This window comes from Thiothrix sp. UBA5583, assembly GCA_002425225.1.
Classification (GTDB): Bacteria; Pseudomonadota; Gammaproteobacteria; order Thiotrichales; family Thiotrichaceae; genus Thiothrix; species Thiothrix moscowensis.
In genome coordinates this window covers 67,819-125,258 of the sequence record DILV01000018.1, presented here as the reverse complement: position 1 = coordinate 125,258, position 57,440 = coordinate 67,819, and the positions used below count along the sequence as shown (strand labels likewise).

At 54.1% G+C, this 57,440-nt stretch carries 51 protein-coding genes and 1 tRNA gene (1 of these 52 running past the window's edge); 29 read left to right on the top strand and 23 right to left on the bottom strand.

What is annotated here, in order from left to right:
- From B2U47_RS06855 to B2U47_RS06815, 9 genes are all read right to left on the bottom strand, one after another.
- Positions 1–215 carry the 5' end (the start) of an RDD family protein gene (locus B2U47_RS06855; protein WP_296675278.1) on the bottom strand. It extends 232 nt beyond the left edge of the window, so only the first 215 of its 447 coding nucleotides appear in the window; the start codon lies at positions 213–215; its stop codon lies off the left edge, out of view.
- The gene (locus B2U47_RS06850) at positions 205–789 is read right to left on the bottom strand and encodes an anthranilate synthase component II (RefSeq protein WP_296675281.1); all 585 of its coding nucleotides are present in this window, start codon (positions 787–789) and stop codon (positions 205–207) included. Before B2U47_RS06850 ends, B2U47_RS06855 begins: the two co-directional genes overlap by 11 nt.
- A 14-nt stretch (positions 790–803) precedes the next feature.
- The gene (gene trpE, locus B2U47_RS06845; protein ID WP_296675284.1) at positions 804–2,285 is read right to left on the bottom strand and encodes an anthranilate synthase component I; all 1,482 of its coding nucleotides are present in this window, start codon (positions 2,283–2,285) and stop codon (positions 804–806) included.
- Positions 2,286–2,374: 89 nt separating this feature from the next.
- Positions 2,375–3,049 carry a phosphoglycolate phosphatase gene (locus B2U47_RS06840; RefSeq protein ID WP_296675286.1) on the bottom strand — a complete coding sequence of 225 codons (675 nt, stop codon included), beginning with the start codon at positions 3,047–3,049 and terminating at the stop codon, positions 2,375–2,377.
- A 64-nt stretch (positions 3,050–3,113) separates the two neighbouring features.
- Entirely contained in the window at positions 3,114–3,812 is a 699-nt protein-coding gene (gene rpe / locus B2U47_RS06835) for a ribulose-phosphate 3-epimerase (RefSeq protein ID WP_296675289.1), read from the bottom strand.
- A 91-nt stretch (positions 3,813–3,903) separates the two neighbouring features.
- Positions 3,904–4,545: an outer membrane beta-barrel protein gene (locus B2U47_RS06830; protein ID WP_296675292.1), complete on the bottom strand. Its 642-nt coding sequence runs from the start codon at positions 4,543–4,545 to the stop codon at positions 3,904–3,906.
- A 14-nt stretch (positions 4,546–4,559) separates the two neighbouring features.
- A complete protein-coding gene (locus B2U47_RS06825; RefSeq protein WP_296675293.1) occupies positions 4,560–5,231 on the bottom strand; it encodes an outer membrane beta-barrel protein in 672 nt (223 codons plus the stop codon).
- Between the two features lie 34 nt (positions 5,232–5,265).
- A complete protein-coding gene (locus B2U47_RS06820; RefSeq protein ID WP_296675296.1) occupies positions 5,266–5,868 on the bottom strand; it encodes an outer membrane beta-barrel protein in 603 nt (200 codons plus the stop codon).
- Positions 5,869–6,033: 165 nt separating this feature from the next.
- Positions 6,034–6,852, bottom strand: coding sequence for an outer membrane protein assembly factor BamD (locus tag B2U47_RS06815; protein ID WP_296675299.1), 819 nt, complete (start codon positions 6,850–6,852; stop codon positions 6,034–6,036).
- Between the two features lie 63 nt (positions 6,853–6,915).
- Here B2U47_RS06815 and rluD point away from each other — a divergent pair, with 63 nt between their 5' ends.
- From rluD to B2U47_RS06800, 3 genes are read left to right on the top strand one after another with little or no spacing between them, the layout of a single operon-like run.
- Complete coding sequence (gene rluD, locus B2U47_RS06810) at positions 6,916–7,866, top strand: 23S rRNA pseudouridine(1911/1915/1917) synthase RluD (RefSeq protein ID WP_296675301.1); 951 nt, start codon at positions 6,916–6,918, stop codon at positions 7,864–7,866.
- On the top strand, positions 7,863–8,600 hold the full coding sequence (pgeF, locus tag B2U47_RS06805) for a peptidoglycan editing factor PgeF (protein WP_296675304.1): 738 nt from the start codon (positions 7,863–7,865) through the stop codon (positions 8,598–8,600). The genes rluD and pgeF overlap by 4 nt, the downstream gene beginning before the upstream one ends.
- Positions 8,600–9,559 (top strand): ABC transporter ATP-binding protein, encoded by a 960-nt coding sequence (locus B2U47_RS06800; protein WP_296675306.1) that lies wholly within the window; start codon positions 8,600–8,602, stop codon positions 9,557–9,559. The genes pgeF and B2U47_RS06800 overlap by 1 nt, the downstream gene beginning before the upstream one ends.
- Positions 9,560–9,575: 16 nt before the next feature.
- Here B2U47_RS06800 and B2U47_RS06795 read toward each other — a convergent pair whose 3' ends face one another.
- The 3 genes from B2U47_RS06795 to B2U47_RS06785 form a co-directional block, all read right to left on the bottom strand.
- A complete protein-coding gene (locus tag B2U47_RS06795) occupies positions 9,576–10,193 on the bottom strand; it encodes a hypothetical protein (protein ID WP_296675309.1) in 618 nt (205 codons plus the stop codon).
- Between the two features lie 61 nt (positions 10,194–10,254).
- Positions 10,255–11,676 (bottom strand): cryptochrome/photolyase family protein, encoded by a 1,422-nt coding sequence (locus B2U47_RS06790; protein WP_296675311.1) that lies wholly within the window; start codon positions 11,674–11,676, stop codon positions 10,255–10,257.
- The gene (locus B2U47_RS06785; protein WP_296675314.1) at positions 11,673–12,599 is read right to left on the bottom strand and encodes a MerR family transcriptional regulator; all 927 of its coding nucleotides are present in this window, start codon (positions 12,597–12,599) and stop codon (positions 11,673–11,675) included. Before B2U47_RS06785 ends, B2U47_RS06790 begins: the two co-directional genes overlap by 4 nt.
- 209 nt (positions 12,600–12,808) lie before the next feature.
- Here B2U47_RS06785 and B2U47_RS06780 point away from each other — a divergent pair, with 209 nt between their 5' ends.
- Together B2U47_RS06780 and B2U47_RS06775 are read left to right on the top strand one after the other, a co-directional pair.
- Positions 12,809–13,501 carry a TenA family transcriptional regulator gene (locus tag B2U47_RS06780; protein WP_296675317.1) on the top strand — a complete coding sequence of 231 codons (693 nt, stop codon included), beginning with the start codon at positions 12,809–12,811 and terminating at the stop codon, positions 13,499–13,501.
- Positions 13,502–13,615: 114 nt separating this feature from the next.
- Positions 13,616–14,806, top strand: a complete 1,191-nt coding sequence (locus B2U47_RS06775) for an efflux RND transporter periplasmic adaptor subunit (RefSeq protein WP_296675318.1) — start codon at positions 13,616–13,618, stop codon at positions 14,804–14,806.
- A 59-nt stretch (positions 14,807–14,865) separates the two neighbouring features.
- Here B2U47_RS06775 and B2U47_RS06770 read toward each other — a convergent pair.
- A tRNA-Leu gene (locus B2U47_RS06770) sits at positions 14,866–14,952 on the bottom strand.
- Positions 14,953–15,035: 83 nt separating this feature from the next.
- Here B2U47_RS06770 and queA point away from each other — a divergent pair.
- Together queA and B2U47_RS06760 are read left to right on the top strand one after the other, a co-directional pair.
- Positions 15,036–16,070, top strand: a complete 1,035-nt coding sequence (queA, locus tag B2U47_RS06765; protein ID WP_296675416.1) for a tRNA preQ1(34) S-adenosylmethionine ribosyltransferase-isomerase QueA — start codon at positions 15,036–15,038, stop codon at positions 16,068–16,070.
- Positions 16,071–16,291: 221 nt separating this feature from the next.
- Complete coding sequence (locus B2U47_RS06760) at positions 16,292–17,119, top strand: hypothetical protein (RefSeq protein WP_296675320.1); 828 nt, start codon at positions 16,292–16,294, stop codon at positions 17,117–17,119.
- A 163-nt stretch (positions 17,120–17,282) separates the two neighbouring features.
- Here B2U47_RS06760 and folD read toward each other — a convergent pair whose 3' ends face one another.
- From folD to ppsA, 3 genes are read right to left on the bottom strand one after another with little or no spacing between them, the layout of a single operon-like run.
- Positions 17,283–18,140 (bottom strand): bifunctional methylenetetrahydrofolate dehydrogenase/methenyltetrahydrofolate cyclohydrolase FolD, encoded by an 858-nt coding sequence (folD, locus tag B2U47_RS06755; protein WP_296675322.1) that lies wholly within the window; start codon positions 18,138–18,140, stop codon positions 17,283–17,285.
- A gap of 58 nt (positions 18,141–18,198) precedes the next feature.
- The gene (gene ppsR, locus B2U47_RS06750; RefSeq protein ID WP_296675327.1) at positions 18,199–19,029 is read right to left on the bottom strand and encodes a posphoenolpyruvate synthetase regulatory kinase/phosphorylase PpsR; all 831 of its coding nucleotides are present in this window, start codon (positions 19,027–19,029) and stop codon (positions 18,199–18,201) included.
- Positions 19,029–21,410: a phosphoenolpyruvate synthase gene (ppsA, locus tag B2U47_RS06745; RefSeq protein WP_296675328.1), complete on the bottom strand. Its 2,382-nt coding sequence runs from the start codon at positions 21,408–21,410 to the stop codon at positions 19,029–19,031. The genes ppsR and ppsA overlap by 1 nt, the downstream gene beginning before the upstream one ends.
- Before the next feature lie 283 nt (positions 21,411–21,693).
- On the opposite strand from ppsA, the gene B2U47_RS06740 reads away from it, so the two are divergent.
- The gene (locus tag B2U47_RS06740) at positions 21,694–22,611 is read left to right on the top strand and encodes a LysR family transcriptional regulator (protein ID WP_296675331.1); all 918 of its coding nucleotides are present in this window, start codon (positions 21,694–21,696) and stop codon (positions 22,609–22,611) included.
- A gap of 7 nt (positions 22,612–22,618) precedes the next feature.
- Here the strand turns inward: B2U47_RS06740 and B2U47_RS06735 are convergent, their stop codons facing one another.
- Positions 22,619–23,821 (bottom strand): glycosyltransferase, encoded by a 1,203-nt coding sequence (locus B2U47_RS06735; RefSeq protein ID WP_296675332.1) that lies wholly within the window; start codon positions 23,819–23,821, stop codon positions 22,619–22,621.
- A gap of 346 nt (positions 23,822–24,167) precedes the next feature.
- Between B2U47_RS06735 and ccoN the strand changes: the two genes are divergently transcribed.
- The 7 genes from ccoN (at position 24,168) to hemN (ending at position 31,048) form a co-directional block, all read left to right on the top strand.
- Positions 24,168–25,607: a cytochrome-c oxidase, cbb3-type subunit I gene (gene ccoN, locus B2U47_RS06730; protein ID WP_296675336.1), complete on the top strand. Its 1,440-nt coding sequence runs from the start codon at positions 24,168–24,170 to the stop codon at positions 25,605–25,607.
- 11 nt (positions 25,608–25,618) lie between these two features.
- On the top strand, positions 25,619–26,239 hold the full coding sequence (gene ccoO, locus B2U47_RS06725; protein WP_296675340.1) for a cytochrome-c oxidase, cbb3-type subunit II: 621 nt from the start codon (positions 25,619–25,621) through the stop codon (positions 26,237–26,239).
- A gap of 5 nt (positions 26,240–26,244) precedes the next feature.
- Positions 26,245–26,424: a cbb3-type cytochrome oxidase subunit 3 gene (locus B2U47_RS06720; protein WP_296675343.1), complete on the top strand. Its 180-nt coding sequence runs from the start codon at positions 26,245–26,247 to the stop codon at positions 26,422–26,424.
- Positions 26,421–27,314 carry a cytochrome-c oxidase, cbb3-type subunit III gene (gene ccoP / locus B2U47_RS06715; RefSeq protein ID WP_296675347.1) on the top strand — a complete coding sequence of 298 codons (894 nt, stop codon included), beginning with the start codon at positions 26,421–26,423 and terminating at the stop codon, positions 27,312–27,314. The genes B2U47_RS06720 and ccoP overlap by 4 nt, the downstream gene beginning before the upstream one ends.
- A gap of 181 nt (positions 27,315–27,495) precedes the next feature.
- Positions 27,496–28,866: a cytochrome c oxidase accessory protein CcoG gene (gene ccoG / locus B2U47_RS06710; RefSeq protein ID WP_296675349.1), complete on the top strand. Its 1,371-nt coding sequence runs from the start codon at positions 27,496–27,498 to the stop codon at positions 28,864–28,866.
- 15 nt (positions 28,867–28,881) lie between these two features.
- Entirely contained in the window at positions 28,882–29,385 is a 504-nt protein-coding gene (locus tag B2U47_RS06705; protein WP_296675351.1) for a FixH family protein, read from the top strand.
- 277 nt (positions 29,386–29,662) lie between these two features.
- Positions 29,663–31,048, top strand: coding sequence for an oxygen-independent coproporphyrinogen III oxidase (gene hemN / locus B2U47_RS06700; RefSeq protein WP_296675354.1), 1,386 nt, complete (start codon positions 29,663–29,665; stop codon positions 31,046–31,048).
- A gap of 5 nt (positions 31,049–31,053) precedes the next feature.
- On the opposite strand, the gene fnr is transcribed toward hemN, so the two are convergent.
- Positions 31,054–31,806 (bottom strand): fumarate/nitrate reduction transcriptional regulator Fnr, encoded by a 753-nt coding sequence (gene fnr, locus B2U47_RS06695; RefSeq protein WP_296675357.1) that lies wholly within the window; start codon positions 31,804–31,806, stop codon positions 31,054–31,056.
- Positions 31,807–31,980: 174 nt separating this feature from the next.
- On the opposite strand from fnr, the gene B2U47_RS06690 reads away from it, so the two are divergent.
- The 7 genes from B2U47_RS06690 to folK all read left to right on the top strand — a co-directional run bounded on the left by B2U47_RS06690 (position 31,981) and on the right by folK (position 37,899).
- The gene (locus B2U47_RS06690) at positions 31,981–32,100 is read left to right on the top strand and encodes a DUF3149 domain-containing protein (protein WP_296675359.1); all 120 of its coding nucleotides are present in this window, start codon (positions 31,981–31,983) and stop codon (positions 32,098–32,100) included.
- An 83-nt stretch (positions 32,101–32,183) separates the two neighbouring features.
- Positions 32,184–32,966 (top strand): CDP-diacylglycerol--serine O-phosphatidyltransferase, encoded by a 783-nt coding sequence (gene pssA, locus B2U47_RS06685; protein WP_296675362.1) that lies wholly within the window; start codon positions 32,184–32,186, stop codon positions 32,964–32,966.
- Positions 32,967–33,165: 199 nt separating this feature from the next.
- A complete protein-coding gene (locus B2U47_RS06680; RefSeq protein ID WP_296675364.1) occupies positions 33,166–34,716 on the top strand; it encodes a 2-isopropylmalate synthase in 1,551 nt (516 codons plus the stop codon).
- A gap of 123 nt (positions 34,717–34,839) precedes the next feature.
- Positions 34,840–35,514, top strand: a complete 675-nt coding sequence (locus tag B2U47_RS06675) for a uracil-DNA glycosylase (protein ID WP_296683027.1) — start codon at positions 34,840–34,842, stop codon at positions 35,512–35,514.
- Positions 35,504–35,974 (top strand): ribosomal protein S18-alanine N-acetyltransferase, encoded by a 471-nt coding sequence (gene rimI, locus B2U47_RS06670; RefSeq protein WP_296675369.1) that lies wholly within the window; start codon positions 35,504–35,506, stop codon positions 35,972–35,974. The genes B2U47_RS06675 and rimI overlap by 11 nt, the downstream gene beginning before the upstream one ends.
- A gap of 105 nt (positions 35,975–36,079) precedes the next feature.
- Positions 36,080–37,411 carry a polynucleotide adenylyltransferase PcnB gene (pcnB, locus tag B2U47_RS06665; protein WP_296675371.1) on the top strand — a complete coding sequence of 444 codons (1,332 nt, stop codon included), beginning with the start codon at positions 36,080–36,082 and terminating at the stop codon, positions 37,409–37,411.
- A complete protein-coding gene (gene folK / locus B2U47_RS06660; protein ID WP_296675374.1) occupies positions 37,408–37,899 on the top strand; it encodes a 2-amino-4-hydroxy-6-hydroxymethyldihydropteridine diphosphokinase in 492 nt (163 codons plus the stop codon). Before pcnB ends, folK begins: the two co-directional genes overlap by 4 nt.
- On the opposite strand, the gene B2U47_RS06655 is transcribed toward folK, so the two are convergent.
- The 3 genes from B2U47_RS06655 to B2U47_RS06645 are packed head-to-tail and all read right to left on the bottom strand — an operon-like array spanning position 37,884 to position 42,783.
- Positions 37,884–41,066 (bottom strand): efflux RND transporter permease subunit, encoded by a 3,183-nt coding sequence (locus B2U47_RS06655; protein ID WP_296675377.1) that lies wholly within the window; start codon positions 41,064–41,066, stop codon positions 37,884–37,886. The genes folK and B2U47_RS06655 overlap by 16 nt on opposite strands.
- Complete coding sequence (locus tag B2U47_RS06650) at positions 41,063–42,106, bottom strand: efflux RND transporter periplasmic adaptor subunit (protein ID WP_296683025.1); 1,044 nt, start codon at positions 42,104–42,106, stop codon at positions 41,063–41,065. The genes B2U47_RS06655 and B2U47_RS06650 overlap by 4 nt, the downstream gene beginning before the upstream one ends.
- A 35-nt stretch (positions 42,107–42,141) precedes the next feature.
- Positions 42,142–42,783, bottom strand: a complete 642-nt coding sequence (locus tag B2U47_RS06645) for a TetR/AcrR family transcriptional regulator (RefSeq protein ID WP_296675382.1) — start codon at positions 42,781–42,783, stop codon at positions 42,142–42,144.
- A gap of 128 nt (positions 42,784–42,911) precedes the next feature.
- Between B2U47_RS06645 and B2U47_RS06640 the strand changes: the two genes are divergently transcribed.
- The 4 genes from B2U47_RS06640 (at position 42,912) to lysS (ending at position 50,998) form a co-directional block, all read left to right on the top strand.
- A complete protein-coding gene (locus B2U47_RS06640) occupies positions 42,912–47,207 on the top strand; it encodes a tetratricopeptide repeat protein (RefSeq protein WP_296675385.1) in 4,296 nt (1,431 codons plus the stop codon).
- Between the two features lie 79 nt (positions 47,208–47,286).
- Positions 47,287–48,258, top strand: coding sequence for an MBL fold metallo-hydrolase (locus B2U47_RS06635; protein ID WP_296675387.1), 972 nt, complete (start codon positions 47,287–47,289; stop codon positions 48,256–48,258).
- 72 nt (positions 48,259–48,330) lie between these two features.
- A protein-coding gene (gene prfB / locus B2U47_RS06630; RefSeq protein ID WP_296675390.1) for a peptide chain release factor 2 occupies positions 48,331–49,426 on the top strand; the annotation gives its coding sequence in 2 pieces (ribosomal slippage) (positions 48,331–48,402 and positions 48,404–49,426; 1,095 coding nt in all).
- A gap of 66 nt (positions 49,427–49,492) precedes the next feature.
- Positions 49,493–50,998 (top strand): lysine--tRNA ligase, encoded by a 1,506-nt coding sequence (gene lysS, locus B2U47_RS06625; protein WP_296675393.1) that lies wholly within the window; start codon positions 49,493–49,495, stop codon positions 50,996–50,998.
- An 18-nt stretch (positions 50,999–51,016) separates the two neighbouring features.
- Here the strand turns inward: lysS and recN are convergent, their stop codons facing one another.
- Both recN and B2U47_RS06615 read right to left on the bottom strand, forming a co-directional pair.
- Complete coding sequence (recN, locus tag B2U47_RS06620) at positions 51,017–52,678, bottom strand: DNA repair protein RecN (RefSeq protein ID WP_296675396.1); 1,662 nt, start codon at positions 52,676–52,678, stop codon at positions 51,017–51,019.
- A gap of 3 nt (positions 52,679–52,681) precedes the next feature.
- Positions 52,682–53,548, bottom strand: a complete 867-nt coding sequence (locus tag B2U47_RS06615; protein WP_296675399.1) for an NAD(+) kinase — start codon at positions 53,546–53,548, stop codon at positions 52,682–52,684.
- Positions 53,549–53,650: 102 nt separating this feature from the next.
- Between B2U47_RS06615 and hrcA the strand changes: the two genes are divergently transcribed.
- From hrcA to dnaK, 3 genes are all read left to right on the top strand, one after another.
- Positions 53,651–54,706, top strand: coding sequence for a heat-inducible transcriptional repressor HrcA (gene hrcA / locus B2U47_RS06610; RefSeq protein WP_296675402.1), 1,056 nt, complete (start codon positions 53,651–53,653; stop codon positions 54,704–54,706).
- 50 nt (positions 54,707–54,756) lie between these two features.
- Entirely contained in the window at positions 54,757–55,314 is a 558-nt protein-coding gene (grpE, locus tag B2U47_RS06605) for a nucleotide exchange factor GrpE (protein ID WP_296675405.1), read from the top strand.
- Between the two features lie 100 nt (positions 55,315–55,414).
- Positions 55,415–57,337, top strand: coding sequence for a molecular chaperone DnaK (gene dnaK, locus B2U47_RS06600; protein WP_296675409.1), 1,923 nt, complete (start codon positions 55,415–55,417; stop codon positions 57,335–57,337).
- The last annotated feature ends 103 nt before the right edge of the window (positions 57,338–57,440 follow it).

The window sequence follows — 57,440 nt, the reverse complement described above, 5'->3', positions numbered from 1 at the left end:
AGCGTTTGCCCGCCGCGCATCCAGAAAAAGGTAAAAAAGCCATAAGCCATGCCCGCGTAGAGCAGGATCATCGCCACGTCAGGCAGTTTGATGCCAGTGATGCTCTGGAAAATGACGGCAATGATGCCAGCGACCACCACGATACTGAAACCGGCGAGTACGGTGTCGTAGATCATTGCACCAAGGCGGCGCAGGAGGGTGACGTTATTTTCCATCCAGAAAATTCCTCAGCATCTCATGCCCATACTGCGTCAGGATGGATTCCGGGTGGAACTGCACCCCTTCCACCGGCAGGGTTTTATGCCGCACGCCCATGATTTCATCCAGCTTGCCGTCTGCCGTTTTCGTCCACGCGGTAATTTCCAGACAGTCGGGGATGGTTGCCTGCTCAATCACCAGCGAATGGTAGCGGGTAGCTTCCAGCGGGCTGGGCAAGTTGCTGAATACGCCCACGCCTTTGTGATGGATCATGGAGGTTTTGCCGTGCATGATTTCCTTGGCGCGGATAATCCTGCCGCCAAACGCCTGCCCGATGGATTGATGCCCAAGGCATACGCCCAGAATCGGGATTTTTCCGGCAAAGCGCAGCAGGGTGGGGATGGAAATACCCGCTTCGGTCGGCGTACAAGGGCCGGGGGACAGCACGATCTTGTCCGGCGCAATATCGTCAATCGCTTCCACCGGGATTTCGTCGTTACGTACAACCTGAACGTCTGCACCCAACTCACCCAGATACTGAACAAGGTTGTAAGTAAAAGAGTCATAGTTATCAACCATTAAGACACGCATCTTACACCTCCTGCTTATTTGTGTTTGCCGTTGAGGCCGGATAATGCAGCACTGGCGGCGCGGAACACCGCACGCCCTTTGTTCATGGTTTCCTTCCATTCCAAATCGGGGATGGAGTCGTACACCACACCTGCACCGGCCTGGATGTGCAGCACAGTATCCTTGATCACGGCGGTACGGATGGCAATGGCAGTATCCATATTGCCGTTCCAGGCCAGATAGCCGACCGCACCGGAGTAGACGCCACGCTTGACCGGCTCGAATTCGTCGATGATTTCCATCGCACGGATTTTGGGTGCGCCGCTGACGGTTCCGGCGGGAAAGGTGGCGCGTAATACGTCCATCGCATCCAGCCCCGGCAGCAGTTTGCCGGTGACGTTGGAAACGATGTGCATGACGTGCGAATAGCGTTCCACGATCATTTTATCGGTCAGCTTGACGGAGCCGATTTCGCTGACGCGCCCGGTGTCGTTGCGCCCAAGGTCGATCAGCATCAGGTGTTCGGCTATTTCCTTGGGGTCGTTGAGCAGTTCGGTTTCCAGTTCCTGATCGCGTTGTTCGGTGTCGCCGCGCTTGCGGGTTCCGGCAATCGGGCGCACAGTGATCACGTCGTCTTCCAGACGCACCAGGATTTCCGGTGAGGAGCCGACGATGTGGAAATCGCCCAGATTGAGGAAATACATGTACGGCGACGGGTTGAGGCGGCGCAAGGCGCGGTACAAGTCCAGCGGTGGGGCTTCAAACGGGATGCTCATGCGTTGCGAAAGTACTACCTGCATGATGTCACCGGCCTTGATGTATTCCTTGGCAGCGACCACCGCATCCTTGAAGCCCTGCTCGGTAAAGCCGGAAACGAAATCGCTTTCCTCAACCTGCCGGGCTTTAGGGGCAGGTTGGTAGAGGCGGCGAGCTTCCTGCAACTGGCGTTCCAGCGCATCCAGCCGTTGCTGCGCTTGCTGGAAACCACCGGCTTCTGCCAGCACGATCAAATGCAGTTCGCCGCGCAGGTTGTCGAATACCACCACCTCATCTGACACCATCAGCAGGATGTCAGGCGTGCCGATCGGGTCGGGCTTGTCACGCCCCGTGCTGAGTTTTTTCTCAATGTAACGGATGGTTTCGTAGCCGAAATAGCCGACCAGACCGCCGTTGAAACGTGGCAAACCTTCAATGTCCGGCACGTTGTATTGTTGCTGGAATGACGTAATCCACGCCAATGGGTCAACTACGTCAAAACTTTCAACCGGTTGATGGGCGCGGTGCAATTCCACCCGCAAACCAAACACCTTGATGAACGTTTTGGCGGGCAGGCCGAGCATGGAATAACGCCCCCATTTCTCCCCGCCCTGTACAGACTCGAACAGGTAGGAATAGGGCGCATCAGCCAGTTTGAGATAGGCGCTTAACGGGGTGTCGAGGTCTGCCAGAGTGGTGCGGCGGACGGGGACACGGTTGTAGCCTTGGGCAATATAAGTATCAAAGGTATCCTGATTCATGAGGGCTTCCAAATAAAACGGTCAACGAAACACTTCCTGCTGGGGTTAGCGGGAACGCCATCGCCACGTTTTATTCGGAATGTATTTCATCAGTTGCAGCTAATCAGGTTGCTGAATTCAGCCATCGAGTCTATCACAGCATCGGGGTGATAGTTACGAATATCTTCGCCGTGGTTATAGCCGTAGGTCATGCAGATGATCTGGAAACCGGCAGCCCGCGCCGCTTTTACGTCGGACTTTGAGTCACCGATCATCACTGCATCTTCCGGCTTTACGCACAATGCCTCGGCAGCGTGCAGCAATGGCAGGGGATGCGGTTTCTTTTCCGGCAGGGTATCGCCGCTGATGATGATCTCGAAACGGTCGAAAATGCCTAGATCCTTCAGCAATGGGTGGGTGAATTGCGCAGCCTTGTTGGTGACGCAGCCGATTTTCAGCCCCTTGCAACCTTGCAGGAAATCCAGCCCCTCCAGCACACCGTCATACAGACGACTGCGTTTAGACGTGTTTTCTGCGTACAAGTCCATGAAAACCGGCATGGCGCGTGCAAACAGTGCGGCATCCGGCATTCCATCCAGATCGTTGGTCAGGGCGCGTTCTACCAGCCGTTGCACGCCATTGCCGACCCACTGGCGCACCGCCGCTTCACCACGCACCGGCATATCCAGTTGCTGCATCATTGCATCGACGCAAAACGTCAGGTCGGGAACGCTGTCAACCAGCGTCCCGTCCACGTCGATCAATACCATTTTTGGTTTGAACATGATTTCTCTCTCTTAACCCCTCTCCCCTTGAGGGAGAGGGGTTGGGGGTGAGGGGTTCTTTATCTTAAACCTTCGCTTCTGCCAATTGCGCCCGGAATTCCGCCAGAATACTGTTGTAATGCTGCGGATCGGTGGCTTTGGCTGCATTGAAAATCGCTGAACCAGCCACGAAAGTATCTGCACCCGCTTCCTTGATTTCACGGATATTGCTGGCTTTCACGCCACCGTCGATTTCCAGACGGATGTCCAGACCGGAGTCATCAATCATCTTGCGAGCCTGACGCAGTTTGTCGAGTGCGGACGGAATGAAGCTCTGCCCGCCGAAACCGGGGTTGACCGACATCAGCAGGATCATGTCCACCTTGTCCATCACGTATTCCAGCACCGACAGCGGAGTAGCCGGGTTGAACACCATACCAGATTTGCAGCCTTCGCTGCGGATCAGTTGCAGGGTGCGGTCAACGTGTTCGGAGGCTTCCGGGTGGAAAGTAATGTAGGTTGCGCCCGCCTTGGCGAAGTCAGGAATGATGCGGTCAACTGGCTTGACCATCAGGTGCACGTCGATGGGGGCGGTCACGCCGTGCTTGCGCAGGGCTTCGCATACCAGCGGGCCGATGGTCAGGTTGGGGACGTAATGGTTATCCATCACGTCGAAGTGCACAATATCAGCGCCGGAAGTCAGTACGTTGACGACTTCTTCCCCCAGACGGGCAAAGTCGGCGGACAGGATGGAAGGTGCAATGAAATCAGCTTGACGTGCCATATTGTTTCTCCTCAGAACTGTGGCGACCAAAACGCTCCCCACTCTACCGGAAAGGTTGCTGCAATGCAGCCCTTCCGGGGGAGATAGGTTTTCACAGGGTGGAATACATCAGGCCGATGGAATACAGGTCGGCATCGGTCTCATAGGCAGAATCCGAGCCGACATTGAACATGTGTTCCCACTCACCGCGCAGGTGCAGGTTGTCATTGACCTGGTATTGCACGCCTGCGCCCAGCAGTGGGCTGGTTCCCTCATCCTTGCTGCTGGTGGTTGCTCCACCGGCTGTTTGCGTTGTTTCACGATCCCAGAAAATGGCCCCACCCTTGCCGAAAGCTTCAATTTGGGTAGCAACCGGCACGTAACCCACAGCGGCAACACTGATGCCCGTCAGCTCGTTTTCCAGTCCGGCAGAACTGCCACTGGTATTGCCGGTTTTGCTGGTTGTGCCCAGCTTGTTGTAAGCGGCTTCTGCTCCCCACATAGGGTCGAATCGTGCTCCGCCAAAGACTTTCCAGGCAACGTCCTTATCATCACAGGAACCGTTAAAAAATGGATCATTGCAGACATCTCCCTGCTGGCCTGCGCCAAGGCTGCCGCCTGCGTACAGTTTGGTGCCATTCATGAAGCCGGGAGGGCGTGTTGTGCCGGTGTTGATGCCAGGGCTGAAAAAACCGTTGGCGTATACACTGCCACTCATGCAAAAGAGCAAGGCTGTCAGTAGCTGTTTTTTCATGGCTTTTGTTCTTGTTATAAGGTTGAGAAGACCGCGCCAACGCTCATCATCTTGGGTTCGGTGGCGAAACTGGTATCCTTGCCGATACCAAATGCCTGTTCGTACTCACCCCGCACCGACAGGTTGTCATTAATCTGGTATTGTGCCCCGACACCCAGCAATGTACCGATGCCACTTTCGGACGATGTTGTTGATGGTGTTTCACCTGTTGCGCTGGTAATTTTGCCATCCTGGCTCCAGTAGGTAATACCTGCCTTGCCAAGCAATTCGGTTCGTGGCGCAACGGGCAAATAACCTACCGCAGCAAGATAAGCCGCAGATGTTTCGCTTTCGGAAGAGCTGTTATCAATGACAAAACCCCTGTCTGACAGAATGACACCTTCCGCACTGCTTTCGCCAAAATTGATATAGCCGCCTTCCACACCCAGGGTTGGTAGGGTATTCTGGTTAACAGTGGGTGCTAGGCGTGCGCCTGCAAAAATCTTGTAGCCGGTGGAAGAGTCTTCACAGGATGTTGTTCCGTTGACTGCATCACATGCACCGTCTTCACTGGAGGAGCCAATGCTGCCGCCACCGTAAAAATCCATGTTGGATGGTAGGCCGAAGCCTTCCAAGCCACCGCCAGCGTGGGCGGTATTCAGCAATAGTGCAAGACCTGCCAGTGAGCAGGAAAGATATGTTTTCATGCAAGCCCTCATTACCCCAGTTGCAGGGTTATTGTTATAACGAAGAAAAAGTCACCCCGACGCTCAGCAGATCAACATCGCCCTTGCTGCTGGCATCGCCTATATCCTTGAAACGTTCCCATTCGGCGCGGATGCCCATGTTGTCACCCAGATCATAGTTGGCTCCCGCCCCCATCATCAGGTTGGTTCCTTTGCTGTCTGACTTGCCAGATGCATCGGTACGTTCCTGACTCCAACGGGCAATGCCAGCTTTGCCGAACAATTCGATCTCTTCATTCACGGGAATGCCTGCCACCCCAGCCAGCATGGCGGCAGTAGTGGAGCGGGAAACATCTGTGCCAGTATCTTGCCCTTTGTGATCGCCGAAGTTGATGTAACCACCTTCCACCACAAAAGTCTCGTTTACACGCACACCGCCAAACAGCTTCCAGCTTTGGTCAGTGTCTTCGCAGTTCTGGAGTGCATCACAAAAGCCATCAGCAGATGACTGACCAATGCTGCCACCCAAATAGTTGTCTGGTTTGCTGGCGGATTTGCCAATGGGGGTGAAAATCGCGGAGGACTCCGCTGCAAAGGTGTTAGCGCTCATGGCGCACAACAACAGCGCGGTAATCCCGGAAAGTTTTGGTGAAATCATTTTCGCAAAGCCCCTTGCTTATTATTGTTTTGGGTTTAGCCAAGGTTTTTATGCTTTTAGGCTAATGCCTATAATGTAAATTATTTTCTGAGGGATGGGGATAATGTTCCGATAAGTGGAAGCTGGAAAAATAACCGTTTATTTTTCCAGCTTCAGCGCGATGTTTTAGCGGAGTTTACTTTGCAAAGCAGCAGCACGTTGCGGGAAATTCAGTTCCATGACCCGCATACTGTCAGCCGCCAAATCGGTTTTACCCAGATTGTGGGCAGCCTGAATCTTGATTTCCAATGCATCTGCAATGGCTGGCGACCCCTGATAATGCTTGATAGCGTATTCTGCCCGGTTGAAAGCAGCCAGCCACGCACCACGCAACATGTAGTATTTCGCCACATTGACTTCGGATTCCGCCAGACTGTTGCGCAGGTATTGCAGGCGGGAACGGGCATCCGGTGCGTATTTGCTGTTCGGGTGGCGGGTTACGACATGCGAAAAGTCCTGGAATGACTCTTTCTGGCGCACGCTGTCCAGATCGGCAATGCTGCGCGGGAAAACTTGGTCAACGATGCTGCTGCCCCGGTTGAAATTCACCAGACCACGCAGGTACAGGGCATAATCCACATTTTCGCTGCCGGGATTCATGCGTAGGAAGCGGTCGATTTCATCCAGTGCGGAATCGGCCTCGTCGTACTTGTAGTAAGCATAGGCTTTTTCCAGTTGTGCCTGCTGGGCAAAACGGCCTAGCGGGTAACGGGCTTCCAGTGCTTCATACAGGGTGATGGCTCGCTCGTAGTCACCTGCGTTGAGGGCTTCCTTGGCGGTTACGTAAATCTTGTTGGCAGACCAGCCCTCAGTAGGGTCTTTTTCAGTCTGGGAAAAGATCGACGTGGTTTGGGACATGATGGAACAGCCACTAAAACCAGCCGTGAGAGCCAACATACCCGCCAGATAAGCACTGGCCTTGAGTCTTTTTGTGGTTATCGACATTTGCTTAACAACACATGATGATAGAATGAGTTTGCAAGTATAGCGTATTCAACCGGATTAAGAATGCTTCAAAATCAACAGATCATCAGCATCGTCCCGCCCGAAATGGACGGTTATCGCCTGGATCAGGTCGTCGCCAGCCTGTGCCCCCAGTATTCCCGCAGCCAGCTCCAGAAATGGATCAAGGCGGGGCATATTCGGGTAGAGGATAAAGTCCTCAAACCCAAGGAACGCTTAACCAGTGGCGAAGCCATCATAATCAATGCCGTACAGGAGGTGCAAACAGAATTCGCACCCGAAGACATTCCGCTCGACATTGTGTACGAAGATGACGCCATTCTGGTTATTAACAAGCCTGTCGGGCTGGTCGTGCACCCCGCTGCGGGAAACTGGTCGGGAACGCTGGTCAATGCCTTGTTGCATTACGCTCCTTCATTGGAAATGTTGCCACGAGCCGGAATTGTCCACCGCCTCGACAAGGATACTACCGGCCTGATGGTGGTTGCGAAAACCCTGCAAGCCCATACCAAACTGGTGGAATTGCTACAGGAACGCGATGTCAGCCGTGAATACCTCGCCCTCGTATCCGGGCAGGTCGTTGCCGGTTCAACCATCGAAGCCAACATCGGTCGCCATCACGTTGATCGTAAGAAACAGGCCGTCACCGAGAGTGGCAAGCAAGCGATTACCCATTACCGGGTAGAAGAGCGTTTTCCCCATCACACTCTGTTGCGGGTGGCGCTGGAAACCGGGCGTACCCACCAGATCCGTGTCCATCTGAGCTGGAAGCACCTGCCGATCGTGGGGGATCAGGTGTATGGCGGGCGGCCACGTGTGCCTGCCGGTATCAGTGATGAATTGCGCACCGCACTTCAGACTTTCCCGCGTCAGGCACTGCACGCTACCCGATTGGGGCTGGTGCATCCGGTCAGTGGTGACTATCTGGAATGGGAACGTCCGTTGCCAGACGACATGAGCGAATTACTGAATTTGCTGCGTAAGGAAAATACATGAACCCGAACTGGATTACCCCCGCCTGGCCTGTTCCTGCCAATATCCGCGCGGTTTGTACCACTCGTCACGGTGGAGTGAGCGAAGCACCTTTCAACAGCCTCAATCTTGGCGACCATGTAGGCGACAACCCTTATGCCGTTGCCCGCAATCGCATGATGGTGGGTGATACCCTGCAATTGCCCAGCGAACCCTTGTGGCTCAAACAGGTGCATGGGGTAGATGTGTGTGGCATGGATGTGGGAACCTGTTACCCGACCGGCGATGCTTCCACCGCTTTTGGCAAGGGGCAGGTCTGTGTGGTGATGACGGCAGATTGCTTGCCAGTATTGTTCTGTGACCGCGCCGGAACCCGTGTGGCGGCTGCCCATGCCGGTTGGCGGGGGCTGGATGCTGGTGTACTGGAACGTACCATCGAATCCCTGCAATGCGAGCCTGCCGACTTGCTGGCATGGCTGGGGCCTGCGATTAGCCCGGATGCCTTTGAAGTTGGCCCGGAAGTGTGCGAAGCCTTTATCCTGCATGACGTGGCGGCAGAAGTGGCTTTCAAGCCATCAGTCAATGCAGGCAAGTGGATGGCTGACATCTACCTGCTGGCACGGCAGCGCCTGAATGCGGCTGGTGTTACAGCGATTCATGGCGGCGACCTTTGCACCTACAGCGATAGCGAACGCTTTTTCTCCTACCGTCGTGATGGGCAAACCGGACGCATGGCATCACTGATCTGGATGGCGTGATGGATTCAGCCTTGCTTGCCGTCGACAACCTAGATGTGCGTTTCCGCCTTAAAACCGGGCAGGTTTTGCAGGCGTTGTCTGAGGTTTCCTTTGACCTGCAAATTGGCGAAACACTGGGGATTGTCGGTGAATCAGGCTGTGGCAAATCCACGCTTGCCCGCGCTATCCTGCAACTGGTTACACCTGCGCAAGGTGAGATCCACTGGCGGGGCAAACTGCTGAACCCAAATGACCAGCACGGGATGCAAACCTATCGTCGTGCGGTGCAATGTATCTTTCAAGACCCACTAGATGCGCTCAACCCGCGCATGACCGTGGGGGATTGTATCGAGGAACCCATGTTGGCCTTGCGCCCAGAATGGGGCAAAGCTGCCATTCGTCAGCGTGCTGACCAGTTGCTGCAAGCGGTTGGGCTGGAAAGCGGAATGCGTAACCGTTACCCGCATGAATTTTCCGGCGGACAATGCCAGCGCATCGGCATTGCCCGCGCGTTGGCAGTCGAACCGCAACTAATTGTGTGTGACGAGCCAGTGAGTGCGCTGGATGTATCCATCCAGCGGCAGGTTGTGCAGTTGCTGGCTGGTTTGAAGCGCGAACGTGACCTGACCCTGTTGTTCATTTCCCATGATCTTGGGGTAGTGCGCGAACTCAGCGACCGGGTGCTGGTGTTGTATCTGGGGCGGGTGATGGAAATTGCTGAAGCGGAAAGCCTGTATCGGCAACCCTTGCATCCGTACACGCGCCTGTTGCTGGATGCCATTCCGCTACCTGATCCCCAACAGGAACGGGTACGGCTAGCCAAGGTGAAAGTGGGGGCAAGCGAACTGCCTTCGCCATTGAACCCGCCTTCAGGCTGTGTGTTTCATACCCGTTGCCCGCAAGTACAGTCCATATGCCGGGAACAGATTCCGGCATTGCGTGAGATGGGGGATCGACAGGTTGCCTGCCACGCGGTGTAAACAGTCGCGTGGCGACTCAGGGGTGGATACGCTGTAACAGATGTTCGGCAGCTTCTGCCATGTCCCGACCACAACGCTGGTCTGCGTGCAGGCTCAGCAGGTTATGCGGAGTGAGGCCATCTTCCCCTAGGTTCTGGGCAATGCATTTCAACATCAGGTAATCGTAACTGCTGACCTTGGCAGGCGTGTCATTGATATAAACCTGTTGCCCTAGGTTGTGCACGCGGATAGTACCGAATCCAGCATTGAGTTTCAGTTCGCGGGGCTTGCGCAAAGGGCTGTAATGCAAAAGTTTTTCCAGCTTGCCCAGCAGGGATGCGGTGGTAAAGGGTTCCTGGATGTATTCATCAGCCCCGGCAGTCAGCAGGTTGGAAATATGTGACCAACGTTCACAACGGCTGACCGCAATCAGCGGAAACCACAGGTTATGCTGGCGTAAGCTCTGAATCAGGCTGACTTCTTCATCAGGTACAGCAGCAGGGCCGATGATGGCGGCATCGACGCCGATGGTTGAGACACTGGCTATGGCTTGGGTTAAGCAGGCGGTATCAGTTACGACAAACCCGGCCTCGCGCAACAGGTTGGTAGTGTAAAACCTCAGCCCCTCAAACCCGCAAATGACCAAAATATGCATGGTGATATATTTCGTTGTTGGTGTTTGTCGTTTGAAATATAGACTTATGTACCGGGAAAATCTACGTCTTCCTGAAAGATGGTTGTTTGATTTTTTCAAACAGGCTTAACGCCTGCTCCCGGCTGGCTTTGAAATCCACTACAGGTAAAGGATAATTCTGCTTGTTTTCTCCCGGTTCACGCGGCAAGTGGATCTGTTTGCTGCTACGTTCGCGCAGTTCAGGAACCCAGCGGCGAATGTAGTCACCATCCGGGTCAAATTTCTGGCTTTGCAGGATCGGGTTGAAAATGCGGAAATAAGGTGCTGCATCTGCTCCACAACCTGCCGTCCATTGCCAGCCCAACACATTACTGGCCAGGTCGGCATCCACCAGTGTATCCCGGAACCAGTTTTCACCCTTCTGCCAAGGAACCAGCAGGTTTTTGCACAGCAGGGAAGCCACAATCATGCGTACCCGGTTGTGCATCCAGCCGGTTTGCCACAGCTCGCGCATTCCGGCATCAATAATGGGGTAGCCGGTTTGCCCACGTTGCCAGCGTATCAATATTTCCTCATGATTTTCTGCCCAGGGAAAACGGGTAAAGCGCTCATCCAACGGGCGTTCAACAGTATGTGGAAAGTGATACAGCAAGTGCCAGGCAAATTCCCGCCAGCCAATTTCGCGGATGAAATGACGCACGCCACTGTCAGCGGTGGCATTCTCCGCCAGAAACTGTTCTGCCAGCCATACCACCTGACGCGGGCTGATTTCACCGAAATGCAGGTGTGGGGATAGTCGGCTCGTACCGGAATGGGCAGGCAGGTCGCGGGCTTGCTGATAATCCTTGCCACCGATGGGCAGGAAATTGAGCAGTTTGTGCAGGGCTGCACGTTCCCCCACCTGCCAGTGGGACATCATGCCAATATCCCAGCGGATGTGCGGCAACAGCTTCAGTGAATCCAACGGCAGGCTGGCTGGAACCTGTGCAGGAGCGGGTATCTGCGCCGGGGCTGGCAGAGGCTGATGCTGGATGCCATAGCGCAACATGGCTTGCCAGAACGGGGTGAACACCTTGTAAGGTGTGCCATCCGCTTTCAGCACTTCCCACGGTTCGTTCAGCAGGCTGGCGTTGAAACTGCGTACTTCACAAACCTGCCGCAGGCTTTCCTTGAGCTGGCGGTCGCGTTGCAGGCTGGCGGGGTCGTAAAGGCGGTTCCAGTACAGACGGGTTGCGCCGGTTTCTGCCAGTAGTTGCGGCAGGATGACTGACGCGGAACCTTGCCGCAGGATCAGGTGGCTGCCGCTGGCTTGCAGGTCTTGCGTAAGTGCTTGCAAGCTGTGATGCAGCCATACCCGGCTGGCAGAACCCAACTGGCTGACCGAGGTGGGCAAGGGGTCGTCAATGAATACCGGGATGACCGGTTCGCCCGTGCGGCAGGCATGATACAGCGCTGGGTTGTCGGTCAGGCGCAAGTCCTGACGAAACCAGACCAGTACGGTCATGTATCCGCCAGCAGCCGGTCAACAGCGGCTGGAATTTCGGTAAGTTCCATCGGCAACCAATGGATAGGCAACCCATCTGGTGGTTCAGCGGTGAATTCATCCTGATAGCCGCACAGCAGTGCGGTGATGCGGGTCATTTCCACCAATACCTGCAAGTCTTCACCGATGTTGCGGCAGTCGGTTAGCAGCAAGGCATCGAAACCGGCACGTTCCAGCACGAGCGGCAGGTGATCCAACGTGGTGTGCAGCCCCAGCAGGCTAGTCTGGTAGCCGTGGTTGCCGAGGATGTTGGCGAGTAACAAGCCTTCAATCTGCTGGTAGGTATCCGCGTTGGTGTTAGCTGCAATCAGGATGCGTTTGCCATTGGCGCGGCTGTTGTGTTGCAGGTAGCGCGAGCCGAGTTTGGCGCACAGGAATTCGTGCAGGAAAGCAGAGTCGGCACGAGTGGAAGGCAGGCTGTCACACTGCTGCTGAAGTTGGCGGTACAACGGGTGTAGCAGTTTTTTGGCAAGCAGTTCCAGCGGATAGAGGGAGGCAGCTTCGTTGAAGGCGTGTTCCAGCGAACGGCTGTCGAGCTTGCGAATCCAGCGCTGGAACAGGGCGCGGTAATGCCGCCAGGGGTCATCGGTTTGCACATCGCGGGCGACTTGCAGCAGTTGCGGGTGTGGTTTGTTGGTATCCAGTACGTCACGCACACGGCTGACCGGAATCCCCTGTTCCAGCAGGATCAGTACCTGTTTGACCCGTTCTACATCCTGCTGGCTGTAAAGACGGTGGCCTTTGGGGGTGCGACGTGGGCGCAACAGGCCGTAGCGCCGTTCCCATGCCCGCAGGGTCACGGTATTAACGCCGGTCTGTTCTGAGACTGTGCCAATGGGGAACAGGGCGGTTTCGTCGATCATGGTATTGGTGGCTGGCTTCATAAGGTTTGTAAGGGTCTTGTACAGTAATGATGGAACTATAAGTGAGTTTGGAACAGTGGGATAGTACGCACAGGAAAATTACGGCATTTCAGGATTGCTGCTCAAGAACTTGTTCTTTTTGCGAGCATATCAGCAAAAACTTATGGATAATTCGAGTCTGCCCCGTTTCCCTGTTACATTGCCGTCACGATCATGTTTGGAGAATCGCCATGAATGCAAAAACCTATCTGCATGAACTCAAGGATAAGGTCCTGGATCATCCTTTCCTGCGTCACCCTTTCCTGCAACAGTTTTCCAGCCAGCCACTTACATTTGGGCAGGCACGCACATTTGCCTTGTTGTATTACCCGCATATCCTGCGTACCCGTCTGTATCAAGCCAATGCGTTGGGGGTAACACCGGATGAGCGCATCCAGGCGGTGTTGGCAGACATCCTGTATGATGAATACGGCAACGGCGATCCATCGCGTTCCCACATGGAGGTTTACCGCAAGTTGTTGCGGGCGCTGGATTTCAGTGAGGAAGAGATGGCAAATGCACCGATTACCCCTGAGCAGCAAGGCTATATCGACACCATGATGCGCCTGACTCAGGGGACAGACTGGCTGGCAGCGGTCGGTGTGGCAGGCATTGCCGGGGAATGGCCGATTCCGCCGTATTACCGCATGTTGCTGACCGGGCTGCGTACTGTGCCAGGGCTGAGCGATGATGCGCTGGAACTGTTTGTCGGGCATATCGAGCTGGACATTCACCATTCCCGGATTATTGAAGAAGCCATCATGCCATACCTCGAAACCCGTGCAGGGCAAGCGTCGCTGTGGCGGGGTATCGAGCTTAACCTGAATGCGCGTCTGGTGCAGTTGAATGGCTTGCAACGGGAAGTCTTCGGAGTTGGCGCATAAGCTGTAAACCCCATACTTTTGCTGGTATTGGTATCTTGATGGTGGTAACTTCCCCCGGAGAATTTGCAGGTTCACCTGCACGGAAAATAATGTTGCTTTGAGGAAAATATCTACATGGGTACAAGGAATTCTGTATCAGGTTTGCTGTTTGCATGGCTGGCAACCTGTTCTTTCCCCGCACTACACGCCGCTGAAATCATTGCTGTTGAAGCGTCTGGTTCCCAGTCTGCTTCCGTATTGGGCAGTACTGTCGTTCCTTATAAAGAAGTTACCTTGTCTGCCCAGTTTCCAGGCGTCATCAAATACGTGGCAGGCCCGGTTGGAACCAACCTGCAACAGAATGCGGTCGTTTTCCAGGTGGATGACTCCGAGTTGATGGCCAAGCGCAATGCAGTGGTTGCCCAAATCACGATGGCTCAGGCAGGAATACAAAACGCACAAAGCCAGTACTACCGTGAGCTGACCTCCCCGCGCAGCAAGGATATTGGCGCAATGCCTGGTTTTGGTATGCCTGCCATGTTCGACAAGATGGCGGTACGCCCGTTTGCCGAGTCTTTCATGGGCAGTTATGACTCCGACACCATTCGTCAGGCTGATCTGAGCAATGCAATGGCTGGCTATACACAGGCTCAAGCCCAGTATCAGCAAGCCATGTCACAGTTGCAGGAAATCGACTCCTCGTTGCGTGATGCCAGTGCTTACGCACCGTTTGAAGGCATCATCATGGAAAAAATGGTAGAAGTCGGGGATACCGTGCAGCCGGGGCAGCCGCTAATCAAGTTTGGCTACGTCAAGTACAAGCGTTTGCAAGCCGATGTGCCGTCCGGTCTGGTGGGCAACCTGAGCAAAGACATGGTTGTGTCTGCCCGTATTGATGGCAGCATGAATACGTCCGTGCGTGTCGCGGAAATTTACCCGGTTGCTGATGCTAGCCGCCATACTGTAACGGTCAAGTTCGATGTGCCGATGGAAGTGGCTGCTGCGCCGGGCATGTATGCAGAAATCCATATCCCTGAAAAGAAACAGGGCGCTGCACAAGTCATTACCGTTCCTTCCACTGCTTTGTTGAAAGGCAGCAGTCTGCCGGGTGTGCTGGTGGTCAAGCCAGACAATACTTCCGAACTGCGGATGGTGCGTTTGGGTAGTGATCAGGGCAACGGCAAGGTGGAAGTGGTTTCTGGCCTGAATGCGGGTGATCGTGTTATCAACAATCCACCGGCAGGCGTGTCTTCCGGTTGGATGCCGGGTGCGGCGGAAGCACCTGTAACGCCAGCAACAACCGAACCAGTACCGCTGGCCAAATAGGTTGTCGGTGAACCGGTAGCAATAAAAAAGCCGCTGTAACAGCGGCTTTTTTATGAATTTGGTGCCGGGAGCGAGACTCGAACTCGCACAATGTCACCATCGGCGGATTTTGAATCCGCTGCGTCTACCGATTCCGCCATCCCGGCAAGGATGTGAAGGAGGCACATTCTACCTGATTTTTTGCATTTGTCGAAAGAAATTTTTCAAGCTGCTATCATCTGCGCCCATGATGCAACTGAGTGACTTCCATTACAACCTGCCTCCCGAACTGATTGCCGCTGAGCCTTTGCCGGAGCGCACCGCCAGCCGTTTGCTGGTACTGGATGGGGCAACAGGCAAATACCGTGACGGTCGGTTTACTGACATCCTGGAGCTTGTCCAACCGGATGATTTGTTGGTATTCAACAATACTAGGGTGATTCCTGCCCGTTTGCATGGTCAGAAAGCCAGTGGTGGCAAGGTAGAAGTTCTGGTAGAGCGGATTACTGGTACGCACAGCGTGCTTGCCCACATCCGTGCTAGCAAGGCTCCCAAAGCAGGTACGCGCTTGCGGCTGGAAAACTTGCTGGATGCGGAAGTGACCGGGAGGCAAGGCGACCTGTTCGTGGTTGAGTTCCTGCATGACGAGCCGGTCTTGTTGCTGCTAGAACAATACGGGCATATTCCGTTGCCACCTTATATTGAGCGTGAAGATACCAAAGCCGATCGGGAACGTTACCAGACCGTGTTTGCCCAGAATCCGGGTGCGGTTGCTGCGCCAACGGCGGGGCTGCATTTCGATAATATGTTGCTGGATGCCTTGCGCAACAAGGGTGTGCAAACGGCAGCAGTCACGTTGCATGTGGGGGCGGGTACTTTCCAGCCAGTACGGGTGCAGGATTTGTCACAGCATGTCATGCACGCAGAATATGCGGATGTTTCTGTGGCGGTTTGTGAAGCGGTGGCAGCTTGCCGCCAACGCGGTGGCAAGGTGGTGGCAGTCGGGACAACTTCGGTAAGAAGTCTGGAAAGTGCGGCGAAAAGTGGTGAATTGCAGCCATTTCAGGGGGATACACGCCTGTTTATTACACCCGGCTACCGTTTCCGGGTGGTGGATGCGCTGATTACTAATTTCCACCTGCCCGAATCCACCTTGCTCATGCTGGTGTCGGCTTTTGCTGGATATGAAAACATATTCAATGCATACCACCATGCCATAAAACACGGTTATCGCTTTTTTAGTTACGGTGATGCCATGTTTCTTGCGCCAAAACAGGATTCATAGATAATTTTAATCTATAACAAGAGAAAGCTGGTGGAGCTGGCTTTTGTCAAAATGAGACAATCAGTGCGTAAAAGACGCAGTGGATTGTGAAAGATGTCCAGTTTTTATCTACACTCTATAACGTATGTGCGTGACGGGAGACCCCACTCCTGAAGCGGCTTTTTAATTTAAGGTGACAGACTAACCCGGTAGTCAGACAGGGTTATGGTCGGAGGTTAATCATGAAGAAAGGAATGACAATAAAGCCAGCATTGGCTCTGGTGGCAGGTGTGTTGTTGTTTGCTGCACCCCTGATGTCGCAGGCAGCGCTTTCCATGCCAGCAGACAGTAAGCTCATTTATCGAGTTCAAGGTCTGAATGCAGGTAATGTGCTGAAAATGTACAAAGAACCCGGCAAGGACATTATCGTTAACATTCCCCACAATGCAACTTGGATCGTGCGCCGTAATGCCCAGCAAACGGTTGATAATGTGGTATGGGAAAAGATCAGTTGGGATGACCAGACCGGTTGGGTTCCATCAGATTCCCTCGTACATGATCCAGAGGCTACCGACGTGGTGAATGCCCGTCGTGCCTGCATGGCTGACCCTAAAGTGGTAGACAAGGAATGCTGTGGTTATCCTGAAGCCGCCAAGGGCGGTACATTCCGTTCTGTCCCGATTTATGGTGTACAGGAGCTGGTGGCTGGTGAGAGCTTGATGATGTACGTCGATAAAGGGACTGATGCCATTGCGGTGGAACTGCCGCACAATGCATCCTGGGTAGTACAGTTGGGGCAGCGTGCTGAGGCAGGCAAGTTTGCGATGGAGCGGGTGCGTTGGGCTGGGCAGAATGGCTGGGTAGACGCTGGTAAACTGAAATTTGATCCTGATGCTACCAAGGAAGGCGACCGTAAACGCCAGAAATGTGGCGGTATGGCGTCTGGTGAAGTGGATTTCCGCAAGTCTGATGTGGTTTGTTTGCCAGCTCCGGTTATTCGACGCTTGCAGGAATCTGGTGCACTGGATGCAGAGACCATCAATAAATTGATGGCGCAAGGGAATAAATAATACTGAATGGCAAAACGTGTTGCGGTGTACCAGACTCTATTAGCAAAATGAATAAAAAATAAGGGAGTACATCTGGCGAGGAAATCTACACAACACAACACGCCGTGATGATGTAAGTTAACTAATAAGAAGCTAAGGCATCCTGATGGATGCCTTTTATTTTTTAGAAAGAATGCTTCTCGCACGCTTCCAGCGTATTCTTCATCAGCATTGCGACCGTCATGGGGCCAACACCGCCCGGTACGGGCGTAATCCACGCCGCCCGTTCAGATGCTGAGGAAAAATCCACATCGCCGGTCAGTTTACCGTTTTCCAGCCGGTTGATGCCCACGTCGATCACGGTTGCACCCGGTTTGATCCAGTCGCCTTTCACCAAGCCCGGCTTGCCTGCGGCTGCCACCACGATGTCGGCCTGGCGAACCAGTTCGGGGGTCATGCTGCCACTGAAACGGTGGGTGACGCTGACGGTTGCACCCGCCAGCAATAGTTCCAGCGCCATCGGGCGACCAACGATGTTGGATGCGCCAACGATTACCGCATGGCGACCTTTGTAGACTTCGCCGATACTATCCAGCAGGCGCATCACGCCATACGGGGTGCAGGGGCGCAGGCCGGGAATGCGCAAGGCCAGTTTGCCGATATTGGCAGGGTGGAAGCCATCCACATCCTTGCGCGGGTCAATCTGTTCAATGATCAGGGAAGCATCAAAGTGTGGGGGCAGGGGTAGTTGCACCAGAATGCCGTCGATCAGTGGGTCACGGTTGAGTTCATCTACCAGTTGCACCAGTTCATGTTGGGTGGAATCGGCAGGTAGGTCGTAAGAGCGCGACATAATGCCTACTTCATCGCAGGCTTTGCGTTTGTGGCTGACATACACCTGTGAAGCAGGGTCGGAACCAATCAGGATAACGGCAAGGCCAGGGCGGCGTTTGCCACGTGCCAAGCGTTCTTCAACACGTTGTTTGACCTCGGCACGGACTTCGGCTGAGACTTTCTTTCCATCAATGATCTGGGCTGTCATGGGGATTCCTGCGGGGAAGGAAAAGCGCGTATTGTCGCAGCTTTCTCCTTCCCTGTCCTCACTCCCCGTACAACTGCCGTTTCAAACCGCTGCGGTTGAGGATGGTGGTGGCAATTTCCTCAATCGAAATGGCGGTCGTGTTGATGAAGGGAATATTTTCGCGCCGGTACAGATCCTGTTGCCACTCCAGCTCTTGCTGGCATTGTCTGAACGAGGCGTAACGGCTGTTAGGTTTACGCTCCTGACGGATGCGCTGCAATTGTTCGGCAGTAATGGTCAGGCCAAACAGCTTGGTGCGGAAGGGATGCAGGATTTTGGGCAGTTTGCTGTCATCCATATCCTCTTCGGTCAGCGGGTAGTTGGCGGCATAGATGCCGTACTGCATCGCCAGATACAGGCAGGTAGGCGTTTTGCCGGAACGTGACACACCCACCAGAATGATGTCGGCATCGGCAAAGCTTTTGGCGCTGATGCCATCGTCATTGGCCTGCGCAAAGTTGATGGCAGCAATGCGGCGGGTATAGGACGCATTGTCGTGCAAGCCATGCGAACGCCCAATGGCGTGGGACGATTGCTGACCCAGTTCCTTTTCCATCGAGTCGATGAAATTGTCGAAAAAGTCGTAAATGGCACAATCAGCACGCTGAATATGTTCACGGACTACCGGGTTGACCAGAGTGCTGAACACCAGCGGGCGGTAGCCGTCCAGTTGCGCCATCAGGTTGATTTGTTCGGCAGCTTCACGGGCTTTGTCTTCGGAATCCAGAAACGGGATGCTGACCTTGCGCCACTGGATGCCATCGAACTGGGTCAGCAAACTGTGACCCAGCGTTTCGACGGTGATGCCAGTGCGGTCAGATAAGTAAAAAACTGTCCGCCGATTAGCCATTATTTGCTGTCCAGACTTGCCAGATGCAGCCAGGTGTCAACCACGGTATCCGGGTTCAGCGACAGGCTGCTTATGCCCTGTTCGTGTAGCCACACGGCGAAGTCCGGGTAGTCGGAAGGCCCTTGCCCGCAGATACCCACGTATTTGCCGTGCTTGTGGCAGGCTTCAATCGCCATTTTCAACAGCTTTTTCACTGCCGGGTTGCGCTCGTCGAACAGGTGAGCAATCAGGCCGGAGTCGCGGTCAAGACCGAGTGACAACTGCGTCATGTCGTTGGAGCCGATGGAGAAACCGTCGAAGTATTCGAGGAATTCTTCCGCCAGCACCGCGTTGGACGGGATTTCGCACATCATGATCAGGCGCAAACCGTTTTCACCGCGCTGCAAACCTTGGGTTGCCAGCAGTTCGGTCACTTGCTGCGCTTCTTCCAGTGTGCGGCAGAACGGGATCATGACTTCAACATTGGTCAAGCCCATTTCATTGCGCACTTTGCGCAGTGCACGGCATTCCAGCTCAAAGCAGTCACGGAAGTTGGCGGACAGGTAGCGGGAAACGCCCCGGTAGCCGATCATCGGGTTTTCTTCGTGCGGTTCGTAACGGTCGCCTGCCATCAGGTTGGCGTATTCGTTCGACTTGAAGTCGGACATGCGCACAATGACTTTGTGGGGAGCGTAGGCGGCAGCGAGGGTGGCGATGCCTTCCACCAGCTTTTCCACGTAGAAATCGACCGGGCTGGCGTAACCGGCAATTTTCTTGCCAATTTTGGTCATCAACTCCACTGGCAGCTTGTCGTATTCCAGCAATGCTTTGGGGTGGATGCCGATGGTGTTATTGATGATGAATTCCAGTCGGGCCAGACCAATACCGGCATTGGGCAGGCGGGAGAAGGCAAACGCACGGGATGGGTTGCCCACGTTCATCATGATCTTGACGGAAAGGTCGGGCAGGTTGCCCGTGTCAGCGGTACGTATTTCAAACGGCAGGATACCGCTGTAAATGAAGCCGGTGTCGCCTTCCGCACAGGAAACGGTAACTTCTGCGCCGCTGTCGATGCGGTCGGTGGCATCGCCGCAGCCGACGACAGCGGGGATGCCCATTTCACGCGCAATGATGGCTGCGTGGCAGGTACGCCCGCCGCGATTGGTGACGATGGCGGAGGCGCGTTTCATGATCGGTTCCCAGTCAGGGTCGGTCATATCGGTGACGAGTACGTCGCCTTCCTTGACTTCGTGCATCTGTTTGATGCTGCTGATGATGCGGGCTGGGCCTTGGCCGATTTTCTGGCCGATGGCGCGACCTTCCGCAATCACAGTGCCTTTTTGCTGGAGCTGGTAACGCTCAATGATGGTGGCGGAAGCGCGGCTTTCGACAGTTTCCGGGCGGGCTTGCACGATGTAGAGCTTGCCGTCGCCGCCATCCAGTGCCCATTCGATGTCCATCGGACGCTGGTAGTGCTTTTCGATGATCAATGCTTGCCGTGCCAGGGATTCAACCTGCTCATCGTTGAGGCAGAAACGCATACTGCGTGCTGGTTCGACATCGCGGGTCAGGGTGGCTTTGTTGTGCGCGTCGCCAGCGGTGGCGGCGTAGACCATTTCAATCGCTTTCGCCCCCAAACGGCGGGACAGGATGGCAGGGCGACCGGCTTCAATGTTCGGTTTGTAAACGTAGAATTCGTCCGGGTTGACCGCACCTTGTACCACGGTTTCGCCTAGGCCATATGCGCCAGTGATGAATACAGCGTCACGGAAGCCGGATTCGGTGTCGAGGGTGAACATGACGCCACTTGCGCCGATGTCACTGCGCACCATTTTCTGGATACCGGCAGACAGGAACACTTTGTCGTGCTCGAAATTCTGGTGTACGCGGTAGGCGATGGCGCGGTCATTATACAGGGAGGCAAACACTTCCTTGATGGCGGCAATCACATTGTCGAGGCCGCGCACGTTGAGGAAGGTTTCCTGCTGACCGGCGAACGAGGCATCCGGCAAGTCTTCAGCCGTAGCGGAGGAGCGCACTGCAAAAGAAGCGGTGTCGCCAGAGCCTTGCGCTAGTGTGTCATAGGCATCGCGCACGGTTTCCAGCAGTTTTTCTGGCAGTGGTGCATCCATCACCCAGCCACGGATGGTTTTGCCCGCGTCGGTGAGGGCGTGGATGTCGTCTACGTTGAGTGAGTTCAGTAGCGCGTTGATGCGGTCAGCCAGACCGTCAGCGCGGATAAAATCTTGATAGGCGTGGGTAGTGGTGGCAAAGCCATTCGGTACACTGACACCGACGTTGGCGAGGTTGCTGATCATTTCTCCCAGGGATGCGTTTTTGCCGCCGACGATACCAACGTCGTGCATTCCCAACTGATCAAACCAAAGAATGTAATCCGCCATTTACTGGACTCCTTCAAACAAAGTTGCGGGTTGGTTGCTGGGCTCTACTTGTATTTTGTGTGCTTGGGTTTATTGTTTCATAGGGCGGGGGGAGAGGAAAAGAGCGGCGTCCATAAAGAGACGCCGCAAGCACCACAGTTAGCATGAGATAAACATTCGGTGTGAATGTTTAACTGGCGCGTAAGATACCCAAAAACCTTTATAGTAAAAAATCAATTGTTTCAATTATTACTATTGTATTGCACAATACTGAAATATTAATGGAGGAGTTGTTACATTGGCAATGCACTACTACAAGCAGACCCGCTACAAGCTGTTGCGTACCTTTTGCGTGGTTGCCCAAAAGGAAAATATTACGCACGCAGCCGAACAATTGCATATCAGTCAGCCGACGGTTTCTTTGCAAATCCAGGCGCTTGAGCGGGAAATGGGGGAAAAGCTGCTGGAACGGCGTGGGCCGAGTGTGCGTTTGACTCCCGAGGGCAAAATATTGTACCAACTGGTACAGCCCATTGCTGCCGGGATTGATGGCCTGAAGGAAACCTTCGCTGCCAGTTTGGGCAAGATGGAGCAGGGGGAACTCAATATCGCTGCTGGGCAATCAACGGCTTTGTATGTGTTGCCCAAGTACTTGAAGCTGTTTAATGAAACCTACCCCGGTATCCGTATCAATTTGCACAATGTGGAAGGGCAAAGCGGCATGAGAATGCTGCTGGAAGATCAGGTGGATCTGGCGGTAGGCCCGCTGTTGCAGATTCCTGAAAGCATCATTTACAAGCCGTTTGCGTCATTTGGTTCCATTCTGGTGACTGCTAAAGGTCATCCGCTGGCCGGTCTGGAGCGTGACATTACCCTAGAGGACATCAGTCCTTACGGCTTGATTTTACCACCCCGTAACATGAGTACCTGGCGGATGATCGACACGGTATTCCGCCAAAATGAAGTGCCCTATTCGGTGGCGATGGAGGCAGGCGGCTGGGAAGTCGTCAAGAAATATGTCGAGCATGGTCTGGGCATTTCCATCGTGACGGAGGTTTGTCTGACCGGTGACGAAAAAATTGATGCTATCCCATTGCGCCATTACTTCCCGCCGCGTAGCTATGGCCTGATCGTGCGAAGGGGCAAGTTCTTTACCCCGCAGGCCAAACGCTTCATCGAAATGTTTGACGAAACCTTCTTTGAGAATGAACAGGCCGGGTGACGAACTTTCAGGCTATTTGCAGTTGTGAAAAAAAGGAATGCGTTCCTGCTGCATGGGCGTGGTACAGGCTTTCGTAAATATCCTGATACTGTCGGGCAATATGCTGGATGCGGTAATGCCGTTGGATACGTTGTCGTGCCTGTTGCCCCTGTTCCTGTCGCCATATTTCACCCGCATTGATCCATTCCAGCCAAGCAAAAGCGAGGGAGGATGCTGTGGCATTTTTTATGGTCTCGCCGGTTTTGCCTACCAGCAGCGGCGTATCGCCTACATCGGTCACGATGCAGGGAACCCCGCAGGCCATGGCTTCTCCGACGACATTGGAAAAACCTTCCCCACTGGATGAGGTCAGGCTGAAAATGTCCATGCTGTTTAATAGAGCAGGGATGTCCTGGCGGTTGCCCAGCAGGTGCAGCCGCTCGTGCAGTTCAGGGAAACGTTGCAATAAGGTGGCAATGTCATGGTTATCTGCCGTTACCCTGTTTCCGGCAAGTATGAAATGGACATCAGGGTCGTGACGCGCCAGCAGATGCGCTGCCTCGATAAACAAGCGGTGATTTTTGGCAGGTTGGTGATGAGCAATCATGCCGATCACAGTGGCTTTTTCGGGAATTTCCAGTTGCTGACGGATAATCTCCCGGCTGTGGGCGTTAGGAGCAAACATCTGGAGGTCAAAACCGTTGGCAATGACCTGGCTTTTTTGCTCACTGTAACCGAGACGGGTGTGTTGCCCTTCACTGATCCATGAGTTGTAGATGATGCGGGCGGGTGTATTGGTCAGGCGTCGCAAAAAACCAATCGCCCAGTGATTGCTGTTTGATTCCTGTTCAATGTCATACACCGTCTGACGTACATTCCAAAGCAGTACCGGTGGTTTGGGAAGCAGTTTGCTGACTAAGGAAACCGCCAAATTGCCATGATATTGCCAGCCTTGCAGGATGTCTGGCGATAATTTGCGCAACATGTGTGCCAGTTTGACGACATGTGCGCCGAAGCTGAGACTGCTGCTCATGTTGAAAGTATGCACGGGAATGCCATGTGCGCTGATCTTTTCCTTGAAGTCATCCCCCCTGTCCAGCGATATGACAATCGGTTCAAACCGGCTGCGGTCGGTATGCGCCATCAAGCGGTACAGCATCATGCTGGAGCCATGATGTGACAGATTGGTAATGATGTGTACGACCCGGATTCGTTTGTATTGTTTGAACATGTTGTGCACCAGAAAACAGGCATTAACGGGTTATTGTGTAGGCTGGCGACCAGCATAGCAGCCGTGCTTTTGTGTAAAAGCCTCTCAATGTCAATCGGATAGATTGGTGCGATGATTGGCTCGCTGCTGAATTTTTATAATTAGCCATGATTGGTTTTCTTGATATATGTCATTAACTTGCAGTTTTAGGGTTTGTAGTCAATTTACAACAGCAGGATTTTGACTTTAGTCAAGCATGGGGTGGTCTCTCTGATAGATGCTTCGCAAATCGGGTGTGTGATTTCACACAGCATGGTGTGTGTAATGGCTTGGCCCGGTGTTGCCTTTAACTCTGTCGGAGGAATTTATGCAAAACCAGCAGACCTACAATTACAAGGTCGTGCGGCAGTTTGCCATTATGACGGTGATCTGGGGGATCGTCGGCATGTTGGTAGGCGTGCTTATTGCCGCGCAATTACGTTGGCCGGAACTCAACTTTGATATTCCGTGGCTCACGTACAGCCGTTTACGTCCGCTGCATACCAATGCAGTCATCTTTGCTTTCGGGGGTTCTGCCCTGTTTGCGACCTCGCTGTATGTGGTACAGCGTACTTGTCATACCCGGCTGCTGTCTGATGGCTTGGCATCCTTCGTGTTCTGGGGTTGGCAGTTGATCATCCTGCTGGCGGCGATTACTCTGCCCTTGGGCATCACGTCTTCCAAAGAATATGCGGAACTGGAATGGCCAATTGACTTGCTGATTACCGTAGTGTGGGTCGCTTATGCCATCCTGTTCTTCGGTACGATTATGAAGCGCAAAACGCCGCACATCTATGTGGCAAACTGGTTCTACGGCGCATTCATCCTGACCGTTGCCTTGCTGCATGTGGTGAATAGTGCTGCTCTGCCAACCGCATTGTTTGGCGCGGGTGACATGATGAAGTCTTACTCTGCTTATCCGGGTGCGATTGATGCAATGGTGCAGTGGTGGTACGGGCATAACGCGGTCGGTTTCTTCTTGACAGCAGGCTTCCTGGGGATGATGTATTACTTCGTTCCGAAACAGGCTAACCGCCCGGTTTACTCTTATCGTTTGTCAGTGGTGCATTTCTGGGCGTTGATTTCCACTTACATGTGGGCAGGCCCGCACCATCTGCATTACACCGCGCTGCCTGACTGGACTCAGTCTCTGGGTATGGTGTTCTCGCTGATCCTGCTGGCTCCAAGCTGGGGCGGTATGATCAACGGTATCATGACGCTTTCCGGTGCTTGGCATAAATTGCGTACTGATCCAATCTTGCGTTTTATGGTGGTTTCACTGTCATTCTACGGCATGTCAACTTTTGAAGGGCCGATGATGGCGATCAAAACCGTCAACGAACTTTCCCACTACACTGACTGGACGGTTGGTCACGTTCACTCCGGCGCACTGGGCTGGGTAGCAATGATTTCCATTGGTTCGATTTACGCTTTGGTTCCAAAGCTGTTCGGACGTGACGGTATGTATAGCACCAAGCTGATTGAAATCCATTTCTGGGTCATGACGGTTGGGGTGGTGTTGTATATCGCTTCCATGTGGATTTCCGGGGTGATGCAAGGCTTGATGTGGCGTGCAGTGAATGCTGACGGTACATTGACTTACAGCTTTGTACAGTCTGTTGAAGCCACTTACCCTTACTACACCGTGCGTTTGCTGGGTGGTCTGATGGTACTGACTGGCATGTTTATGATGGCATACAACGTGTGGAAAACCGTCGCTGGTAGCAACAAGGCTGCTGATGATGCCATTCCCGCCGCAGCACACTAAGGAGGTCAGCCATGAGTAGCAATACAGGCCATGCAGTCGTTGAGAAAAACGTCGGTTTAATGGCTATTTTGATTTTGATCGTGGTGAGCTTTGGGGGCTTGGCGCAGATTGTGCCTCTGTTCTTTGTCAAAGACACGACTGAAGCGGTGGCAGGATTGAAACCGTACAGCGCGTTACAGCTTGAAGGACGTGATGTGTATATCCGTGAAGGTTGTTACAACTGCCATTCACAGATGATCCGTCCATTCCGGGCTGAAACCGAGCGTTACGGGCATTACTCTGTCGCAGGCGAATTTGTCTACGACCATCCGTTCCAGTGGGGTTCCAAGCGTACTGGCCCTGATCTGGCACGTGTTGGCGGGCGTTACAGCAATGACTGGCATCGTGTTCACCTGACCAATCCACGTGACGTAGTGCCAGAGTCCAATATGCCGGGTTATCCATGGCTGGCTGCAAACGTGCTGGATGGCGCGGATACGGCTGCCAAGATGAAAACCATGCAGACGCTGGGTGTTCCTTATACCGATGAGGAAATCGCCAAGGGTGCGGACGAGGTGAAGGGCAAGACCGAAATGGAGGCGCTCATCGCTTACCTGCAAAACTTGGGTACGGCTCTCAAAACCCAACGGTGAGCAAGATGGACTACAGTGATTTCCGAGGTATTTCGACGTTACTGGTGATGATCGCTTTTTTTGCGGTCGTGTGGTGGGCTTACAGCAAGCGGCGTCAACAGCGTTTCGATAGTGCTGCAAGTTCCATCTTCGATGAGCAAGAGGAAAGTGTGCACAGTGCGTCAGTTAAGGAGGTAGACAAATGAGTGGTTTCTGGAGTGGTTGGATTATCCTGATCACATTGGGCAATATTTTTGCCTGTTACTGGCTGATTCGCTGGACAACGAAAACCCGTCCGGGTGAAGCAGCAGAGGGTGACGTGACAGGCCATCAATGGGATGGTCTGGAAGAGTACAATAACCCGATGCCGCGCTGGTGGTTGTGGTTGTTTTACATCACCATCATCTTCGGCTTGGCTTACATGGCGCTGTTCCCAGGTCTGGGTTCTTTCAAAGGCTTGTTGAACTGGTCGTCACAGGGCAGTCAATACGGGGCTGAGATGGAGCAAGCAGCGGCTACTTATGATCCGGTCTTCAAGAAATTCGCTGCCTTGCCAATTGACCAGGTTGCGAAAAACGAAGAAGCCCAGGGAATGGGGCGGCGCATGTTCCTGAGCTACTGCGCTCAATGCCACGGGTCGGATGCGGAAGGGGCCAAGGGTTTCCCTAACCTTGCGGATGCGGATTGGCTGTACGGTGGTGCACCGGAGCAAATCAAGCAATCCATCCTTGCCGGGCGTAATGGGGTGATGCCGCCGCACAAGGATCGGGTGGATGCAGCCGGTATTGATGCGTTAGCCAATTACGTCATGAGTCTGAGTGGTCGTGAAGCCGATGCTGCCAAAGTGGCGCAAGGTCAACAACTGTTCACCGCTAATGGCTGTCTGGCTTGCCACGGTGCGGATGGCAAAGGCAATCAGGCATTGGGTGGCCCGAACCTGACTGACAACACCTGGTTGTATGGCTCTTCGGTTGACACCATCAAGGAAACCATTGCCAACGGGCGTATGGGGCAGATGCCTGCGCACGCTGACTTCCTTGGGGAAGATAAGGTGCACTTGCTGGCAGCTTATGTGTATGGTTTGTCACAGAAGTAGGTGAGAACCCCTCACGCTACCCCCTCTCCCTCAATGGGAGGGGGGCAATCTTTGACAAATATCTGAAAAGTGGTTCGTAAAGCAACAAACTGTTTTCCAATCCGCTTTTTATCAAATAAATTCACCGTGTTGCGTGCTAGCTTACGGGTCTTGTGACTCATTCAGGTTGAAGGGTATTGGTATGTCCAGCAATAAGCAAAGTAGCGGGTTCTACAAAGAACATCAGAAAATCTACCCACGCCAAACCAAAGGTTTGTTTACGACCTTGCGCAAGATTTCGGTGTGGGGTTTGCTGGGGTTGTTTTATTTGTTGCCCTGGCTGAAATGGAACGACCAGCAACTGGTGTTGTTCGATTTGCCTGCCCGTAAATTCTATCTGTTTGGCATGACATTCTGGCCGCAGGACTTTTTCTATCTGGCGGTTATCCTAATTTTAGCGGCATTGTTGCTGTTCTTTGTCACCGCGCTGGCGGGGAGGGTTTGGTGCGGTTACGCCTGCCCGCAAACCGTGTGGAGTGAGGTATTTATCTGGATTGAGCAATGGGTGGAAGGTGATCGCCCGCAACAGATCAAACTCGACAATGCGCCGTGGGATCGGGTCAAAATCGGCAAGAAAGCGATTAAACACGCACTGTGGCTGTTTTTCTCACTGTGGACCGGTTTTACCTTTGTAGGCTTCTTTGTGCCAGTGGATGAACTGTGGTTTGAACTCAGTAGTGGCATTATTGGCGGCTGGGCATTGTTCTGGATTCTGTTTTATGGGCTGGCGACTTATGGCAACGCTGGTTTCCTGCGTGAACAAATTTGCCTGTATATGTGCCCGTATGCACGTTTTCAAAGTGCCATGTTCGATAAAGATACCCTGATCGTGTCGTATGACGAGGCACGTGGTGAGCCACGCGGTTCGCGCAAACGTGGTGCAGACAAGCCCAGCGATAAAGGTGATTGCGTGGATTGCACCTTGTGTGTGCAGGTTTGCCCAACCGGGATCGACATCCGCAAGGGTTTGCAATACGAGTGTATCGGTTGCGCGGCATGTATTGATGCTTGCGACAGCATCATGGACAAAATGGGCTATTCGCGTGGGTTGGTACGTTACACCACCGAACATGCCCTGCAAGGCGGCAAAACCCATATCCTGCGTGGGCGGACTTACATTTATGCCGGTTTACTGCTGGCGATTACGGCGGCGCTGATGTATTCCGTGATGCAACGTGTGCCGCTGGAAATGGACATTATCCGAGATCGCAACGCGCTGTTCCGTGATACCGGTGATGGCAATGTCGAAAATATTTATACCTTGAAAATCATGAATATGGACGAGCGGGAACACCACTATAACATTACCATTGCCGGTATTGACGGTATCAAGCTGCAAGGGGCTGAGAATGTGCATCTTGGCTCTGGCAAAGTGGCGGAAGTGCCGGTCAAGGTTATTGTCAACCCTGACAAAATGAGCAGCCGCAGTCAGGAAGTGATGTTCCATATTGAAGCACAAGATGACCCAACCGTAGCACAAACCCAGAAAGCCCGTTTCCTGGGGCCAAACTAGTCAGAGGTAGAGCATATGTACGTTGATGTAAAAGACAATACCCCGTGGTACAAGCAGCCGTGGCCGTGGCTGTTGATGGTCATGCCTGCGACGGCGGTGGTGGCGGGGCTGTACACTTACTCACTGGCGGCTTCCGGCAGCAGTGGCTTGGTGGTGGATGACTACTATAAAGTGGGCAAAGCCATTAATCATTCGTTGGCAAAGGGGCAAAAAGCGACTGAACTGGGTTTGCAAGGCAATCTGGCATTTAACGGGCAAACGGTCACTCTGACCTTGGATAATGCGGTGGTACAAGATCAGCAGCAATTGGTATTGAAAGTGTTCCACGCCACGTTTCCTGACCGTGATCAGGAGGTGTTGTTGAGCAAGCACGCTGCCGGGCAGTGGACGGGGCGTATCCATGCCCTATCTGCCGGGAAGTGGTATGCGCAATTGCTGCCGCTGGACGCAAGCTGGCGTTTGGATGGCACATTGCCGAGGGCAGACAGTACGGCTGTGAGCCTTCAACCAGCACAATAAACGGATCACAAAAAGAAGGCCCTCTTGCGAGGGCCCAAGTGCTTTAGGGTATGTAGAGCGTTGAAGATTGCTGATTTAGAGGAGGTAACGAACATCGACTTCAACAACCTTCGGGAGCTATTACACTCTTTTTTTATGTGGTTTACAATCTGTCGAATTTCGGTTTCTTGATACAAGTCAACTAAGATTGATGTTTTATTTCAATCCCTTGTAATTGTTGATCAGATACTGCATTTATGTAGCCTGCCGGGGGTTCGCGGCAGTAAAAGAGGTTGGTATGAGTACAGTCCAGTTCGATGCAGACTTGATCCGCCGGTATGATACGGCAGGGCCGCGTTATACGTCTTACCCTACAGCAGTCGCTTTTGGGGCATTTACGGAAGATGAGTACAAGGCTCATGTCTACATGAGCAACGAAGATCCGATCCCGTTGCCACTATCACTGTATTTCCACATTCCGTTTTGCGATACGGTCTGTTTCTATTGTGCTTGTAACAAGATTGCGACCAAGGATCGTTCCCTGTCAGAAAAATACCTGGCGTACCTGTTCCGCGAAATCGAAATGCAGGCAAAGTTGTACGACAGTGACCGCATGGTGGAGCAGTTGCACTGGGGTGGGGGTACGCCAACCTTCCTCAATCACGATGAAATGCGTGCATTGATGGAAAAGACCCGCCAGCATTTTTCCCTGTATACGGGCGACGATTGCGACTATTCCATCGAGATCGACCCGCGTTCGGTAACGCCAGAAACCATTGGGGTGTTGCGTGAAATCGGTTTCAACCGCTTCAGCCTCGGCGTGCAGGATGTGGATGAAAGAGTACAGGTTGCTGTCAATCGCATTCAACCGATTGAACAGACCCGTGCGGTGATTGATGCCTGCCGTGCTTATGGGGCGAAATCCATCAGTGTGGACTTGATCTACGGTTTGCCATTTCAGACAGTTGACAGTTTTCGCCAGACGCTGGATACGATCATTGCACTCTCGCCTGACCGGATTTCAGTGTTCAACTATGCGCACATGCCCAATCTGTTCAAGCCGCAGCGCCGCATCAATGAGGCCGATTTGCCATCTGCTGAAACCAAGTTGCAAATCATGCAACTGGCGGTAGAGCATTTGACTGGGGCTGGTTACGAATACATCGGCATGGATCATTTCGCCAAGCCGGATGATGAATTGGCGATTGCCCAGCGTAACGGTACGTTGCACCGCAATTTCCAGGGGTATACTACCCATGCAGACTGTGATCTGGTGGGGATGGGGGTCAGTTCCATCAGCAGTGTGGCGGAATGCTATAGCCAGAATGCCAAAACACTGGATGAGTATTATGCGGCTCTTGATTCAGGTCATTTTCCGGTCATTAAGGGGCTGACGCTGGATGAGGATGATGTGCTGCGCCGCTATATCATTCAGCAACTGGCTTGTCATTTTGAACTGGATTTCACCCAGGTGGAACGCTTGTTCAAGCTGGAGTTTGCCGATTATTTTGCCCGTGAACTGGAAATGCTCCAGCCGATGGCAGAGGATGCATTGCTGCAATTCACGACAACAGGTTTGGCAGTAACACCGCGTGGGCGTTTCTTGATCCGCAATATTTGCATGGTGTTTGATGTCAGTTTACGCAAGCAAACGGTGCAGCAGCGGTTCTCTCGGGTTATCTGATGCGCTTATAGCGCATCGCTAGCAGGGCGGCAGGTGTGATGCGCGAGTTGTTTCAGGCGGTTTGGATCTTCGATTTTGACCAAACGGTGCTGTACCGCAATGATTTTTTCTTCCTGCAAGCGAGAAAACATGCGGCTCAGAGTTTCGACCGCCATGCCCAAATAGTTGGCGAGATCGTGGCGTGCCATCGGTAAGTTGAATTCGGTGCTGGAGAAACCACGTTCCTTGTTACGTTCTGCCAGACTCGAGAGGAAAGTTGCTAGGCGTTCTTCGGTGCGCATTTGTCCCAATGTCAGTAACAGCATTTGTTCCCGCTCAATTTCTGCCCCAATCTGCCGCATCATTTGCCCGCGCATGACGGGCAACATGCCGCACAGTTCCTGAAAGTTGTCCATGCTTAATTCGCAGACCAATGTGTCATCCAGTGCCTGGGCGTCGCAGGTGTGGCGGTCGCGGGAAAATGCATCGAAGCCGAGCAAGTCACCGGGCAGATAGAAGCCGAGGATTTGTTCTTCACCGTCAGGGGTCGATAGCGAGGTTTTGATGGCTCCGGCCTTGACGGCAAAGATGGCGTGCTGTTTGTCATCGCGGTGGAACAGGTAGTCTTTTTTCTTGATCTTGACGGTTTTGTTGATGGAGTTTTCCAGTAATTCCAGCTCTTCACTGTTGAGGCCACGCGGCAGACACAGCTCGCTCAGGCTGCAATTGTTGCAGGCAACGGCTGGCTTTTTGGCATTGTGCAAAGGGACTGTCTTCATGCGTCATTCCAAACTGTGATAATTGTCAATAGCACGCCGATTTTCCCTCGGACGGCTCTCCCATGCCCTTCAAAGCTGATGGTTTCTTGATGTAAATCAAAACGCTGTAAGTCTATTCGCCTAAACTGTGCATTGTACACGTTTATTATCGGTAGTATAGGAGCATAGGCTATCATGGCGGAACTAATGTTTGGAAGCTGGACAGGCATTTTGAGCTTGTTGGTTATCGTGGTGACAATAGTGATTGTTTCGTACTTTGGCTGGTTGTTCGTCAAAAAGTCAGGCGAGAAGTAACAGTCAGCCGCGAAAATACATTTCACTTTGCTCAGATTGCTGGCTAATATGCTGATACCTCAGTAACCGGGAAATGTTCTAAAGTGGAAGATAATCAAGCAGAATTAAAAACTCCTCCGCGCAAGGGGATTTACCTTTTACCCAATTTGTTGACGACAGGAGCCATGTTTGCTGGCTTCTACGCCGTCGTTGCTGCCATGCAGGGGAAGTTTGAGGCAGCCGCTGTGGCCGTGTTTGTCGCCATGATTCTGGATGGGCTGGATGGGCGGGTTGCCCGCATGACCAATACCCAATCGGAATTTGGGGCGCAATACGACAGTATGGCGGATCTGATTTCCTTTGGTGTTGCACCAGGGCTGGTGATGTATCAGTGGGCGCTGGTGCATTTACAGTCTTCCGGCGCGGCATGGGGCAAGGCAGGCTGGTTGGCGGCGTTTGTCTATGTGGCGTGTGCTGCGTTGCGGCTGGCGCGTTTCAATGTGCAAATTGGCAAGGTGGACAAGCGTTTCTTCGTTGGTTTGCCAAGTCCTGCGTCAGCAGCCCTGATGGTGGGTATGGTGTGGGTTTTTCACGATCTGGATGTAACTGGACGCAATGTACAGATTCCAGCTCTGTTCCTGACTTTGGCGGCGGGGTTGCTGATGGTCAGTAATGTCAGCTTCTACAGTTTCAAGGATTTTGACCTGCGTAATCGCGTGCCGTTTGTGGCGGTACTGGTGGTGTTGCTGGTGTTTGCCTTGACGACAATTGACCCACCCAAAGTCTTGTTTGGGGTTTTCCTGTTGTATGCCTTGTCAGGCCCGGTATTGTGGGCATGGCGACGCTGGCGGCGTTTTCAGCGGCGTAAAAAAGATATGGATGCTTGAAGTTCTACCCGCTTTGTTGTAGCGTTTGTGACATGAAAGCCAATCGCTACATTCTATTCTTTCCCTTCCTGCGACTGCCCGGCTGGGCGGCATAAATTCTTACGCCCGGCGGGGCCATACGCGCTATCATTACCCCCACTTTCAGATTGATACCCCGGTTGCAAATCAAGCAGTGCAGCCGTGATTTGGAGCATAACTCATGTCAAAAGAGCGTTTGATTATTTTTGATACCACTTTGCGCGATGGGGAGCAAAGCCCTGGCGCATCCATGACGCAGGAAGAGAAAATCCGCATTGCCCTGATGCTGGAAAAAATGCGGGTGGATGTTATCGAAGCTGGTTTCCCGATTGCCAGCTCCGGTGACTTTGAGTCGGTCAAAGCCATTGCCAGCCTCGTGAAGGACAGCACAGTCTGCGGGCTTGCCCGCGCACTGGACAAGGATATTGACCGTGCTGCCGAAGCCATCAAACCTGCCAATTCCGGGCGTATCCATACGTTTATTGCCACATCTCCCATCCACATGCAGAACAAGTTGCGCATGACACCGGATCAGGTGGTGGAACAGGCGGTGTATGCAGTGAAACGTGCGCGTAACTACACCGATGATGTCGAGTTTTCCTGTGAAGATGCCGGGCGTTCCGAATTTGATTTCCTGTGCCGGGTCATCGAAGCTGCCATTGCTGCCGGGGCACGTACCATCAACATCCCGGACACCGTTGGTTATCAGATTCCCTCCGTATTTGGTGATATTGTAGGCCGTTTGATCAAAACCATTCCGAATGCGGACAAGGCGATTTTCTCGGTACATTGCCACAATGACTTGGGTTTGGCTGTTGGCAACTCCTTGTCAGCCGTCCTGAATGGTGCGCGACAGGTAGAGTGTACGATCAATGGTCTGGGGGAACGTGCCGGTAATGCTTCTCTGGAAGAAGTGGTCATGGCAGTGCGTACCCGTGCCGATGTATTCCCGGTCGAAACCCGTATCGACACCACTCACATTGTGCCAACCTCACGCCTGGTTTCCAGTGTCACCGGTTTTCCCGTGCAGCCGAACAAGGCCATTGTTGGTGCGAATGCGTTTGCGCATGAATCCGGCATCCATCAGGACGGCGTGCTCAAGCATCGTGAAACCTATGAAATCATGCGGGCGCAAGATGTTGGTTGGACAGACAACAAGATTGTCCTTGGCAAGCATTCCGGGCGTAACGCCCTCAAGACCCGCTTGCAGGAGCTAGGCATTGAGCTGAAATCGGAAGAAGAATTGAATACCGCGTTCTCGCGCTTCAAGGATTTGGCAGATCGTAAGCACGACATCTTCGACGAAGACCTGATGGTGCTGATGATGGATGCGCGTTCCGCACAGGAACAGGTCGCGTATGAACTGGTGTCTTCCCACGTCTGTTCCTCAACGGGTGAAGCGCCGCAAGCCAGTGTGACCCTGAAAACACAAGGCAAGGAACAAACTGCTACGGCGGTGGGCGGTGGCCCGGTTGATGCGGTCTACAAGGCGATTGAAAGTATTGTTGGTGAAACCGCCACGCTGGCGCTGTATTCCGTCAGCAACATTACCAGCGGTACGGATGCACAGGGTGAGGTAACGGTACGTCTGGAAAAGGCAGGGCGCATCATCCACGGGCATGGCGCGGATACCGACATCGTGATTGCCTCTGCCAAGGCCTATGTGGATGCGTGGAACAAGCTCGCCAGTCAGGATCAGCGGGCGCATCCGCACCAGCACGACGGGGTGTAAGCGTCGGTGGATGCGCAACTGCGGGACAGGTACATGCAGGCGATGGGGATTCCGGTGTGGAAGCCGAAAGATACCCCTCACCCCCCGCCCCCCTCTCCCTCAAGGGGAGAGGGGGAGGAAGAGATGCCATCCGTTCTGCTAAACTCGTACCCTTCTTCACTCCCCTCTCCCCTTGAGGGACGACGCGAAGAGCGGCTGGGTGCGGGGCGGGGGGTGAGGGGTTCTTCTTGCTCCCACCTCTCCTGGGACGAACTCCGCGCCACCGTCCAGTCCTGCACCCGTTGCGATCTTGCCAAAACCCGTACCCAGACCGTATTTGGCACCGGCAACCAGCAGGCTGTTTGGATGGTAATCGGGGAAGCACCCGGTGCAGAGGAAGACAAACAGGGGCTACCGTTTGTGGGCAAAGCCGGGCAATTGCTCAACAACATGCTGGCAGCCATCGGGATGCCGCGTGAAACGGTGTATATTGCCAATGTCCTCAAATGCCGCCCTCCCAACAACCGTGATCCCAAACCGGATGAAGCAGCCAACTGTCGGGGCTATTTGGAAAGGCAGATCGAGTTGGTCAATCCCGCCCTGATTTTGGTGGTAGGGCGCATTGCTGCGCAAAACATGCTACAAACTGACGCACCACTGGCGCGTTTACGCGGGCGCGAGCATCTTGCTCCTGTCAGCCGTACACCCGTTGTGGTGACTTATCACCCTGCCTACCTGTTACGCCAACCTGCCGACAAACGCAAAGCGTGGCAGGATTTGCTGTTTGCCCGCGAAGTTGCTGCCCGTTATGTCCGCTGAAACCGATTTGTTACCGTTGCGCCCCATGACTGCCGATGATATTGAGGCAGTGATGCAGGTTGAACAAGCGGCTTTTCCCTATCCCTGGACGCAGGGTATTTTTATGGATTGCCTCAAACACGGTTATTCCGGCTGGGTTTATGAGCAGGATGGGCAAATTTGCGGTTACGCCATGATGATGTTCGTGCTGGATGAAATGCACCTGTTGAATATTTGTGTTCGTCCACTGGATCAGGGCAAGCGTCTGGGCAGCCGTTTGCTTGGTACACTGGAGCGGATTGCACGTGGAGCCAAAGCAGAAACCTGTTTTCTGGAAGTACGCCAATCGAATTTTCAGGCGATTCGTCTATATCTGAATGCTGGTTTCAATGAGGTCGGGGTACGCAAGGGTTACTACCCGGCGGCAGTTGGGCGGGAAGATGCCATCGTCATGGCAAAAACATTGCTGTGGGTGTTGTAAAAAGGTTGCAGATGGGGTATGTGTTAGTGGTTAGTAGTGGTATTATTACCACTTTCTGGTGTAAGTGACGGCTATATTGTGTCCAAAACGGAATTTGTTGAATCAGTGGGCGATATTGTTGGCAGTAACGAGGAAACGGTTTCTGTCACGGTACACGCTATTGCCCCTGACAAGATATGTGGTCGCGCCAAGGATGTGATCAGGCGCTTACAGAAAGCGGGTTACGAAGCCTATCTGGTAGGTGGTTGTGTGCGTGACTTGTTGCTGAACCGCACTCCCAAAGATTTTGATATTGCCACTAGCGCCCGCCCTGAAGAAATCCGCAAGCTGTTTAATTCCTGTCGCCTGATTGGGCGGCGTTTCCGCCTTGCCCACATCTATTACGGGCGTGATTATCTGGAAGTCGCAACCTTCCGCGCCCCGCATGATGACAGCGATGATGGCGGCAAAGTTAACGACGAAGGCCGTATCCTGCACGACAATGTGTACGGTACGCTGGAAGAGGATGTGTGGCGGCGCGATTTCACCATCAATGCCTTGTTTTACAACCCAAGCAATGGTGAATTACTGGACTTTGTTGGTGGTCTGGCAGACTTACAGCAAGGCAAGGTACGTTTGCTTGGCGACCCGGAAAAGCGTTTCCGCGAAGATCCGGTACGGATTCTGCGGGCAGTCCGTTTCGCCGCCAAACTCGGTTTTGAGATTGAGGCGCGTACCCGTGAATTCATTACGCCGCTCGCCATCCTGCTAGAAGGCATTTCGGCTGCCCGCCTGTTCGACGAAATCATCAAGTTGCTGCATTGCGGCGATGGCTGGAAAACTTTCCAGCTTTTGCGTGAATACGACATCCTGCAACACCTGTTGCCGTTGACCGCCGAGAGTATTGTCGAGGATGCAGAAGGTATCTTTGAGCGGATGCTGGAATTGTCCCTGACCAACACCGATCAGCGTATTGCGGATGGCAGGTCGGTCATGCCCGCGTTCTTGTATGCCGTATTGCTGTGGCACAAGGTGCACATGGCTTCTGTTGCCGCACAGTTGCAGGGTTTCCCGGAAATGCAGGCGTGGCATCTGGCGGCAACTGATGCCTTGCGTGATCAGGTGGACTGCACCGCTATTCCGCGCCGTTACAGCAATGTAACCCGTGAAATCTGGGCGCTGCAATCACGTTTCCGTTATCACGATTTGCGCCGTGCTAATACCTTGCTGGTGAATCCGCGTTTCCGGGCTGCTTACGATTTTCTATGCCTGCGGGCGCAAGCGGGCGAGCCGGTCAAGGATGAAGCCGAGTGGTGGACTGCTTTCCAGCAGGCTAGCCCGGAAGATCGTCCCGGTTTGTGCAAGGGCGGGCAGGGCAGAAACAGCCAGCAACGCCGCCGTAAGAAGCGCAAGAATAGCGGTAGCAATGCCAAATCTGCCGCGCCTTCGGCGGAATGACATCCATCACCTGTTATCTCGGACTGGGCAGCAATCTGGGCAACCCGGCTGTTAATTTGCGTTCTGCACTGGCACAACTGGCAGCCTGGGAAGGGGTTGAGTTGGCAGGTGTTTCGCGTTTCTACACCAGCAAGCCAATGGGGCCACAAGATCAGCCGGATTATGTAAACGCAGTCGCTTGCGTGCAAACCACCCTTGATGCTCACACCTTGCTGCATGTTTTGTTTGCAGTTGAGCGGGCGCATGGGCGGGTACGCGATGCCAGCTTGCGCTGGGGGCCACGTACTCTTGACCTCGACCTGCTGTTGTATGGCGATGAAACCATCGAATCCCCGGATTTACGTGTGCCACATCCCGGCGTTTGTGAGCGTTCATTCGTCGTATTGCCATTGGCTGATCTAGCGCCGCATCTGGTATTCCCCAGCGGACGCCGCTTGCAGGATTGTCTGCAAGCCTTGACCTGCGATGACCTTTACCCGCTGAGCTGAGCTTCACCCAGGAACGCTTGCTTGCCCTTCGCCAGCTTGAACCACACGGTGTAAACCGCAGGCAGGAACAGCAGCGTCAGCAGCGTTGCCACCAGCAACCCGCCCATGATCGCAATTGCCATCGGCCCGAAGAACACACTTTCCGACAGTGGGATCATCGCCAGTATCGCCGCGAGCGCGGTCAGCATGATGGGGCGGAAGCGGCGCACGGCAGCTTCGATCACTGCATCACGCGGCACTTCTCCATCATCAATATTACGCTCAATCTGATCCACCAAAATCACCGAGTTGCGCATGATCATCCCGGAAAGTGCGATCGTCCCCAGCATTGCCACAAATCCGAACGGCTTGTCGAACAGCAGCAGGAACACCGCCACCCCGATCATGCCGAACGGCGCAGTCAGCACCACCATGATCACGCGCTGGAAACTTTGCAACTGGATCATCAGCAAGGTCAGTACCACCACGATGAACAGCGGGAAGCCTGCACCAATGGATTCGTTGCCCTTGGCGCTTTCTTCCACCGCACCGCCCGTTTCCAGTTTGTAGCCCAGTGGCAGGGTAGCGCGGATGTCACCCAATTGAGCTTCCACCTGTGTGGTGACGGTTGGGGCTTGAATCTTGGTGTAAATATCGCCGCGCACGGTAATGGTACGGGTACGGTTGCGATGCCAGAGGATGCCTTCTTCCTGCACATAATCGATTTTCGCCAGTTGTGACAAGGGCACGGTTTTGCCGGTGGTTGTCGGCACATTCAGCCCGGCAAGGCGCGATACCATGTCACGGTCGGTTGCCGTTCCTCGTAGCAGGATGGGAATGGTTTGATCCTGTTCACGGAATTCGCCAATGGTTGTGCCGCTCAAGGTGCTTTGCAGCAGTTGCGACAGCGCGGATTGGGTCACGCCGAGGCTGATGGCTTTAGCGGTGTCGAGTTTGAGGCTGATGGCTTTGCTGCGTTCGTTCCAGTCCAGATGCACGTTGACCAGATTGGGGTTGGCACGCATCACGCTGGCAACTTGTTCGCCCAATTCCCGTAGCTTCCACAAGTCATCACCGGAGACGCGGAATTGCACCGGGTAGCCCACTGGCGGGCCGTTTTCGAGGCGAATCACGCGCCCACGTGCCAGACTGAAATCCGGGTTGTTGTCGAGCCGCTCAATCAGCTTGCTGCGCAAGGCTTCGCGGTCGGCAATGCTGTTGGTGGTAATCACGAATTGCGCAAAGCTGGCAGCAGGCAATTGCTGGTCTAGCGGCAGGTAGAAGCGCGGCGAACCATTGCCTACATACGCCACAAAGTTGTCGATGTGTTCCTGCTGGGTGTTGAGGTATTGCTCCAGCTTGTCCACTTCGGTCTGGGTGGCTTGTAGGGAGGAGCCTTCCGGTAGTTTCAAATCCACCACCAGTTCCATGCGGGTCGAGTCGGGGAAAAACTGTTGTTGCACGAACTGGAACAGGAACAGCGACCCGGCAAAGGTGGCGATGGTCAGCAGGATGACGGTGACGGGGTAGGCCACACATTGCTGGATCAGGTGGCGGAACCAGCGGTAGAAAGCTGAAGATAACCCCTCACCCCAACCCCGCACCCAGCCCCCTGAGGGGTCGTCCCTCAAGGGGAGAGGGGCTAAGAGGTCATCATTCTTGCCCCCCCTCGCCCCTTGAGGGAGAGGGGGATGGGGGGTGAGGGGTTCTTTCAACAACTTATACCCCAGATACGGAATCACAATCACTGCCGCAAACCACGAGATCACCAGCGCAATGGTCACCACTTCAAAGATTGAGCGGGTATATTCCCCCACCGACGATTGCGCGGTGGCAATCGGCAGGAACCCGGCAGCCGTCACCAGCGTGCCGGTCAGCATCGGGAAGGCGGTGGTGCTGTAGGCGAAACTGGCAGCCTTGACCCGATCCCAGCCTTCTTCCATTTTCACCACCATCATTTCGATGGCGATAATGGCGTCATCCACCAGCAAGCCCAGCGCCAGCACCAGTGAACCCAACGAAATCTTGTGCAAGCCGATGCCGAACAGGTGCATGGTGAAAAAGGTTGCTGCCAGCACCAGCGGGATGGAGAGTGCCACCACCGTTCCAGCCCGTAGCCCTAAGCTGATGAAACTCACCGCCAGCACGATCACCACGGCTTCAAACACCACTTGCAGGAATTCGCCCACCGAGCGTTTGACGGCAGCAGGCTGGTCGTTGACCCGGTGCAATTCCATGCCGACCGGAAGCTGGTTGCCGATGCGTACCAGCGCTTCGTCCAGCGATTTGCCCAGCGCAATGATGTCGCCGCCTTTGCGCATGGAAATGCCAATGCCCAGCGCCTCCTGCCCCTGGTAGCGGAAGGTGGAATGTGGTGGGTCAGCATAGCCGCGTTTCACCTCCGCCACTTCGCGCAGGCGCAGGGTGCGGTTGCCGATCACGATTGGCAGGTTGCGGATGTCTTCCAGATTGGTGAAAGCCCCTTGCGGGCGCACGTAAATGCGGTCGGCACTGGTGTTGTATGCACCCACGGCGGCAACGGCGTTCTGTGCCTGCAACACATCCACCAGTTGCTGCACGCTGAAACCGAGGTTGGCCAGCTTGCTGTTGGAAAGCTCGATGGTGACGCGCTCTTCCTGTTCGCCGATACTGAGGATTTTAGCTACGTCCTTCACCAGCAGCAGTTCCTTGCGGATATTGTCGGCAGCGTCGCGTAACTGGGCGTAGTTGAAACCGTCACCGGTCAGGGCAAAGATATTGCCGTAGGTTTCGCCGAATTCGTCGTTGAACAGTGGGCCGATCACCCCTTGGGGTAGGGTATGGCGCATGTCTCCAACCCGTTTGCGGAGGTCGTAAAACATGCCTTCCATTGCGGAGGAAGGGGCGTTGTCTTTGGCGATGACGAAAATATTGGTTTCACCGGGGCGCGAAAAGCTGCGTACCACGTCCACGTACTGGGTTTCCAGCATGACTTTTTCGATGCGGTCGGTGACTTGCGACTCGATTTCTTGCGCGGTAGCACCCGGCCAGTAGGCTTGCACCAGCATCACCTTGAAGGTGAAGGGTGGGTCTTCGGATTGCCCCAGCTTGTTGTAGCCGAAAATGCCCAGCCCCAACGTCAATACCATCAGGTAGAGGACAAAATTGCGGTGGCGTAACGCCCATTCCGACAGGTTGAAACCGTTCATGGTGTGGCCTTCCCATCATACGGGACGGGGTTGATGGTTTGCCCGGCGCTGAGTTTGTGGATACCGGCGGCAATGACTTTGACGCCCGGTTGCAAGCCACTGACGGTGACGCCATCGTCGTGGTAAGCAATCAGGGTGACAGCTTGCAGTTGCACCTGGTTGTCAGCAGCAACGACCCAGACAGCCGGTTGCTTGTCCTGCTGGAACAGGGCGGAAGCTGGCAACCAGCTTGCACCGCTGGCTTGCGCATTCGGCAGGCTGACATCGGCGGTGACACCGAGGCGCAAATCGTCCGGCGGGTTCAGCAGGCTGATCTTGACCAGAAAGCTGCGGGTGGCATCGGTAGAGGGGGAAATTTCGCGTACCTTGCCCTGGAATGGTTTGTCAGGCTGTGACCACAGTTTGATGTCGGTGACAGTGCCGGTTTTGAGCGACTGGGCAGTGGCTTCACCGACACGGATGTGCACTTCGCGTTCACCGTCGTAGGCGATGTGGGCAACGGGTTGTCCGACGGCGACCACTTGCCCGGTTTCCACATTGACCTGGGTAATGATGCCGGGTTGGTCGGCCTTGAGTTCGGTGTAGCCTGTCTGGTTGCCGCTCAGTTTGAGTTGCGCTTTGGCAGAAGCGACGCGGGCGGCGGCGGCATCGTGGGCAGCTTGCGCGGCGTCGAGCGCGGCTTGCCCGATGAATTGCTTGCGGCGCAATTCGGCAACTCGTGTGAGTTCAGCTTTGGCATTGGTCAGGTCGGCTTCGGCAGCAGCAAGGCTGGCTTTGGCGGTGGCAAGGCCGAGGTTGAGGTCGGCAGTGTCGAGGCTTGCGAGCGTTTGCCCGGCTTTGACCATATCGCCGGGTTCGGCGTTGCGGGCGGTGACTTTGCCACCGACGCGGAACGAAAGGTCGGCTTCAAAACGGGCTTTGGTTTCGCCTGACCAGGTGAGGGTGGTGGTGCTGGTTTGGTCGCTGACTGTCCAGACCTGGGCGGGGCGGATGACCGGGGTGGTGGTTGCGGGTTCCTTGCAGGCGCTGAGTGTTAACAAGAGAAAGAGAGGGATAAGTGAAAAATACTTTATCATCATGGTTCCTCCGGCATCAGTGCGCCACGCCACAGGGCGTTCAGGGCGGTTTCCAGCATGTACAGATAATCGTCGGTGCAGGCGCACAGCAGCGAGCGTTCTTTCATCAGTTCCTTGAGTGGGGAAGGGCGCATCAATTGCCACAAGCCAAGGAACAGGGAGTAACTTTGCAGCATCAATGCTTGGGTGGCTTGGGGGAAATGGGTGCGTAGTGCCTCGACGAGTTCGTTCAGTTGGGCATAAGTACGTTCTTCAAACGCAAAGGCAATGTCCAGCGGTATTTGCCGTTCCAGCAGACCGTGGCACAGCGTTGCCAGTGGTAGGAATGCGGGGAAGTCGTGCAGGAACTGACGGTTGACGGTAAACAGGTCGTTCAACGTCATCGGCTGGTCAGTCTGGCTGGCGCGTGCCTTCATGCGGTTGAAAAAGGTGTTGACGTGGCGCTCGTGGATAGCGAGAAACAGCTCTTCCTTGCTGCGGAAATACAGGTAGACTGTACCTTTGGCTAGCCCGGCGGTAGAGGCAATGTCGGCAACGTTGGACATGCGTTCCGGCTGGGCAAGCCAGAGCTGTTCGGCGGCATCAAGGATGGCTTCGCGGCGCAGTTCCTTGTCTTCAGGGTTGGTGGCACGGATTTGCATGTAAATGACTAGCGGTCAGTTGTTTGGAGTGATTCTAAATGACTGTTAGTCAGTTGTCGAGAATGTTGCACCACCAATAATTGCCGCATCCGTGTGATGCGTTTTGCACAGTCCGTAAGATGCCGAGTATGTTGGGTAAAAACTATTTCCATTTCAGTCTGTTGGTGTTGTTAGCCGCGTGCGGGGAAAAAGAACCAGAGATTCCCCCAGCACAAACCACTGGCAATCAAAGTGCCGTGGTCAGTGATGTAACTGGTAACGTCAATATCCAGTACAAGGATGAGCGTGCTGCCACAGATGTGCTTGCCCCTCAAGCTGATGGCAAGGGCGACCAAAGCCCCATCATCCAGCAGGTTAGCGGCGACGCTACTGTCCAATACGTCACCAACTTTTACGGTGCAAATGCCGCTGATGTCAAACGCCTGCAAGACGACCTTCATCTCTCGCAACAAGCTGCCGAAGCCTTACTCAAACAGTTGGCTAACAAGCAGGTGGCTGTTGAAAACCGTACCCAGGAATTTACGTACCTTGCCCAGAAATACGCCGATCTGCAAAAAAATCTGGGGGCTGGCAATTCAACCGATGCATCAAGCCTGCAAGCGCAGGAAGCCCTGCAAGCTGGTGATCTGGACAAGGCGGAAAAGTTGCTGGAACAGGCTTATCAGCGCGGTGCACAGCAAGCGCGGCAACGCTTGAGCCAGCACGCCTTGTTGCTGGCGGAATTGAGCGAGTTGAAACTGGAGCGAGACAAATCCATCGAGCGTTATCAAACGGCAATCCATCTCCAGCCTGACAATCTGGATGCCTGGCAAAACCTGGCGAGACTGGCGGAAAAGGTTGGAGATACCCGACTGGCATTGAGCGCATGGGATCAACTCGGCAAGCAAACCCATGCGGACAACCAGCCCCGGATGCATTTCGCTGCCTTGTTGGGTAGTGGCGACATGCAAAAAGAACAGGGCAATAGTCAGGCAGCTTTGCAACAGTATCAGCAGGCGCAGCAATTCATGCAGCAACTTGCCAGCCGGTTTGCCGATAACCCTGATTGGCAACGCGGTTTGGCCGTAAGTTTGAACCGGATGGCAGTCATCCAGCGCAGCAATGGTGATAATGTGGCTGCTTTGCAGAATTTACAGGCTAGTGCTGACATTAGCAGGAAACTATGGGCTGCTGATGCCAACAATCTGGTGGTGCAACTGGATTTGTTACCGGTGCAGGAAAACATGGGTGACATCCAGCAGGACATGGGGGATTTGCCAGCCGCGTTGCAAAGCTACCAGCAAAGTTTGCAGATCAGCCAGCGTTTCGTGCAGATGGATGCAAGCAATCGCCAGTGGCAGCGCAATCTGGCGGTCAGTTACACCAATATCGGAGAAATCCAGATGTTGCGGGGGGACACTGAAGCTGCCTTGAGCGCCTTCCAGAACACGCTTGCCATCAACCAGCAGCTTGCCGGGCACGAGCCAGATGACGCCAGGGCGCAGCGCGATCTTGCTACCAGTTTCTTCAAACTGGGTCGTGCATACCAAAGCAACAACCAGTTGGATGAAGCCCTGCAAGCCTTTCAGGATGAAATGGCGATTACCCGCAAACTGGCGCAACTGGATGCCAATAATCAGGAATGGCAGCGTGATCTGAGCATTTCGCTGGACGCACTGGGCGACATTTACCAGTTGAAAAAGGATGGAGCAGCCGCCCTGAAATCCTTGCAGGAAGCTCAAGCTATTCGTGAAAAGCTGGTACAGCATGACCCCGCCAATGTGCAATGGCTGGCTGATCTGGTGGTTAGTCTGGAACGGGTTGGCGATGTCCAGCAAGACAATGGCGACCAGCAAGCAGCCTTGGCTACGCTGCAACAGGCAGTCAGACAGGGGGACAAACTGCTTCAGCTTAACCCTGACAACCGGCAATGGCAGGGCGATCAGGCAGCACGTTACAACCTGCTGGGTTACGCCCTGCATTTGGCAGGCGATACCAAAGCAGGCATTGCCACTTTCCAGCAAGCCATCGGGTTGTCGGAAAATCTGGTTAAAGCCAAACCTGATGTGTGGCGCTGGCAGATGGATCTGGCTTCGCATTACCTGCGTCTGGCAGATTTGCAAACAGAGCAGCGTCCGGTTTTGTTGCGCAAGGCGCAAACCATCCTGCAAAACTGGCAACAAACCCAACCCCTGCCTGACAAGCAACAACAGTGGCTGGCGAATATTACACAGGAACTTGACCCGGCTGCTGCTGACCGGACACCCGTCCTGCAAGGTGTGGCAGGACAAGCCAGCGTGCAACATATTACGACCGCAAATGATACGGTCATCAGCAAAACCGGACAGAATCCGGTAGGGCAGCAAACGGCAACGGGTTTGCAGACAACGGGCGACCAAAGTGCCATCGTCACGCAGGTACAGGGCAACGTTACTATCCAGTACGTCACCAACTTTTATGGGGCAGATGAACAGGCAGTCAAACAGTTGCAGGACAAGCTCAAGCTGGACAAGCAGCAAGCTGAAGCCCTATTGAAAAACATCGCTGACAAGAATCTGGCACTGGCAACCCGCACCCGTGAATTTGCCCAGCTTGCCCAGACCTACAGCGATTTGCAGACCCGTTTGGGGAACTATGCTGCGACCGACGTGCTGGCACAACAAGCCCGCCAGGAATTGCAGACAGGCAATCTGAATGTGGCAGAAACCCTGCTGCAACGTATTTACGAGCGCGATCAGCAATTGGCGGATCAGCAACTGGCGCAACGGATGTTTGATCTGGCGGAAGTCAGCGCCCTGAAACTTGATTACCCCAAAGCAATGGAACGTTATCAGGCGGTACTGAAACATCAACCCGACAACCTGACGGCATGGCAACATCTGGCAGAAATCGCCAGTAAAACAGGTGATTCTTCCCGAGCGATTCAGGCATGGACGGATATGGCAAACCATGCTGATCCACAGCGCGAGCCTGCCCTGTACATGACAGCCTGGCTGGGCAAGGGTGACATGCTACTGGCGCAGGGCAAAACGGACGACGCTATTCATGCCTATCAAACGGTACAAACCACCGCACAAAAGCTGGTGCAACAGCAGCCGGATAACCCTGACTGGCAAACATTATTGTCTTCCAGCTTCAACAGCCTTGGTTCCCTGTATCAGGTCAAGGGGGAGAGCGCACAGGCATTACAAAACCTGCAAGCAGCGTTGGATCTGGCAAAAAAACTGGCAAGGCAGTCGCCTGACGACACGGGTAAGCAACGTGATTTGGGTGTGAACTTGAACAAGCTGGCTCATGCCCAGCGTCTCGGTGGTAATAATGCGGCGGCACTCAAGGCTTTCCAGCAAGCATTAACTATCCGCGAAACGTTGGTGCAAGGTGAGCCTGACAACAGCCAGTGGCAACGTGACCTGTTCGTAAGTCTGAACAACGTGGCAGAAATGGAGCAATTGCAAGGCAATAATCCCGCCGCTTTGGCACGCTTTCAGCAGGCACTGGGCATTATGGAAAAACTGGTGCAGCAAGACCCGGCGGATGTTGGCTGGCAAAGCGATCTGGTCATTAGTCTCAACAAGCTGGGGGTACTTCAGCAGCAAAGTGGCGAACAGGATGCAGCCCTGCAAGCCTTCCAGCGTTCTGTGGTCATTCTGGAGAAACTCATCCAGACCGACCCGGATAATATCGACTGGCAACGTGATCTCGGCATCAGCTACGAAAATATCGGCGAGAGTGAGCAAGCCAGGGGTAATAACAAGGCGGCTTTGACGGCATTTCAGCAATCACTGGAGCAGAAAGAAAAAATTGCAGGCAAAGACCTGAAAAATGCCGAATGGCAGCGTGATCTGTCTGTTGGGCTAGGCGATCTGGCAGCGTTCCATCTGGCAAACAACGATCAGGTCAAGGCACTGTCTTTGTTGCAGCGTACTGCACAAATCCGGGGCAAACTGGTGGAACACGATCCTGACAATATCCAGGTGAAAAACGATTACCTGCGCAGCCTGATTCAACTGGGAGAAACGCAGCAAACTCAGGAGGATAATGCCGGGGCACTGCAAAGTTACCGCGATGCGCTCACTGTTACGCAACAATTGGCTGAAAAATCAGTGGATAATGCTGACTTGCAGGGTGAGATGGCGACCAACCACAACCGTATCGGTTCGGTATTGCTCGCTCAGAAAAAACTGGCGGATGCTCGTCACTCCTTTGAAACGGCACTTGCCATGTTTCAGCAACTGGTGAAAACCAGCCCTGAGCATGTTGGTTGGCAAATGGGCATTGTGGGCAGCAAATACCAGATGGCGAAAACCTACCAGGATGCGCAGCAGCACGATACCTTGCTGCGTGAAGCTATCAGCATTCTGGAACAACTGCGGCAGGAACAGCGTTTGCCGGACGAATTCAAGACCTGGCCGGAAGAAATGCGCAAGGAACTGAAAAACGGCTAACGAAACGGGAATTTTTTGCAGCCTTCCTGCATCACGTACACTGACTGTCTTACAACACTGAAGAGCAGAAGGAGTACACATGAAACAACCTGTATGGCACTGGCTGGGCGGCATGGCTTTGCTGGCTTTGAGCCTCAACACCTGGGCGGCCGACAAATCCATCCATCAAGGCATCGTGGATAACTACAAAGCCGAAAAAGTATCGGATCATGTTTATGTCATCCACGGCCCTGCCGGTCAACCCAGCAAAGAAAACCAAGGCTTTATCAACAATCCGGGGTTCATCGTGGGTGATAGCGAAGTGGCAGTGGTCGACCCTGGTTCCAGCGCCGCGATTGGGCGGGCAGTGCTGGCACATATCCGCAAGGTCACAGACAAGCCTGTCACCAAGGTTTTCATTACCCATATTCATGGCGACCACTGGCTGGGCAATCAGGCTTTCAAGGAAGCCAATGCCGATACCCGCTTTTACGCAAGTGCAGGCATGATTGAAGAGGCGAAAAACGGCGCGGGTGATTCTTGGGTGGAAACCATGAATACCATGACCGAAAACGCCACAGCAGGTACAGAAATTGTCATTCCCGGCGAGCCCCTGAGTCAAGATCAGGCAATCAAGGTGGGCAATGTGACGGTCAAAGCCCATCTGGTAGAAGGCAAAGCCCACACGTCCAACGAAGTGATGTTTGAAGTGGTGGAGGACAAACTATTATTTACTGGCGATACCATCAGCAACAAACGCCTGATCATGATGGATGAAGGCAGTTTTCCCGGCAGTGCCAGCAATGCAGAACGGATTTCCGCAATGGATGTAAAAACCATTGTTCCCGGTCACGGTGCAACTGGCGACAAAGCCATCGTGACAGCTTACGGCAAGTACATGAGTACCCTGTACAGTGCGGTCAAAGAGTTGCGTGAAACCATGGAAGCCCATGAAATGAAACCCAAAGTCATCGAAAAACTGACTGACAGCAAAGACTGGCACAGTTTCGACGAAATTCTGGGCAAACACATCAGTCTGGCAATTCTGGAAGCTGAGCAGGAAGATTTCTAAATCATATAGTTCTTTCTTGTCTGAAGCGGGGTTGGTATCATCCCCGCTTTTCTTTTTTGCATTGCGATACACATGGAACTCAACCCCACCTATACCAAAATCAAAGATCTCCAAGGGCGCGTGGACGCTCTGAGGGGGTATCTTTGACTACGAATTCAAGAGCGAACGCCTAGAAGAAGTCAGCCGCGAACTGGAAGATCCCAAAGTCTGGGATAACCCGCAACGCGCCCAGGATCTCGGCAAGGAACGCGCCGTGCTTGAAGGCATTGTCGGCGGTTTGGACAAACTGACCTCCGGTCTTGCTGATGCCAAAGAACTGCTGGAACTGGCGGAAATGGAAGACGACGCAGCCAGTGCCGAAGCCGTCATTGCCGATGTGGATGGGCTGGAAGCCAAAGTTGCCAAACTCGAATTCGAGCGCATGTTCTCCGGCGAAATGGATCACAACAACGCATTCCTCGACATCCAGGCCGGTTCCGGTGGCACGGAAGCACAAGACTGGGCGGAAATCCTGCTGCGCATGTACTTGCGTTGGGGTGAAGCCAAGGGTTTCAAGACCGAACTGATGGAAGCCTCCGCCGGTGACGTGGCAGGCATCAAGAGCGCCACCATCCGCTTTGAAGGTGAGTATGCGTTCGGCTGGCTGCGCACCGAAACCGGCGTACACCGTCTGGTGCGCAAATCGCCGTTCGATTCCGGCAACCGCCGCCACACCTCGTTCAGTGGCGTGTTCGTATCCCCTGAAATCGACGACAACATCGAAATCGACATCAACCCGGCGGATTTGCGTATTGACGTTTACCGTGCATCCGGCGCTGGTGGTCAGCACGTCAACCGGACGGAATCAGCGGTACGTATTACCCATATGCCCACCAACACGGTGGTGCAGTGCCAGAGCGGGCGTTCCCAGCATCAAAACAAGGATACCGCGATGAAACAGTTGCGTGCCAAGTTGTATGAGCTGGAAATGATGAAACGCAACGCTGAAAAGCAGGCGCTGGAAGACAGCAAATCCGACATCGGTTGGGGCAGCCAGATCCGTTCCTACGTTCTCGACCAGTCGCGTATCAAGGATTTGCGTACCGGTGTGGAAACTGCCAATACCCAGGCAGTGCTGGACGGCGACCTCGACAAATTTATTGAAGCAAGTTTGAAAAGCGGCTTGTAAGACCCTCACCCCCTAGCCCCCTCTCCCACCAAGCGGTAGAGGGGGAACAAGAGCAAGGTTAATACCATGAGCGAACAGGAACTCCATCACGAGCATCACGATGAAAACAAACTGATCACGCAACGCCGCGAAAAGCTGGCGAAGCTGCGTGAACAGGGTGTGCCATTTCCCAACGATGTGGTGCGTGAACACAAAGCCGCTGAACTGCACGCGCAATACGGCGAACATGACAAGCCGTGGTTTGAAGAAAACCCGGTGGAAGTAACCGTTGCCGGGCGCATGATGCTCAAGCGTCTGATGGGTAAGGCCAGTTTTGCCACCATTTCCGACGTGTCCGGGCGCATCCAGCTTTATACCCAGAAAAACGTGCTGGGCGATGAGCTGTTTGGCGAATATAGCCACTGGGATTTGGGTGACATCGTGTGGGCGCAGGGTGTGCTGTTCAAAACCCAGACCGGCGAACTGTCGGTCAAGGTCAGGGAAATTCGCCTGCTGACCAAATCGCTGCGCCCGCTGCCGGAAAAATTCCACGGCCTGACTGACCATGAGCAGCGTTACCGCCAGCGTTACATCGACCTGATCATGAATCATGACACGCGCGATGCTTTCATTGTACGTTCCAAAATTGTCAGCTATATCCGTAACTTCTTCATCCAGCGTGATTTTCTGGAAGTGGAAACGCCGATGTTGCAGATCATCCCCGGTGGAGCGACCGCTCGGCCTTTCATCACCCATCACAATGCGCTGGATCTGCCGATGTACCTGCGTATTGCGCCGGAACTGTTCCTCAAGCGTCTGGTGGTGGGCGGTTTTGAGCGTGTGTTTGAAATCAACCGCAACTTCCGCAACGAAGGGCTTTCCACCCGCCATAACCCCGAATTCACCATGATCGAATTCTATCAGGCGTATGCGACTTACCACGACCTGATGGATTTGACTGAAACCCTGATGCGCGGTATCGCCACCGACGTGATTGGCAGCACCGAAATCACCTATCAGGGTGAAGTGTTTGATTTCAGCCAGCCGTTTACGCGCATCAGTGTGCGTGATTCCATTTTGCACTTCAATCCGCATGTTACTGGCGAACAGATCGACACGCTGGAAGGGGCAAAAGCGGTTGCTAGCAGTCTCGGCATTCCGCTCAAGGATAGCTACGGCCTCGGCAAGGTGCAGATCGAAATCTTTGAGAAAACCGTCGAACATCGCCTGTTGCAACCGACCTTCATTACCGAATACCCGGCGGAAGTGTCACCATTGGCACGGCGTAACGACCATAATCCGTTCATTACCGACCGTTTCGAGTTTTTCGTGGGCGGGCGTGAAATCGGCAATGGTTTCTCCGAGTTGAATGATGCGGAAGACCAGGCTGAACGCTTCATGCAGCAGGTGGCGGACAAGGATGCGGGCGACGATGAAGCCATGCATTACGATGCCGATTATGTGCGGGCGCTGGAATACGGGATGCCGCCAACCGCCGGGCAGGGGATCGGTATCGACCGGCTGGTGATGCTGTTTACTGATGCACCGTCGATCCGGGACGTGATTCTCTTTCCGCACATGCGACCTGAATAAACGTTGGAGAGGAGATGTTTACCCCAACATCTCTTCCGCTAGCGCCCGTGTTGTCGGCGTGATTTCCATTCCGCCGATCATCCGTGCCACTTCTTCCACCCGTTGCGCCCGGTTCAGGTGTTCGATGCCGGTGCTGGTGTGTTCCTTGCCTTTGAGCTTGGTCACTTTGTAGTGCTGGTGAGCCTGGGATGCGACTTGTGGCAGGTGGGTGACGCACAGGACTTGCCGGTTTTCACCCAATGCGCGTAATTGTTTGCCGACCACTTCGGCAATGCCGCCACCAATGCCAGTATCCACTTCGTCGAAAATCAGCGCGGGCAGGGTGACTTTCTGCGCGGCAATCATTTGGATGGCAAGGCTGATACGTGATAGCTCACCACCGGAAGCGACTTTCAGCAGTGATTTCAGGGGTTGACCGGGGTTGGCAGTGACGGTGAATTCGATCTCGTCCATGCCCAGTGCCTGGAATGTGTTGCTGGTGTTGGGGCTGACGGGGATGGCAAATTTGCCGCCCTGCATTCCCAATTGCTGCATGGCCTGGGTCACGCCGCTGGAAAGCTGTTGGGCGGCCTGTTGCCGCGCCTGGCTTAAGGCATCAGCCTGCTGGCGATAAGTGTCAGCAGCCGCTTGCAACTGTTGTTCGAGTGCATCAAGGTCGTAATCGTCACCGCCAAGCTGGGCGAGTTCGGCCTGAATGCTGGCGAGCCGGGTGGGGAGTTCGTGCGGGTCGGTGCGGTATTTGCGGGCAAGGCTGCGGATGTCAGCAATGCGGTTTTCTACCCATTGCAGGCGTGCGGGGTCAATGTCGAGGCTTTCGGCATAATCACGCAGCAGGCTGGCGGCTTCCTGCACCTGAATCTGTGCCCCATTCAGTAATTCGTGGGCAGGTTCCAGACGGCTATCAACCCGCAGTTGCTGTTCAATATCGTGAATCAGGCGACCTAGCAGGGAATACAGGGATGGTTCATTGTCGTAAAGCTGGTCGTAGCCTTGGGCTGCGGTTGTTCGCAATTGTTCGGCATTGGCGAGGCGGTTGAGTTCTTCGTCAAGCTGTTCCGGCTCGTCGGTTTGCAGGTTGAGGGCTTCCAGTTCCTGAGACTGGAAGCGCAACAGGTCGATACGTTCCTGATGTTGCTGGTTCTGGCTGGTCAGTAGGGTGACGCGCTCGTACAGGGTTTTCCACTGTTTCCAGGCTGCACGGGTACTGGTTAGCAGGGCATCATTAGCGGCGAAAGCATCCAGCAGGTCGCGCTGGGCATCTTTTTTCATCAGCGATTGGTGTTCGTGCTGGCCGTGGATGTCGACCAGTTGTTCGCCGAGTTCGCGTAGCTGGGTGAGGTTGGCGGGGGAACCGTTGATCCAGGCGCGGGATTTACCCTGGGCGGTGATCACGCGGCGCAGCAGGCAGGTTTCCTCATCGCCTTCCATGCCGTGTTCTTCCAGCCAAGTGCGGGCGGAAGGGGTTTGGGTAATGTCCACACTCAGGGTCAGGTCGGCCTTGTCCGCACCGTGGCGCACCGTATGGCTGTCGGCCTTGTCGCCCAGCACCAGCCCGATGGCGTCCAGCAGGATGGATTTGCCTGCGCCGGTTTCGCCGGTGAGGGCGGTCATGCCGGGGTGCAGTTCAAGCTCAAGGGTTTCGATAATGGCGAAGTCGCGGATATGGATGTGTGTCAGCATGGCTTAAAGCTGGACTCCCCAGTGCAGTTTTTCGCGTAAAATGTGGAAGTAATCATAGCCTTGTGGGTGCAGCAGGTGCACTTTTTCCGGGCGGGCGCTGATACGCACACGATCGCCGGATTCCAGTTCGATATTGTTGTGCCCGTCAAACGATACCCGTGCCGGAACATCACGTTGCTCATCAAGCTGGAGTTCCACAGTGCTCTGGCTGCTGAGTACCAGCGGACGGTCGCTGAGGGTATGCGGGCAAACCGGAACCAGTGCAATCGCTTGCAGGGCGGGGTGCATGATCGGGCCGCCACTGGAGAGGGCATAGGCGGTGGAGCCGGTCGGGGTGGTAATGATGATGCCATCCGCCCGCTGGGTGTTGACGAAACTGCCGTCGATCCAAGTGGTGAATTCGATCATGCGGATTTCATCACGTACATGCAGCACCACGTCATTGAGTGCATCGCCGCTGCCAATGATCTCACCGTCACGTTCGGCTTCGGCGTGCAGGATCAGGCGCTGTTCCTCACGGTATTCCCCTGCAAGGATGGCGTCCAGTTGTGTGCCCATTTCATCGGGGGAAACATCCACCAGAAAGCCCAGTCGCCCCAGATTGATTCCGACAATCGGTACTTCATACGCCGCCAGTAAGCGCCCAGCCCCCAGTAAGGTTCCATCACCGCCGACCACAATCGCTAGGTCAATGCGCCGTGCCAGCTCTTCGGCAGACATGGCAGGCAAACCCAGAATCAACCCGGCGTTCTGGTCGCAAAACACCTGAAAGCCGCGCTGGATCAGGAATTCATGCAACTGGAACAGGGTCTTGTCGACCCGGATGTCGTTAGGTTTGGTGAAAATACCGATGTGGGAAAACAGGCTCATGTTGCTGGCTTGCCGTAAAAGCTGCAAGGCTGGCAAAGCTGCGGATAAATTGCAAGTTAAACAGGCTTGTATCCGGGCAGGTTTGCCCCTATAAATGAAGCCATGACAACACATCTGCACCCTGAACTCAATGATCGCGCCCGGCATATCCTTAAAGTGCTGGTGGAAAGCTATATCCATGACGGTCAGCCGGTCGGTTCGCGCAACCTTGCCCGCAGCAGCGGTCTTGACCTGAGCGCTGCCACCATCCGCAATGTAATGGCGGATCTGGAAGAAATGGGCTATATCCGTGCGCCGCATACGTCGGCGGGGCGCATTCCGACTTCGCAGGGCTATCGGCTGTTTGTGGATGCGCTGGTCACGGTGAAACCACCCGAAGAACAGGCCATCCATTTCCTGCAAGGCCAGTTGAAAGCGGAGCGTGATCCCGGTTTCCTGATCCAGTCGGCTTCCAGTCTGTTGTCGGGTATGACCCAACTCACTGGGGTTGTCAGCCTGCCCCGGCGCAATCCTTCCGCGATTCGCCAGATTGAATTTTTGCGTTTGTCCGGCAAGCAGGTGCTGGCGATTCTGGTGATGAACCGCAACGAAGTGCAAAACCGCATCATCCAACTGGATGACGAAGTAAGCGCCAACGAGTTGCAACAGGCTGCCAATTTCCTCAACGAGCGCCTGATTGGCAAGGATTTACGCCAGGCTCGCGCTGCCTTGCTGGAAGAAATGCGCGGACACCGTGAAGAAATGAACCGCATGATGCTGTCCGCCATTGAGTTGGGGGAAAAAACGGTGGCAGATGTGGATGATGCTTCCGGCGAAGATTGCGTGATTGCGGGCGAAACCAACCTGATGGGGTATGACGATTTGTCCGACATCCACAAGTTGCGGGAGTTGTTTGCGGCCTTTACCCGCAAGCGTGACATTCTGGGCTTGCTGGACAAATGCTTGCAGGCTGACGGGGTGAAAATCTTTATCGGGCGTGAATCGGGGCAGGCGGTATTTGACGATTGTAGCTTGGTGACAGCGCCCTATACCGTGGATGGCGAGCAACTGGGGGTGCTGGGCGTGATCGGGCCGAAGCGGATGCCGTATGAACGGGTGATTCCGGTGGTCGATCTTACTGCGAAATTGTTGAGTGTGGCCTTGAAATCCCGCAATTAAACCCTACTCTCCACGGCAGATTGATTTTTATCGCCGTGGAGTAGTAACAAATGACTGATGTCAAAGAAAACATGCCGGATGCCGCAGCAGGCACAGGCACTACCAGCGCAGACCTGCCCCCTGTAGAAGAAACTGCTGTCGAAACGGTCGATGTAGCCAAGCTGCAAGCCGAACTCGAACAAGCCAAAGCCGAAGCTGCCGCCAACTACGACCAGTTCCTGCGTACTCAGGCCGAGCTTGCCAACCAGCGCCGTCGCACCGACAAACTGGTGGAAGATGCCCACAAATACGCCGCGCAAAAGTTCGTCGAATCCCTGATTCCGGTCATCGACAGCATGGAAATGGGCTTGCAGGCGCAAGGTGACATCGAACAAATCCGTGAAGGGATGCAACTGACTCTCAAGCAGTTTGAAACCGTCATGGAAAAATTCAACATTGAAGCCGTTGGCAAGCCTGGCGATGCCTTCAATCCTGAACACCATCAGGCCATGTCTATGCAACCGCACCCTGACTTTGACAACAACACCCTGACCTTGGTTATGCAAAAAGGCTATCTGCTGAACGGTCGCGTGGTGCGCCCGGCGATGGTCATGGTTTGCAAAAAGTAATTTCTGTAACAAAGGCTCTTGAAAAGGGGCAATTGACCCCACATAAACAAGCCAATTGTTTACACCCAAAAACACACAAAGAATTCTGGAGATTTATATCATGGGAAAAATCATCGGTATTGACCTTGGTACAACCAATTCCTGCGTTGCCATCATGGATGGCGACAAGCCGCGTGTCATTGAAAACTCTGAAGGCGACCGCACTACCCCTTCCATCATCGCGTTTACCGAAGATGAAGTGCTGGTTGGTCAGACCGCCAAACGTCAGGCTGTCACCAACCCTGAAAATACCCTGTATGCCATCAAGCGCCTGATTGGTCGCCGTTTCCAGGAAGATGCCGTACAGAAAGACATCAAGCTGGTACCTTACAAAATCGTCAAGGCTGACAACGGCGACGCTTGGGTAGACGTGCGCGGCAAGAAAATGGCACCACCGGAAATTTCCGCCCGCGTGCTGATGAAAATGAAAAAGACTGCCGAAGACTATCTGGGTGAGCCAGTGACCGAAGCAGTCATTACTGTTCCGGCCTATTTCAATGATTCCCAGCGTCAGGCGACCAAGGACGCAGGCAAAATTGCCGGTCTGGATGTCAAGCGTATCATCAACGAGCCAACCGCAGCGGCGCTGGCTTACGGGATGGACAAATCCAAAGGTGACAGCAAGATCGCGGTTTACGATCTGGGTGGCGGTACTTTCGACGTATCCATCATCGAGATTGCGGACGTTGACGGCGAAATGCAGTTTGAAGTGCTCTCCACCAACGGCGACACTTTCCTCGGGGGTGAAGACTTCGACATGCGCCTGATCGACTATCTGGCTGACGAATTCCGCAAAACCAGCGGTATTGACTTGAAAGGCGACCCACTGGCTATGCAGCGTCTGAAAGATGCCGCAGAAAAAGCCAAGATTGAGCTATCTTCCAGCCAGCAGACTGATGTCAACCTGCCTTACATTACTGCTGACGCCACCGGCCCGAAACACCTGAATCTCAAGGTCACTCGTGCCAAACTGGAAGCGCTAGTGGATGACCTGATCAGTCGTACCATCGAGCCGTGCAAGGTTGCGCTGAAAGATGCCGGTTTGTCTGCTGCCCAAATCAACGATGTGATTCTGGTCGGTGGTCAGACTCGTATGCCGAAAGTGCAGGAAGCGGTCAAAAACTTCTTCGGCAAGGAACCGCGCAAGGATGTCAACCCTGACGAAGCGGTTGCCGTTGGTGCAGCTATCCAAGGCGGTGTATTGAGTGGCGGTGTAACTGACATCCTGCTGCTCGACGTTACCCCGTTGTCACTGGGCATTGAAACTTTGGGTGGCGTTTCCACCAAGCTGATTCAGAAGAACACCACCATCCCGACCAAGGCATCACAAGTGTTCTCCACGGCAGACGACAACCAGACCGCTGTGACCGTACATGTGTTGCAAGGTGAGCGTGAAATGGCGCGTGATAACAAGTCGCTGGGTCGTTTCGACCTGCAAGACATCCCGCCAGCACCGCGCGGTATGCCACAGATCGAAGTCACTTTCGACATCGATGCCAACGGTATCCTCAACGTAACGGCGAAAGACAAGGCAACCGGCAAACAGCAGAACATCGTCATCAAGGCATCTTCCGGCTTGTCCGACAGCGAAGTTGAACAGATGATCAAGGATGCGGAAGCACACGCCGAGGAAGACAAGCGCCAGCGTGAACTGGTGGATGTGCGCAATCAGGCTGACAACATGATCCATGCGACCGAGAAATCACTGAAGGAATACGGTGATAAGGTTCCGGGCGCTGACCGTGCGAATATCGAGTCCCTGATCAGTGAACTGCGTGATGCCATCAAGGGCGACAACAAGGACGTGATCCAGCGCAAATCCGAAGCGCTGCTGGAGGCTTCTGGCAAACTGATGCAGGCTATGGCGGGCCAGGCTGGCGGTGACGCTGGTGCGGCAGGTGCTGGCGCACAACAGGCTGGTGGCAAGTCAGGCGACGACGACATCGTTGATGCCGAGTTTGAAGAAGTTGACGGCAAGAAGTAAGCTTAACGCCCTTAACCCCTCACCCCAACCCCTCTCCCTCAAGGGGAGAGGGGCTTAAATGCTTTCTTTCCCCCTCTCCCCTTGAGGGAGAGGGGGCTAGGGG

What these genes read in the sequence shown, in the direction of transcription:
- B2U47_RS06815 (WP_296675299.1), bottom strand. Translation starts at nt 6,852, where the DNA reads ATGTCGATAACCACAAAAAGACTCAAGGCCAGTGCTTATCTGGCGGGT.
- B2U47_RS06800 (WP_296675306.1), top strand. Translation starts at nt 8,600, where the DNA reads ATGGATTCAGCCTTGCTTGCCGTCGACAACCTAGATGTGCGTTTCCGC.
- hemN (WP_296675354.1), top strand. Translation starts at nt 29,663, where the DNA reads ATGAGTACAGTCCAGTTCGATGCAGACTTGATCCGCCGGTATGATACG.
- pgeF (WP_296675304.1), top strand. Translation starts at nt 7,863, where the DNA reads ATGAACCCGAACTGGATTACCCCCGCCTGGCCTGTTCCTGCCAATATC.
- B2U47_RS06635 (WP_296675387.1), top strand. Translation starts at nt 47,287, where the DNA reads ATGAAACAACCTGTATGGCACTGGCTGGGCGGCATGGCTTTGCTGGCT.
- B2U47_RS06645 (WP_296675382.1), bottom strand. Translation starts at nt 42,783, where the DNA reads ATGCAAATCCGTGCCACCAACCCTGAAGACAAGGAACTGCGCCGCGAA.
- B2U47_RS06705 (WP_296675351.1), top strand. Translation starts at nt 28,882, where the DNA reads ATGTACGTTGATGTAAAAGACAATACCCCGTGGTACAAGCAGCCGTGG.
- B2U47_RS06680 (WP_296675364.1), top strand. Translation starts at nt 33,166, where the DNA reads ATGTCAAAAGAGCGTTTGATTATTTTTGATACCACTTTGCGCGATGGG.
- lysS (WP_296675393.1), top strand. Translation starts at nt 49,493, where the DNA reads ATGAGCGAACAGGAACTCCATCACGAGCATCACGATGAAAACAAACTG.
- B2U47_RS06615 (WP_296675399.1), bottom strand. Translation starts at nt 53,548, where the DNA reads ATGAGCCTGTTTTCCCACATCGGTATTTTCACCAAACCTAACGACATC.
- B2U47_RS06775 (WP_296675318.1), top strand. Translation starts at nt 13,616, where the DNA reads ATGGGTACAAGGAATTCTGTATCAGGTTTGCTGTTTGCATGGCTGGCA.
- ccoO (WP_296675340.1), top strand. Translation starts at nt 25,619, where the DNA reads ATGAGTAGCAATACAGGCCATGCAGTCGTTGAGAAAAACGTCGGTTTA.
- B2U47_RS06690 (WP_296675359.1), top strand. Translation starts at nt 31,981, where the DNA reads ATGGCGGAACTAATGTTTGGAAGCTGGACAGGCATTTTGAGCTTGTTG.
- B2U47_RS06720 (WP_296675343.1), top strand. Translation starts at nt 26,245, where the DNA reads ATGGACTACAGTGATTTCCGAGGTATTTCGACGTTACTGGTGATGATC.
- B2U47_RS06740 (WP_296675331.1), top strand. Translation starts at nt 21,694, where the DNA reads ATGCACTACTACAAGCAGACCCGCTACAAGCTGTTGCGTACCTTTTGC.
- B2U47_RS06820 (WP_296675296.1), bottom strand. Translation starts at nt 5,868, where the DNA reads ATGATTTCACCAAAACTTTCCGGGATTACCGCGCTGTTGTTGTGCGCC.
- fnr (WP_296675357.1), bottom strand. Translation starts at nt 31,806, where the DNA reads ATGAAGACAGTCCCTTTGCACAATGCCAAAAAGCCAGCCGTTGCCTGC.
- ppsR (WP_296675327.1), bottom strand. Translation starts at nt 19,029, where the DNA reads ATGGCTAATCGGCGGACAGTTTTTTACTTATCTGACCGCACTGGCATC.
- B2U47_RS06790 (WP_296675311.1), bottom strand. Translation starts at nt 11,676, where the DNA reads ATGACCGTACTGGTCTGGTTTCGTCAGGACTTGCGCCTGACCGACAAC.
- B2U47_RS06735 (WP_296675332.1), bottom strand. Translation starts at nt 23,821, where the DNA reads ATGTTCAAACAATACAAACGAATCCGGGTCGTACACATCATTACCAAT.
- B2U47_RS06825 (WP_296675293.1), bottom strand. Translation starts at nt 5,231, where the DNA reads ATGAAAACATATCTTTCCTGCTCACTGGCAGGTCTTGCACTATTGCTG.
- rpe (WP_296675289.1), bottom strand. Translation starts at nt 3,812, where the DNA reads ATGGCACGTCAAGCTGATTTCATTGCACCTTCCATCCTGTCCGCCGAC.
- ppsA (WP_296675328.1), bottom strand. Translation starts at nt 21,410, where the DNA reads ATGGCGGATTACATTCTTTGGTTTGATCAGTTGGGAATGCACGACGTT.
- ccoG (WP_296675349.1), top strand. Translation starts at nt 27,496, where the DNA reads ATGTCCAGCAATAAGCAAAGTAGCGGGTTCTACAAAGAACATCAGAAA.
- B2U47_RS06785 (WP_296675314.1), bottom strand. Translation starts at nt 12,599, where the DNA reads ATGAAGCCAGCCACCAATACCATGATCGACGAAACCGCCCTGTTCCCC.
- B2U47_RS06830 (WP_296675292.1), bottom strand. Translation starts at nt 4,545, where the DNA reads ATGAAAAAACAGCTACTGACAGCCTTGCTCTTTTGCATGAGTGGCAGT.
- recN (WP_296675396.1), bottom strand. Translation starts at nt 52,678, where the DNA reads ATGCTGACACACATCCATATCCGCGACTTCGCCATTATCGAAACCCTT.
- B2U47_RS06760 (WP_296675320.1), top strand. Translation starts at nt 16,292, where the DNA reads ATGAAGAAAGGAATGACAATAAAGCCAGCATTGGCTCTGGTGGCAGGT.
- rluD (WP_296675301.1), top strand. Translation starts at nt 6,916, where the DNA reads ATGCTTCAAAATCAACAGATCATCAGCATCGTCCCGCCCGAAATGGAC.
- folD (WP_296675322.1), bottom strand. Translation starts at nt 18,140, where the DNA reads ATGACAGCCCAGATCATTGATGGAAAGAAAGTCTCAGCCGAAGTCCGT.
- B2U47_RS06850 (WP_296675281.1), bottom strand. Translation starts at nt 789, where the DNA reads ATGCGTGTCTTAATGGTTGATAACTATGACTCTTTTACTTACAACCTT.
- queA (WP_296675416.1), top strand. Translation starts at nt 15,036, where the DNA reads ATGCAACTGAGTGACTTCCATTACAACCTGCCTCCCGAACTGATTGCC.
- grpE (WP_296675405.1), top strand. Translation starts at nt 54,757, where the DNA reads ATGACTGATGTCAAAGAAAACATGCCGGATGCCGCAGCAGGCACAGGC.
- B2U47_RS06840 (WP_296675286.1), bottom strand. Translation starts at nt 3,049, where the DNA reads ATGTTCAAACCAAAAATGGTATTGATCGACGTGGACGGGACGCTGGTT.
- B2U47_RS06640 (WP_296675385.1), top strand. Translation starts at nt 42,912, where the DNA reads ATGTTGGGTAAAAACTATTTCCATTTCAGTCTGTTGGTGTTGTTAGCC.
- B2U47_RS06795 (WP_296675309.1), bottom strand. Translation starts at nt 10,193, where the DNA reads ATGCATATTTTGGTCATTTGCGGGTTTGAGGGGCTGAGGTTTTACACT.
- ccoP (WP_296675347.1), top strand. Translation starts at nt 26,421, where the DNA reads ATGAGTGGTTTCTGGAGTGGTTGGATTATCCTGATCACATTGGGCAAT.
- B2U47_RS06780 (WP_296675317.1), top strand. Translation starts at nt 12,809, where the DNA reads ATGAATGCAAAAACCTATCTGCATGAACTCAAGGATAAGGTCCTGGAT.
- trpE (WP_296675284.1), bottom strand. Translation starts at nt 2,285, where the DNA reads ATGAATCAGGATACCTTTGATACTTATATTGCCCAAGGCTACAACCGT.
- folK (WP_296675374.1), top strand. Translation starts at nt 37,408, where the DNA reads ATGACATCCATCACCTGTTATCTCGGACTGGGCAGCAATCTGGGCAAC.
- rimI (WP_296675369.1), top strand. Translation starts at nt 35,504, where the DNA reads ATGTCCGCTGAAACCGATTTGTTACCGTTGCGCCCCATGACTGCCGAT.
- B2U47_RS06675 (WP_296683027.1), top strand. Translation starts at nt 34,840, where the DNA reads ATGCCATCCGTTCTGCTAAACTCGTACCCTTCTTCACTCCCCTCTCCC.
- hrcA (WP_296675402.1), top strand. Translation starts at nt 53,651, where the DNA reads ATGACAACACATCTGCACCCTGAACTCAATGATCGCGCCCGGCATATC.
- B2U47_RS06655 (WP_296675377.1), bottom strand. Translation starts at nt 41,066, where the DNA reads ATGAACGGTTTCAACCTGTCGGAATGGGCGTTACGCCACCGCAATTTT.
- dnaK (WP_296675409.1), top strand. Translation starts at nt 55,415, where the DNA reads ATGGGAAAAATCATCGGTATTGACCTTGGTACAACCAATTCCTGCGTT.
- ccoN (WP_296675336.1), top strand. Translation starts at nt 24,168, where the DNA reads ATGCAAAACCAGCAGACCTACAATTACAAGGTCGTGCGGCAGTTTGCC.